The following is a 57671-nucleotide window of genomic DNA, read 5'->3' on the forward strand; positions in this document are numbered from 1 at the left end:
CAGGGAAAGAGCGCGTATTGCTGGAAGATCATGCCGCGCTCCGGCCCCGGCCCTTCGACAGCCTTGCCGTCGACCAGCACGCTGCCCTCGCTCGGCCGCAACAGGCCGGCGGCGATGTTGAGCGCCGTCGACTTGCCGCAGCCGGAGGGGCCGACGACGGTGACGAACTCGCCGTCGGCGATGTCGAGCGACAGCCGGTCGAGCGCGATGAAGCTGTTGTCGCTCAGGTCGAAACGGCGGGTGACCTTGTCGAACACGATCTTTGGAACGATCCTGGAAGCCATCACACGCGCTCCTGCCAGACGGTGAGCCGGCGCTCGATCACCAGGAGGATGCGATCCATGGCAAGGCCGAGCAGGCCGATGGTGATCAGGCTGACGAAGATGGTCGGCAGGTCGTAATAAAGCTGCGCCTGCTGCATACGGAAGCCGAGCCCGGACTGCGCGGCGATCAGTTCGGCGGCGACCAGCGTCGCCCAGGCCGATCCAAGCCCGATGCGTACCCCGACCAGGATGAACGGCGTCGACGCCGGGATGATGACGCGCAGGAAGATCGTCATGTCTTTCGCGCCAAGCACCCGCGCGGCGTTGATCATCGTCTTGTCGACGCTGATCACGCCCTGATAGGTGGCGACGACGCTGGCCAGGAACGATGCCAGGAAGATGACGAAGATTTTTGGCGTCTCGTCGATGCCCATGGTGACGATCGCCAGCGGAATGATGGCGAGCGGCGGGATCATGCGGAAGAACTGCAGATAGGGCTCGATCAGCGAACGGGCGACCTTGTACCAGCCCATGACGAAGCCGACCGGGATCGCGAGGATGACGCCGAGCAGGAAGCCGGTCAGCACCCGCGCCAGGCTGGAGGCGATATCGGTGGCAAGCTGCCCGCTGGCGATGACATCGCCGAACCGCGCCGCCACCTGCGGCGGCGGCGGCAGGCCGACCGCGCCGCCCGCCGTAAGCGCCCACCAGATGGCGACACCGGCGACGAGCCCGACAAGATTGAGCGCGAGGGCGGGATAGTCGATGCCTTGCCCTTCCGGCGGCGTACCGCCTGGGCGTGTCGTCTTGGCTGTCTCGCTCATCGCGAAACCCCCGAATAGAAGAAGTGGTCGAGCGCCGCGGCCGACGCGCCGATGGCGCCAGCGCCGGGGCCGAGGCTCGACCGCTCGATGCGCAGCACATCGCGCATCGGCGGCAGCACGCGGGGCGGAACGCCCTCGCGGATATGGTCGATGAAGCTTTCCGGCGCTTCGGCGAGATGGCCGCCAAAAACGATCAGGTCCGGATTGAGCAGGTTGGTCGCGGTCGCGATCGCTGTCGTCAGGTGCCTGAGTGCCGCGTTCCAGGGCTCGGGATATTTCTCCAACTCGGCCAGCAGCCGCTTGGGATGCGGCGCCTCGATATGCGCGTCGCGGGCCAGCGCCCGTTCGGACAGGAACGTCTCCAGGCAGCCTCTGTTGCCGCAGGCGCAGCGCTCGCCATTCTCTACCACCTGGACATGGCCGAGTTCGACGGCCCCATAGCCGCCGGGGCGGAATGGCATGCCGTTGATCACCAGCCCGGCGCCGAGGCCGGTGCGCAGGTAGATGTAAAGCAGCGCGGTGGCGTCGCGGCCGATGCCGTAGCGCGACTCCGCCAGCGCCATGGCGCTGACATTGTGCTCGACCACGGCGGGTATGCCGAGGGCCGTCTCGAGTTCGTCGGCGAAGGGCACGTCCTTCCAGTCGTAATTGACCGACTGCAAATTGCGCCGCCGCTTGGTGTCCACCGGGCCAGGCACGCCGAGCCCGAGGCCGATCAGCCGGGACCGCTCGACGCCTGTCTTGCGGATCAGTTGCTCGACGGTCCGCACCACCATGCCGATCACCGCGGCCGGTTCGCTGGTGGCGGTGTCGAAATACTGCGAGGCCATGGCTTTCGAGGAAGCCTTGAGGTCGGTGATCGTGGCATGGATGGTGCCGGCGCCGATGTGCACGCCAACCACCGACAGGGCATCCGGCACCAGCGCGACGCCGATGGCCGGCCGGCCGACGGGTGCGTCGCCGGCGGCGGCCTGGTTGAGCTCGACGACCGTCCCTTCCCTGAGCAGATGCGCCGTCAGATGGGTCAGCGCGGTCGGCGAGAGCGCGGTCCGCCGCGCCAGTTCGGCACGCGACTGCGGGCCGTCGTCGCGCAGGATGCGCAGGATTGCTCCGTGATGGACGCCCATCTTCTCCTCCCTATTATTTTCTAATGTTAATAAATTAATTAAGGCTGTCAAGGACACGCCCACCACCGGGCGAATGACCGCGCCGCGTCGGCTGGTCGTCGCCACGTGACCAAGCAATTCAGAAGAGTGAGGACCTAGCGCTTTCCCTTGGAAATTGCTTAAAAACAAAGGGACAGGGTTCAGCCGGAGAAGGACACGCCCCTGTGGCGCATCCCCGCCTGCACGCCGCGCACGATGAGCCGGGACAGGATTTCCATGTCCAGCGGCATTCCCGGACGCCAGACGTCGAGCAACAGCGCAATGCGCGCCTCGTCGGCGTTGTTCATCACTTCGTGCGAGAAGGTGTCGTCCCACAGCATGCCTTCGCCATCCGTGATCCGCTTCTCCTGATGATTGATCATCATGATGGTCGCGGGGCGGCCATCGGTCTGCCGCGGAATGACCAGGCCGAGATGAAAGCGCATGATGCCGCGAAACGGTCCGCGATGGCTGGGAATGTGCTTGCGCGGCGCCAGGAACGAGATGGCCGCCGATTTGACTTCGGGACACTCGGCGAGCAACTGGCTCAGAACCGGCATCCGCGCCAGGTTTTCGGGAACCCCGATGTCGTAGGCCTTGAGCACGAACATGCGCCAGTCGAGGCCGTCATTGGCCGAGATCTCGGCCTGCTCCGGCATGATGTCGTGGAAGCGCGGCGCCCCGCCCAGCCGCACCGCGAGCGCTTCGTCGCGTATGCCGCGCCAGGCGGCGATGAATTTCGCCGCGTTCGGAAAATCGGTGGCGGCATCGAGGATAGCCGGCGCGTCTATGCGCCTTTCATAGACACGCCGGACCCCATTGCATGCAAGATCGTAGACGCGGGACATCGCATAACCTCGATGGCACCATAAACGGACAGCCGATGGTTCGGGTTGCACATTTTGGTCATCGCGTCGTGAACTACCCGGACAGCCATGGGCCAGGTCCTGTGCCGGCCACCCGGCAATCCGAGGCAATTCGTCAACCGGATCGAACGATCCCAGATGTCCCGCTCATTCCCTGAAGGCGCGGTTGAGCTGATCCTGCAGCGGTTTGACGAGGTAGGAGATCACGGTTCGGTCGGCGGTCTTGATGAAGGATTCGACCGGCATGCCCGGAACCAGCTTGACCTCGCCGAGGCGCGCGATCTCCGAGTTCGTCGTCGCGATGCGGACAGTGTAGTAGCTGATGCCGGTGCGCTGGTCGGTCGTCGTGTCCGGCGAGGTTCGTTCGACCGTCCCGTTGATCTGCGGCGTGGTGCGCTGGTTGAAGGCCGAGAAGCGCAGCGCCGCCGGCTGGCCGACCCACAGCTGGTCGATGTCGCTCGGCGCGATCTTGGCCTCGACCGTCAGGCTGTCGCTGTCGGGCACGATCTGCATGATCGTCTGGCCAGGGGTGATGACGCCGCCGACGGTGTGGGCGATGGATTGCTGCACGATGCCGTCCTGCGGCGCGCGGATGTCGATGCGCCTGAGCTGGTCCTCGGCGGCGATCTTGCGCTCCGTCAGTTCGCCGACCTTGCCGTCGATCTCGCGCAAATCCTTGTTGACGTCGGTGCTGAGTTCGAGGTCGATCTGGAGGATCTGCAAATTGATCTCGGCGATCTTGCCCTGGGCTTGCGCCAGGGCCGCCGTCAACTGGCCGCGCTCGCCATCGAGCCGCGCCGACTCGCGCTCCATGGCGGTCAGGCGGTCGATCGAGATCAGCCGCTTCTTCCACAGCGCGCGTATGCTGGCCAGTTCCTCCTCGACAAGCGCGATTTCTTGCGACTTGGCTTCCGCCTGGGCCGTGTCCCCGCCAATCTCTTTCTGCAGCTGCAGGATGCGCTCCTGCAACTGGCCCTTCCGGCCGGAACGATCCGCACGCCTTGTCTCGAAGACCTGTTCCTCGCCGGCGATGATCTCCGCGATCGCCGCATCACCGCGACGATCGAGAATATCCCTGGGGAAGGCGATGGCATCGGTACCCCGGCGCTCCGCTTCGAGGCGCGCCTCGCGTGCCGACAACTGATCGAGGGCCTTGGTGACGACGGCGAGGTTGGCCGCCGGCACGGTGGGATCGAGGCGCACGAGCAGCGCCCCGCGCTTGACACGGTCGCCGTCACGCGCCGCGATCTCGCCGACGATGCCGCCGGTCGAATGCTGTACGTCCTTGACGTGGGAATCCACGACGAGGACCCCCGACGCGATGACCGCTCCCGAAATGCGGGTCAGCGAGGCCCAGCCGCCGACGCCGCCGACCAGCACCGCGACCGCGACGAGGCCCCAGCGCATGTAGCGTTGAATGGACTGGTGGGAGGAACTCGGCATCATCCCTCCCCTTTACTCGCCTGCCGCCGCCGCGCCCGGCCGCGGCGCCGGCTCCTCGGTGGCGAGCCTGAGGTGCGGCACGGCGCTCACCGCCGGTTGCGGCCGCGGAAACAGCTTGGCCAAGACATCGTCCTTGAGCCCGAACGCCTGGACGCGGCCCTGGCTCATGGCGAGGATGAAATCGACCGTGCCGAGCGCGCTTGGCCGGTGTGCCACGAGCACGACGATGCCGCCACGTTGCCGCACCGACACAATAGCCTGAAACAGCGCCTGTTCGCCTTCGGCGTCGAGGTTGGAATTCGGTTCGTCGAGCACCACCAGGAACGGATCGCGATAGAGCGCGCGGGCCAGCGCGATGCGCTGGCGCTGACCGGCCGAGACGGCCTCGCCAAGTTCGCCGATCTGCGTCTCGTAGCCATCGCGGAAACCGACGATGAGATCATGCGCGCCGGCTGCCCTGGCGGCTGCGATCACCAATGCGGGATCGGCGTCGGGTTCGAAACGCGCGATGTTCTCGGCGATCGAGCCGGCGAACAACTCGACGTCCTGCGGCAGATAACCGATGAAATGGCCGCGGTCTTCCGGCGACCACTGATCGAGGTCGGCGCCGTCGAGCCGGATCCTGCCGGCGGCCGACGGCCAGGCTCCGACAAGCGCCCTGACCAGCGTCGACTTGCCCGAACCGCTCTGACCGATAATGCCGACGGCGTGTCCCGCTTCCAGTGCGAAGCTGGCGTCCTGCACCAGCAGCCGCTGCACGCCGGGCGCGGCGACGCTGACGTTCTGCATGAAGACGTGGCGGCTCGGCGCGGGCATGACCATCGGCTCGGCATCGGCGGGCAATGCGGCAAGAATCTTGGTCAGCCGCTGCCAGCCCTGCCGCGCGGTCAGGAAACCTTTCCAGTTGGCGATGACCAGATCGACGGGCGCCAGCGCCCGCCCGCTCAGGATCGATGCCGTGATGATGATGCCCGCGGTCGCCTGCTGTTCGATGACCAGCCAGGCGCCGATGCCGAGCATGGCCGATTGCAGGAGCATGCGTAGCACCTTGGACACGGCGCCGAAGCCGCCGGCGATATCGCTGACGCTGCGCTGCTCGGCGAGATAGTCGCGGTTGGCCTCTTCCCATCGCTTCGCCATCCTGCCGCCCATGCCGAGAGCCGCGATGACTTCCGCGTTGCGGTTGCCGGTCGTGGTCAGGCCGTTGCGGATGATGCCGGTCTGGGTGCCTGATGTGACCGGCTTGCGCGTCAGCCGCTCGGCATGGACGGTCAACAGGACGAGCACGATCGCTCCGACCAGGGCGGTTACGCCGAGGAGCACGTGGAACATGAAGATGATGGCTAGATAGAGCGGCAGCCACGGCAGGTCGAACAGCGCGGTCGGGCCGGTGCCCGACAGGAAGGTCCGCACGCTGTCGAGATCGCGCACCGGCTGCATGCTGTCGCCATTGCGCCCGACCTTGAGCGGCAGCTTGAGGACGCTGGAATAGACGCGGGCGCCGAGCGCTTCGTCGAGGGCTCCCCCGATGCGCACCAGGATGCGGCCGCGGATGAAATCGAGCACGCCTTGTCCGGCGTAGAGGATGGCTACGAGCAGGCTGAGGCCGATCAGCGTCGGCACGCTGCGGCTCGGCAGCACGCGATCGTAGACCTCGAGCATATAGATCGAACTGGACAACATCAGGACGTTGAGGACGCCGCTGAACAGTGCGATGGCGATGAAGGCCGAGCGGCAGGATTTGATTGCCGCCGAGAGTTCCGATCCCTGCTGCCGAGGATTGGGCTGCCGGGCACCGGGCCCGGCAGCCTTTCGCGCCGTCGCCGCGACGCCGGGGGCTGCGCCAGGAGCGGTTTCAGCGCGAAAAGGATTGCGTCCCCGAAACAGCAGAAGAGCGCCAAACATCGCGAACGCCAGGCAGAACAGCCAGACGCCTGGCGATGTCGTCAACATGCCACCGAGTGCAGGAAAAAGGGCGCAGGCTATCAAAACCAGACCCAAGGACCTGACCCTGGCCTGCGCCGAATTGAAGATCGCGGAGCCCCTTTCCATGCCAATCCATGTGGGCGGCGCTGCGGCAAGGCACCCGGCCGACGGCCGGAGACCAGCCTCAGGCGATGCCCGTCAGGCCCCCCACTAGATGCAGCGTGAGCCAGAATTGATCGAGCGTGTTGCGATGCTCTTCGACGATGTTGGTCCCGTCGAACCAGGCGACATTGCCGGCCGGTCCCGGTCCGGACGTCACCAGTTGCCCCTGGTTGAACCACATCAGCGCATTCTTGAGGCCCTCGCCATCGGCCTCCTTGCCGCCGTTCCAGTCGGTGATGCCGGAGCTCGGATCGGTGACGTCGACATAGCTTGTCCAGGCAGCCGACGAAGTCTTCACCGCCGCACCCGTAAGCGCCGTGTGAGCCCCATTCTCATCAACGACCCCGTCATTGTTGGTATCGACATTCACGCCGACAGTTGACCACGCTCCTTGCTTGGTCAGCCACATCACCGCCTCGTCGATCAGGTCGTTGGGCTGACCGACATGGTTGTCGATGTTGAGCTGGGTGGCGATCGCCTGTTGCAACATGATGACGCGTGCGTCACCGCCGGTCGAACTCGATTCGATGGACTTGGCCAGAGCGTTCGAAATCAGGAGATCGTGCGCATCGTTGGCAATGCCGTCGCCGTTGCTGTCGCCGAGCAGCAAATAGCCATCCGTACGCGGATTGACGTCGAGGCCGGACAGAACATGGCTGGCGACGGCGCTCTTGGTGGGATTGCCCTCATTGCCGGCAATATTGTCCCATGCATCCGCGTGGCTGCCCCAGAATCCCTGCGTCAGCGCCTTGTTCGAGAAGCCTTCATAGTCGCTGCTGTCGGTGGCGAGCGGCGTACGCGAATGCAAGGCCGTGTCGACGAAGGCATCGGTGGTGGCCGTGGCGGTGTTGACGTAGCTGCCCAGCTGCGCGACGCCGGTCGCCTGGTAGTGCCAGGTCTCGTTTGTATCGAGCAGGCCGTTCTGGTTGATGTCGCCGCTGTTGAAGCCGCCGCTGAGGATAGCGGTTGGATGGAAATCATCGCCGGCGGTGCCGGCGGTGCCGTTGTCGTCGGTCACAACCACATGGGCGAGCGCGACATTGCCGTCGTTTTTGACATCGTAGGTCCAGGTCACCGGCTGGCCCTGGAAGATGTTGAGGCCATGGTCGACGCCGTTGGTCTTCTTGTCGAGCGTGATGTGCGGATCGGCGCCGGTATAGCCGGAGTCGTCGGTGGCCGTGGCGGTGCGTGTGTGATTGGCATCGTCGGTGAAGGAGCCGGAGGCGGTACCGGTGTTGCTGTAAGGGCCAGCCACGGAGGTACCGGTTGCCGAGAACTTCCAGATCTCGCCGGCGTCGAGCATGTTGTTGTCGTTGCTGTCGCCGATATTGGTGACATGGCCGTTGCCAAGCACCGCGACCGGCGTCACGCCGCCGTCGCTGTCGGTGACGGAGATACCCGACAGCGCGACGTTGCCGATATTGGTCACCGTGTATTCCCACGAGATCGGCTCGTTGGTCAGGATCGTCAGAGTGTCGCCCTTGACCCCGTCGTCGACCGTCACCTTGTCGATCTTGATCTCGGGATCGGCGCCGAAATAGCTGGAGCCGTCGCTGTCTGTTACGGTGACCGCCCCGGCCGAGCCGGTCACCGTCCCGATATTGGCATAGTCGCCGATGACGGCCTTGTCGATGCTGGTGCCGATGAAGCTCCAGTGCTCGGTGGTGTCGAGCTTGCCGTCCTGGTTGGTGTCCCCGACGTTGAAACCGCCGCTGAGAACCGCCGTCACGACCACGTCATTGTGGTCGTCGGTGACGACGATGTTCGACAATGCGACATTGCCGGTATTGCTGACCGTGTATTGCCAGGTGATCGTGTCCCCGGAGAGAACCTGCAGATCGTCGCCGATCGCCGAGCCGTCGACCGTTACCTTGTCGATGCCGATTCCAGGCGCATCAGTGCCGGTGCCGGGCGTCGTAAGCGTGCGCCACTCCTCGAAGCCCCCATTGGCCCCTGAGAAGCTCGAAAACAGCGTCACATAGGAGTCGGGAAAGACACCGGCCGCCGTGAAGTCGCTGACCGGCACGAGCACCCGGTAGTCGTCCGTTCCCGAGCCATGATTGGAGTCAATCAAATACTGGGGGTCGTTCAGGTCAAGATGAAAGACGGTGGTGAATCCCGCAAAATCCGCATCGTAGTCGGCAAGCGTTGCTCCGGCGTTTGAAATGTAGATGTCCAGGCCGGTCAGCGTGATGTTGCCGTTTGTCTCATTGTTGCTTTCATTGAGGTCGAGCCGGAATTCGATATAGTCGACGCCGTCGACATTGATCGACTGCATGTTGCCGTATTGCAGGTCGTGGGTGAAGGACGCCTTGTTGTCGACGACGTTGCCGTTCTGGTCGGTGTTGAAGCCCTCCTCGATACCTGTCGCCTGCAGCCTCAGGAAGGAATCGTAACTGCCGGTGCCCGACCCTACCGTCGTTGCCTCGAGAAGGACGCCACTGCCAATATCGATCGCCATGCTACTTCCTCCACATTGTTGTGCGGTCGGCGGTCGGGCCGCCCCCATCTATTCCGGCCTGATCGCAGCGCCGGCGCGCAGCGTCCGAGGGACGCGGCCGGGCAGGCGAGCAATCGTTCGTGACAAAATCGACGACTTTGAAAGGAGAAAGGTTCGGCGCGGAGACTGCCTCCCATTCGCCGGACACAGCTATTGCCGTATGACGGAACTGGCCCGCCGTCGGACTGACCGTTATACCCACACCCAAAGCCCCAACCCCGACAATCCTACGATTGCCTGGACGTTAATATTTCCCAAACCATATTGCGCAGGTTGCAATGCGTCCGTCTATATAACCCCGGTTATATGCAGGAAAGTCGATTTCAGTTCTGAAAAAGTGCTTTTGCAGACAAGAATAATTGCGTTGCTTTGGCTTAGTTATTTCACGAACCGGAGATTCACGGTCGGATCTACAAAAATTTCGTGATAGCGCCGATGAATCATCCAAGATGAAGATCAGCATCGGCACATCGGCGTGGCATCTGCTTTCAGTCCGCCGCCACGCATTTTGCACGGCGCGCCGCTTGAGGATTAACTAAGCAGTTGCTAATGTTTTGCGCAACCACGCTGCTTCTGTCAGCATGGCCTCACGCTTCGCAGGATGAGGGCCGGGTCGCGATGTTCGCTTCCGGCACGATGAAGTCGCTGATGTGTCACAAAGACACGCAAGGGGAGAAGACGCCATGACCGAGCACGGGCGCCGGCGGCCACCGGAAGCCATCGATGGCCGCACCGCGCCATGGAACCCTGGCCGAGAAGTTCGGCAGCCAGCGAACTGAACATGGTCACGGTTTTCGTCGCCGACGACCACCCGCTGCTGTTGCACGGCCTGATCGACATGATTGCCCGCGACCCGAATTTCGCGGTGGTCGGTTCGGCGCGGGACGGCGCGGCCGCCCTGACGGCCATCCAGCGCGACGTGCCTGATGTCGCGGTGCTCGACATCAGCATGCCGGGACTGAACGGCCTCGATGTCGCCGCCGAAATCGGCCGGCAAGGGCTCGCGACGTCTTGTGTGCTTTTGACGGTCGGCGCCTCTCAGGCCCAGCTTTACGACGCTGTCGCGGTTGGCGTTGCCGGCATCGTGTTCAAGGAGGCCGCCGTCGACGCCCTGCTCAAATGCCTGCACCGGGTTGCCGCCGGAGGCCGGTGGCTGCCCGCCGAGATTGTCAGCGAGGCCGTCCAGAACGAGGCGTCGCGCAGGACGAAATGGCGGAGCCTCTCGCAGAGGCTGACGAGCCGCGAAATCGAGATCGCGCGGCAAGTTCTCGCCGAAAAGCCGACCGGGCAGATCGCCTTCGACGTCGGCATCTCGAAAGGTACGCTGAAAATTCATATGAACAACATTTACCGCAAATTGCAGGTCTCCTCGCGGACTGAGCTCTCGCAACTCGCCGCCGGCCAGATCGGACCGAGTGTCGCGCATGCGGCGAATGGCGGCGCCGCGACGGTCGTGAAGGCACTGGCGGCGCCTGATGCCGGCGGAGGCCAGGCGCGCCCTGCGGCCCGGCAAACGCCAGCTCGGCGCCGGGAGTCCAACAAGGGATAGCCGTCAGGCTGGCGATCACATGTCACGCCAAAGTGGCAACCCTGCGGGACGGACGGAACAGCCCGTCTCCATGAAGCCGCTTAGGGCTCCGCCTTCGCCAGCCGCGGCCCGGTCTTGACGTCGACGATCTCGGGCTTGGCGGCATCGACCGCGCCGTCCCAGCCGCCGCCGAGCGCCTTGTTGAGGGCGATGTAGTTGGTCGCCAAAAGGACGCGGCTCTGCAGCAGCGAATCCTCGGCCGAGTAGAGCGAGCGCTGGACGTCGAGCACGTCGAGAAGGCTGGTCTCGCCCGCCTTGTAGAGCGTGCCTTCCAGCCGCGCCGCATCGCCGTAGGATTTCGCCGACGCGGCAAGCTTGCCGATGCGGATGCGCTCCTGCGCCATCAGCACCAGCGCGTTCTCGACATCCTCGAGCGCGGTCAGCACCGAAGACCGGTAGGCGATGAAATACTGGTCGCGCTGCGCGCGGGCGACGTCGGCGGCCGCCTGCAACTGGCCGGCGTTGAACAGCGGCACGCTGAGCGTCGGCCCGAAGGACCAGCCGATGGACGAATTCTCGCCGAGGTCGCCGAGATTGAGGGCCGCCGTGCTGATGTCTCCCGTCAGGCTGACCGAGGGATAGCGCGCCGCCTCGGCCTGGCCGACCTTGGCGGTGTATTGCGCGTATTGCCGCTCGGCCATCAGCACATCCGGGCGCGACAGCAGGATGTCGGCCGGAATTCCGGTCGGCATCGGCAAGCGTGGCGCCGGGATCGGCTTGCCGCGCTTCAGCCGCTCGTTGAGTGCCGCCGGTGGCCGGCCCGTCAGCACCGAAAGGCGATGCACCGCTTCGGCATAGCTTGCTTCCAGCGTCGGCACAGCGGCCTCGGTGCTGGCCGCTTGGCCCATCGCCTTGGCGACATCGGCCGCCGTCGCCGATCCCGCCTGCGCCATGGTGCGGGTGAGTTCGGCGGTCTGCCGCTGCGATACGGCCGAGCGCCGGGCGAGCGCGATGCGCGCCTGGTAGCCGCGCGCCTGGGTGTAATAGGACGCGACATCGCCGACCAGGGTCAGAAGGGTCGAGCGCAATTCCTGCTCGGACGCATCCACCCCAAAGCGCGCGGCCTCGACACCCCTGCGGTTGGCGCCGAACAGGTCGAGTTCCCAGCTGGCGTCGAAGCCGGCCTGGTATTCCGCGTAGATGGAATTGGCGCCCGATGTCGTCTCGGCCGACTTGTTGCGCGTGATCGAGCCGGATCCATCCACCGACGGCAGCAATGTGCCGGCGCTCTGGCGGTAGCTGGCGCGCGCCTCGCGGATCTTGGCCTTCGCGGTCGCGACATCGAGATTGCCGGCGACCGCTTCCGCGACAAGCATGTTGAGCTGCGGGTCGCGCAGGCGCTGCCACCATTGTGAAAGCCGCGCCGGCTGGGCGGACTTGGTCGGCTTCTGGCCGCTCCAGTTTGCCGGCATCGGCAGGATGGGCGTCCGATAGTCCGGACCGACGACGCATCCCGCGAGCAAGGCCGCGCCGAGAATAGGCGCAAGGAGCCGCCTCGCGGCCACCGAGCCACGTTCAAGACCTGTCATGTGAGAACCCCTTATTGCTGGTTGGCCGTCACCGGCGTTTCGCCCGTATCCCGCCCGGGATCTGGTTTAGCCACCCTGCCCATGAAGATGCGCCGCACCGTGACGAACAGCAGCGGCACCAGGAACACGCCGATCACCGTCGCCGCGATCATGCCGCCCATCACGCCGATGCCGACGGAGTTCTGCGCCCCCGAGCCGGCGCCGGTGGCGATCGCCAGCGGCGTGACGCCGAGGATGAAGGCCAGCGACGTCATCAGGATCGGCCGCAATCGCTGTCGCGCCGCCTCCAGCGTCGCCTCCACCAGCCCCATGCCGGCCGCCTGCCGCTCGATAGCGAACTCGACGATCAGGATGGCGTTCTTGGCGGCCAGCCCGATCGTGGTCAAAAGCCCGACCTTGAAATAGACGTCGTTGGTCTGGCCGAACAGGCTTGCCGCGAGCAGCGCGCCGAAGATGCCGATCGGCACCGACAGCATGACCGCGAACGGGATCGACCAGCTCTCATAGAGCGCGGCCAGGCACAGGAACACGACCAGCGCCGAAATCGCGTAGAGCGACATCGCCTGGTTGCCCGAAAGCCGCTCCTGATGCGACAGCCCGGTCCATTCATGCGAATAGCCGGCCGGCAATTGCGCGACGAGTTTGTCGATCTCGTCCATCGCCGCGCCCGAGCTGACACCGGCCGCCGCCGCGCCCTGGATTTCGACCGCCGCCGAGCCATTGTAGCGCTCGAGCCTTGGCGAACCGAATGTCCAGTGGCTGGAGGCAAAGGCCGAGAACGGCACCATGGCGCCGCTGGCATTGCGGACCTGCCATTTGTCGAGGCCCTCCGGCTGCATGCGGAAATTCGCGTCCGACTGCATGTAGACCGGCTTCACCCGTCCGCGATCGATGAAGTCGTTGACGTAGTCGCTGCCCCAGGCGCTGGACAGCGTGTTGTTGATGTCGGCGAGGCTGACGCCCAGCGCGCTGGCCTTTTCCTGGTCGATGTCGACCGAGAACTGCGGCTGGTCCTCCTGTCCGTTGGGGCGCGTGTTGGCGAGCAGCTTGCTTTGCGCGGCAAGACCCAGAAGCTGGTTGCGCGTCTGGATCAGCGCGTCATGGCCGGCGCCATTGACGTCCTGCAGGTAGAAGTCGAAGCCGTTGGTGTTGCCGAAACCCTGGATTGCGGGGGGCGCCAGAGCGAAGACCTGCGCATCCCTGATCTTGGAGAACGCACCCATGGCGCGGCCGGCGATCGCCTGCGCGGCCATTGCGGGCGACTTGCGCTGGCTGAAATCCTTCAGCCGCACGAAGCCGATGCCGACATTCTGCCCGGCGCCGCCGAAGCCGAAGCCCGACGCGGTGAAGACCCCGTCGACAGCGTCCTTTTCGTCGTTGAGATAGTGGTCGGTGACCTGCTTCAGCACGCGCTCGGTGCGGTCCTGCGTGGCGCCGACCGGCAATTGCACGCTGGTGATCAGGATGCCCTGGTCCTCTTCCGGCAGGAACGAGCTCGGCAGCCGGGCAAACATCCAGCCCATGGCGACGACAATGGCCAGGAACACGACGAGGAAGCGTTTTCCCCGGTTGATGATGCCATGCGAACCGTCGCGATAGGCCGTCGTGCCGCGATCGAACATCCGGTTGAACCAGCCGAACGGACCCGTCTGCGTGGCATGGTCCTTCGGCCGCCGCAGGATGGTGGCGCACAGCGCCGGCGTCAGCACCAGCGCCACCAGCACGGACAGCACCATGGCCGAGACGATGGTCACCGAGAACTGCCGGTAGATGATGCCGGTCGAGCCGCCGAAGAAGGCCATCGGCACGAACACCGCCGACAGCACGGTGGCGATGCCGATCAGCGCGCCGGTGATCTCGTTCATCGATTTTCGCGTCGCCTCTTTCGGCGGCAGCCCCTCCTCCGCCATGACGCGCTCGACATTCTCGACCACGACGATGGCGTCGTCGACGAGCAGGCCGATGGCGAGCACCATGGCGAACATGGTCAGCGTGTTGACCGAATAGCCGAACAGCGACAGCACGCCGAACGTGCCGAGCAGCACCACCGGCACGGCGATGGTCGGGATGATCGTCGCCCGCAAATTCTGCAGGAAGATGAACATCACCAGGAACACCAGCACGATCGCCTCGGCCAGCGTCTTGACCACCTCCTCGATCGACAGCCGCACGAAGGGCGAGGTGTCGTAGGGGTAGACGACTTCGACCCCTTGCGGGAAGGTCGAGCTCAGCCGGTTGATCGTCGAGCGCACCGCTTCGGCGGTGCTGATGGCGTTGGCGCCGGTCGCCAGGTTGACGGCGACGCCGGCCGCCGGCTTGCCGTTGTAGTTGGCTTGCGTCGTATAGCTCTCGGCGCCGAGTTCGACGGTGGCGACGTCGTTGAGGCGGACCAGCGAACCGTCGGTCTGGCTCTTGAGGATGATGTTGCGGAACTGTTCGGCGGTCTGCAGCCGGCTCTTGGCGGTCACCGTGGCGTTGAGCTGCTGGCCCTTGCGCGCCGGCAGGCCGCCGAGCTGGCCGGCCGAAACCTGCGTGTTCTGCGCCTCGATGGCGCTCGCCACGTCATTCGGCATCAGCGCGTATTTTGCGAGCTTGTCCGGGTCGAGCCAGATGCGCATGGCATAGCCCGAGCCGAAGAGCTGCGTCGAACCGACACCCTCGACGCGCTTCAGCGTGTCGTTGACGGTGGCATCGACATAGTCGGCGAGATCGGTGGAGTTCATCTTGCCGTCGCTGGAGACGAAGCCGATGACCATCAGGAAGCCGGTCGAGGACTTTGAAACCGTGATGCCGTTGCTCTGCACCACCTGCGGCAGTTGCGACTGCACCAGTTGCAGCTTGTTCTGCGTCTGCACCTGCGCGGTGTCGGGATCGGCCGTGCTGGTGAAAGTCAGCGTGATCGAGGCCGAACCGGTCGAGGTCGACGTCGCCGTCATGTAGTCGAGATTGTCGATGCCGGTCATGCCTTGCTCGATGACCTTGGTCACCGAATTCTCGACCGTCTGCGCGTCGGCGCCGGGATAGGTGGCGCTGATGTTGACCGTGGTCGGCGCGATCTGCGGATATTGCGAGATCGGCAGCGTGGTGAGCGCGAGCAGGCCGCCCAGCATGATCACGATGGCGATCACCCAGGCGAAGATCGGTCGGTTGATGAAAAATGCTGACATCGTCTCAGTTCCCGGTCGAGGCGGCGGGTTGCTGGCCGGTGCTGGCCATCTTGGATGGGGCCGGCAAGGCCGATGTCTGACCACGGTCCTTGATCTCGCCGGTCGCCTCGTCGATCGTCACTTCGACGCCGGTCGCGTCGCCGCCGGGGCGCACGAGCTGCAGTCCTTCGACGATGACGCGGTCGCCATCGCCGACACCGCTATCGACCAGCCAGTTGTTGCCGACGGTGTTGCGCACGGCGAGCACCCGCGTCTCGACCTTGCCCTGCGCATTGATGACCATGGCCGTCGCCTCGCCCTTTGTGTTGCGGGTGACGCCGCGCTGCGGCACCAGGAAGCTGTTCTGGGCGACCCCCTCCTCGACCAGCGCCCGCACATACATGCCGGGCAGAAGCAGGCGGTCGGGATTGGGAAACTCCGCTCTCAAGGCGAATGTGCCGGTGGTCTGGTCGACATTTGCGCCGGAGAATTCCAGCTTGCCGGTCTGCGCGTAGATGGTGCCGTTCTCGAGCTTCAGCTTGACGCTGACATTGGGGCCGCTGAACTTCAGCCGTCCCTCCGAGATCGCCTGGCGCAGGTTGAGCAGATTGGTGCTCGACTGCGTGACGTCGACATTGATCGGGTCGAGCGAACGGATCGTGGTCAGCACCGTCTCCTGGTTGGCGGTGACCAGCGCGCCCGGCGTCAGCGTCGACTTGTCGATGCGGCCGGCGATCGGCGCGGTGATCGAGGTGCGGTCGAGGCTGATGCGCGCGGTTTCCGCGCTGGCCTTGGCGGAAGCCACATCCGCCTGCGCCTGTGCAAGCGTGGCGGCGGCATCGTCATAATCCTGTTTGGAAACAACGTTCTGCTTCAAGAGGCCGGCATATCTGTCGAACTTGGCTTGCGCGGTGGGCACCGCCGCCGCCGCCTTCTGCTGCGCGGCGATCGCGCTGTCATAGGCCGCCTTGTAGCTCGCCGGGTCGATGAGGTAGAGCGGCTGTCCAGCCGCCACCTCGCTGCCTTCCTTGAACAGGCGCCGCTGGATGATGCCGTCGACCTGCGGTCGCACCTCGGCGATCAGCGACGCCGCCGTGCGCCCCGGCAGTTCGGCCGTTATCGCCACCGATTGCGGATGCAGCGTGACGACGCCGACTTCGGGCTTGCCGACACCGCCCATGCCCGCGGGAGCCTTGCCGCCCTCCTGTGAGCAGGCCGCCAGGAGAAGGGCCGTGGCAAGCGCCGTCCAGGGCGCGAACCGGCGAACCGGCGAAAAGGACTGGCTGGACTGGATAGACATGGGTTGAATGATCTTTCGCTGGAGGAGCGGTTACCGCCTGGGCATCGGATCGCCCAATGGGGGCGAGGCCGAATGCCGGCGGTCGGAGGCGAGGACGGTCGATGTCGTAACGAGGGGCCGCGCGCATCCAAGGGCGGCGTCGAGGGGTGCTTCGAAGCGGCTCATGTCGCGCTCCTGCTTCGCGACTGGCGCGCACTCGAGGATCGAGTGGCTGGCCGCGATGCCCCCGCGTCATTATGCCGATCAGCGCCGACATGCCAGGCGCCTTGCCAGGTCTGACGCGATCTTGCGATCATGATTGCCGTGGCCATTGGCATGCTGCGAGACTGGCAGCGACAGGCGCGAGGCGGCGAAGGCCAGCCGGATGGCGCCCTTCAGCGTGTCGGCCGGCAGCGCCGCATGGCCGGCGCGCCCGGGCAGCGCCGCATGGCTGGCGCGCCCGGGATGGCCGAGCGAAAATTTCGGGCTGGCCGATGCGATCAGCCGCAGCAGCATCAGGGCGTCCCACATTGTCGTGCCTTCAGTCTCATGGGGAGAACCCGGGACGGCGCGATCCGCCGGCCCGGGAAGGAAACCGGCCGGCCCGGGAACGGGTTGGGTACCGGGGCCGGCCGGCGCAGCCGGTCAGGTTATCAGCCATTCCCGGGCTGGGGTGGCGGCATCACCAGGCCATCATTGGGCGGGCCTGCCGGACTGGCTGCATCATCCGGCGGGCCGCCCCAGGGACCGGGGGGTGGTCCGTGCGGGCGTTCCGCCGAAGCGAGGATCTCGAGCTGTTCCGGCGTGAGCTTGGCGCGCAGCTCGGCTATTGCGCCCTTCAGCTTCGCGGCCGAGGCCGCGCGCGCCGTGACGTCGTCGGCCAGCCTTTCCTGGAAGGCGAAGGGATCGGGCTTGCCGACAGACCCCGCATCGGGGCCTTTCGCCTGCGGCCCGCCATCTGGCCCGCCGGTACCGCCCGGACCGCGATCAGGCCGCGGCGGCGACAGCACCGCCTGCAGCGCGCTGGTGTAGTCGCGCCAGGCGTCGAGCTGTTCGCTGCGGATGCCGACGCGGGTTTCGAGCGCGGCCAGCCGGGCGGCCAGCATGAATTCCGGCGGCGGCCCCATGCGGCGGGGGCCAAAACCTTCCGGGCCGAAACCGTGTGGGCCAAAACCCTGTGGACCCCATCCTTGCGGCGGATGCCGAATTGGGCCGTGATCTGGTCCATCCTGCATTGCCATGACCGGCGGCTCGCCGGGCGCCGCGCCCGGACCGGGCTGCGCCGCCAGCGCGGGGTGGATGGCGGCGGCGGAAAACAGGCCGAGCGCAAGAAGTCTGCTTCGCATGACGGTGTTCCTTTCATCCATGCTTTGGACGCCGGGAGGATAGGAAGCGTGTTTGTCTGCTTCGCGTCGGCGTGTTGCCGAAGGTTTCCGCAAAAGGGCAATTTGTTTCCCAATGTTTCCCGCCCCGGGCCAGAAACATTGCGTTGCAATTTTCCATGCCGCTTGCGCGCCGCTCTCCCTATAATCGGCGCCAAGCAAAGGGCACGGCAATGCAGTCACAACCCCACATCCTCGTCGTCGACGACGACCGCGAAATCCGCACGCTGCTCGGGCGCTATCTCGACGGTCAGGGGTTTCGCGTCTCGGTGGCGGCCGACCGGCGCGAATGCGAGCAGAAGCTGGCCTCGGGCCAGTTCGACCTGATCGTGCTCGACGTCATGCTGCCGGATGGTTCCGGGCTCGACATCTGCCGCGCCTTGCGCGACCGCAAGCCGCATATCCCCGTTATCCTGCTGACGGCGCTGAAGGAGGATGTCGACCGCATCATCGGGCTGGAGCTCGGTGCCGACGACTATCTCGGCAAGCCGTTCAACCCGCGCGAGCTCACCGCCCGCATCCGCGCCGTGCTGAGACGCTCGACGCCGGAGGAAGCGGCACCCGCGCCGCCGCCCCGCGCCTACCGCTTCGCCAGCTACAGGCTGGAGCCGGACACGCGCAAGGTGACGGATGCGCAAGGTGCGGCCGTCGACCTCACCGGCGCCGAATTCGACCTGTTGCAGGTGTTCCTCGACCGCCCTGGCCGGCTCTTGTCGCGCGACCAGCTGCTTGATCTCACGCAAGGCCGCGAGCGCGACCCGCTCGAACGCTCGGTCGACGTGCTGATGAGCCGGCTGCGCCGCAAGTTCGCCGACACCGGCGACGGCCCGCTGTTCAAGACCGTGCGCAATGGCGGCTACCAGCTCACCGCGCGCGTCGAGACGGTGGAGGCGCAGGCGTGAACTCGCTGCGCCGCCGCCTCATCCTGTTGCTGGTTGCCTCGATCGTCGGCGTCGTCGGCCTGGCGACCGCCGCCGTCATCAGCGTGCGCGGCGGCGGGCCGCCGCCGGAACTCGTCGTGCCCTGGGTTGCCCAGCAGATGGAGCTCGTGGTGCGGCTGCTGCCGGGACCCATACCCGACGTGCTGCGGGTGCAATTCAGCGACCGGCCGGCCAATGGCAAGGTGGACCGGCAGGAGACGGCAATGCTCAATGATCTGCTGCACCGTCGCGGCTTCGACGCCCTGGCCGTCATCAGCGACAAACCGGATGAACCCGGCCAGCGAGCCTCCATGCGCCTGCCAGACAGCCGTTGGGCGGTCCTGGAAATTGCCCATATCGATCCGCCCAAACGCGAATGGCTGGTGCTAGCCGGCTGGATTTCGCTGATCGTCGCCGGCGCTACCGCCGTCTCCGTCTATTTCACCGCGGTGCTGATCCGGCCGCTCGAAATGCTGGAGGCCACTGTCTCCAAGATCGGTAGCGACGGCGTGCTGGCGCCGGTGCCGGAGGTGGGCTCGGCCGAGGTCAAGGCGACGGCGCACGCGCTGAACCAGCTCTCGTCGCGACTCAAGACCGCCATGGAAAGCCGCATGCGGCTGGTGGCCGCCGCCGGCCATGACCTGCGCACGCCGATGACGCGCATGCGGCTGCGCGCCGAATTCCTCGACGAAGAGCGCGACAAGTGGCTGCACGACCTCGACGAGCTCGACCGCATCGCCGACAGCGCCATCCGCCTGGTGCGCGAGGAGGTCAACCAGGATGCCGTCGAGCCGCTGGATCTGGAAAAGATGGTGCGCGACATATCGGCCGAGATGGCCACGCTCGGCCATTCCGTCTCCATCGGCCATCTCGACAAGGTTTCGGTGCGCGCCGGCGCGCTCGGCCTGCGCCGCGCGCTGCGCAACCTGATCGTCAACGCCGCCACCCACGGCAAGGCCTGCACGGTCGCGCTCGACCTCGCCGACAGGCGCGCCGTGCTCTCCATATCGGATGTCGGCCCGGGCATTCCGCCCGACCTCATCAACAAGGCCTTCGAGCCCTTCTTCCGCGTCGACCCCGGCCGCCAGCAATTCATTCCCGGCGCCGGCCTCGGCCTCGCCATCGCCAAGGAAATCATCGAGCGCTACGGCGGCACCGTGACGCTGGAGAACCGCCAAGGCGGCGGGCTGGCGCAGACGGTGGTGTTCGCGGCGGTGTAATTGCGCGATGCCGCAAGGTGGAAAGCGGCCCAAAGCCTGGATGCTGCCAAGCAATGGGGCCGCGGCCGCGCCTGCGAGGCGCGCTACGACGTGGCGCGCAGAGTCCTGCGGATGGGCCGCCTGCCCGTGGCACGGGCTTTCTTGGCCACCACGGTGGCGATCTCGACCACCTCGCCCTCACGCGATCGGGCGTTGGTGGCCTTGTGGAGCCGCTCGTAGGGCAGCAATTCCTTGATCCGGGCATTGAGCGACGCGATTTCGGCCCGCAGATCCTCGCATTCCTGCCGCTGGACGTCTCGTTGTATGTCCTCCGATGCCTGCTGCAGCGCAAGCTGCGAAAGATTGGCGTTGGCTTTCGAGAGGTTCAGCTTGTCGGTTTCGTTCTCATTGGCGAGCGCGGACAATCTTTCCTCGGCGATCATCTTTTCGGCCACTGCGTCGTCCAGCTCGGTCTTGAGCCTGGCGATCTCGGCGGCAGCCGCGCTGTTCTCGTTCGAGGCCCGCTCCAGCCGCGTTTCCAGGTCTTGTATCTCGGAACGCAATCCGCGCATTTCCGTCTGGCCGCGAGCCCGTTCGGCTTCCCAGTCGCCTTCCATCATGCTGGCCGATTCGGTCTTTTCCGCCAGCTTCGCCTGTGTGGCCTCGAGCGACTTCTGCAGCCGCATCTCCTCTTTCTCGCTCCTTGCGAGCGCGGCCAGCAGTTCGGCGAGCCGCGCCGCTTCGCTGGCGTGGATCGTCGAAAGCTCGTCCAGCCTGTGACGCGCCTGGGTCTCCCGCTTCAACACCTTGTCGAGCTCGGCCGACAGGGTGACGTGTTTTTCCCGCAGCATCTTGCTCTCGCGCAAGCGCCTGTTGGCCTCGACCGTCCTGGCCGTCAGCCGGTTGGCGATGTCGCCGAATTCCGCGTCGCGCTTGGCGCTGGCATTGGCCGCCTCGGCAAGTTCGAGCCTTACAGCTGCAAGCGTTGCGCGAAGCGTCTCCCGGTCCTGGACCAGGCTGGTCTCGCGCTGCTGCAGCAATTCGCACGCGCCGTCACGCTCGCGCAGCTTCGCCGCCGTGTCGTGCAGCTTTTCCGACAGCGCTCTCTGCTCCGCGATCAGGCCGGCATTCGCGAGCTCCAGCTCATTGGCACGAAGAATGTCGGTGTGCAGGATGTTGAGGAATTCGCGCGTCAGATGGTGCGAGGTCGAGATTTCCGACAATTTGCCGTTGATCTCATCCAGATAGTCCCTGGCGTCGTGGAACATCCCTTCGAAGGCATTCAACGCCGCCAGCCGGGTCTGGGCATGGGGCGTCAGTCGCGGCGTGGTTTCGGCGGTGTCGGCGCTGCCCGTCCCATCCGGAACGTCCGCGGCATCCGCAGGCGCCGCGTCGGCCTGGGGTGGCGAGGCATCGGCGGCTGACGCGGCATCGGGGACATCATCGCCCGTTGGCGTCTGGTAGTCGCTGTCGAGGCTGGCATCCAGGGCGTCCGCCAGATCGTCCTGCAACTCCTGGAGTGCGTTATCTACGTCTTCAGCACGCTTGATCAGGTTCTTGAAGTTCATGGCGAACTCCCCTACGCATACTCAATCGCATATTTAACAAATTGCTAATATATATCCTTACTCCCGCTTGTTCCGCAGGGGAAGCCCCTGTTAGCGAACGTGAACTAAGCACATTGGCGATCTGGATGCCGAGCAACCCTGCCCACTTCGGTGGAGGGCTGGTCGGTTGGAGCGGCGCCGACGCCGCCGGACCGGAATTCCTCGCAGCCATGAAATGAGGGGGCCGAAGGACGGGCGAGCCCCGTGGCTCGCCCCGGCAAGGCGGCTCGGGCGGAGCCCGAGACGGAGTGGCATTGAAATGATCAGAGGGAACCCGCCAGCGCCGCGCTCCCCATCTCCGACCGCTTCGCGGCCACCTCTCCCCACTCACGTGGGGGCGAGGAACCAGTCGTGCTAACTCACCCCGCCATGGCCAGCGGCACGGCGCTCTTGTTGGGGATCTGGATGTCGATTTCCAGCGTCGACATGGTCTCGCCGCGGTCCATCGAGACCTGGAGGTAGTCCTGGTCGATCTGCACATGCTTGGCGATCACAGCCATGATCTCCTCGCGCAGGATGGAGACGAGATCGGGCTGGCCACGGCTGCGGCGCTCATAGGCGAGCAGCACCTGCAGCCGCTCGCGCGCCACCGGCGCGCTGGTGCGCCGCTTGAAGAGGTCGAGGATGCTCATGCGGCCCTCCTTCCGAGCAGACGGTCGAGGAAACCCTTGCGTTCGAAGGGCACCACCACCGGCAAATCTTCGCCTTCCAGCCGCCTTGCCGCTTCGAGATAGGCCTTGGCGGCGTTGTTGAGCGGTTCCGACAGCGTCACCGGCGAACCGAGGTTGGAAGCCCTCAGCACGTCCTGGCTTTCCGGGATGATGCCGAGCAGCGGCACCGAGAGGATTTCCAGCACGTCGTCGATCGACAGCATTTCGCCGCGCGCGGCGCGCGCCGCGTCATAGCGGGTGACCAGCACGTGCTTGGCGATCTGCTCGCCCTGTTCGGCGCGCATGGTGCGGGCGTCGAGCAGGCCGATGATGCGGTCGGAATCGCGCACCGACGACACTTCCGGATTGGTGACGATGACCGCCTCGTCGGCAAAGCGCATGGCGAGCTGCGCGCCGCGCTCGATGCCGGCCGGGCTGTCGCAGAAGACATAGTCGAAGACCGAGCGCAGCTTGTCGATCACCTCGCCGACGCCGTCTTCCGTCAGCGCGTCCTTGTCGCGCGTCTGCGAGGCCGGCAGCAGGAACAGCGTGTCGACGCGCTTGTCGCGGATCAGCGCCTGCGACAGCTTGGCCGTGCCCTGGATGACGTTGACGAGGTCGAACACGACGCGCCGCTCGGCGCCCATGATCAGGTCGAGGTTGCGCAGGCCGACGTCGAAATCGACCAGCGCCACCTTCTTGCCGGTCTTGGCGACCGCGGCACCCAGCGCGGCCGTCGAGGTGGTCTTGCCGACGCCCCCCTTGCCCGATGTGACGACCACTACCTTGCCCATGGAAAAAGCCTCCGTTGCCTGTTGTCGTTTGTTGCGCCGTGCGCCGCACGGCTGTTGTCAGAGCCTGCCATCATGCCATCCGAAACCGGTCCGAAGCTTGCGCGCGGCGATGGTGCCTCGGCGTCTGTCCGGGCCGGAAGCGTGAAGCCGGGCGCCAGCATCCCTCGGCCCTAGTTCAGCGGCACGACGGCGAGCATGTCGCCTTCGAGAAAGGCCTGCACCGCCTTGCCGCGCGAGACGCCTTCCATCTCTTCCGCCGTCGTGTACCAGCCATCGACCGAGATCAGCTCCGCCTCGTTCCTGCGGCAGAAGATGCGCGCCGACCGGTTGCCTTGCGAGCCGGCGATGGCGCGGCCGCGCAGCGTGCCATAGACATGGATCGAGCCCGCCGCGATGATCTCCGAGCCGGACGCCACCGAGCCCAGCACGATGACATCGCCATGCGGATGGAAGATCGACTGGCCCGAGCGGATCGGCGACTTGACCATCAGCGTGCCGGCCTGGACCGCGTCAGTCGCGCCGGCTTCCGCCGCCTTGACCGCCTTGCCCTTGCCGGCCTCGGCTTTAATTTCGGCGGCCTTGCCCTCGCCGGGCTTGCCGGCGTCCTTGCCGCGATCCGAAAACACCGTTTCCAGCTTGCCGGCCTCATCAGCCGCCTCCGCTTTGCCCTTGCGGCCGGGAAGCAGGCCGTCCGAAGTCGCCTCCTTGGCGCCGGAGAGCAGCGGCGGCAGGTCGAGCCCGAGCGAAGCCCCTTCGAGCTCGATCGCATAGACCCGGATGCCGCGCGCGCCGAGCGACGCCACCAGCAGCGCGATGTCGGCGACCTCGGGCTTCAGCACATTGAGATCGAGCACCACCGGCCGCCCGGCAAAATAGCCCGGCGAATTGCCGATCCAGTGATCCAGCCCCTCCAGCCAAGCCCCGATCGGCGCCTCCGGGGTGAGCGTGAACGCCACGAACGAACGGGCGCGGAAGCGAATGGATTTTGTTTCGACGGGGGCGGCAAAGGTCACGGCCAGCGAATCCTTACTGAGAGGTAAACGCTAGGGGGCTAATGGTTAACGAATGGTTAACGGGCGTGCGCAACTCGGCAGCTGGTGCGAGAAATTGGAAGGTGGCTAGGCGCCCTGCGGAGACGGCCGACGACAGGTGCGGCTGCCGGGGAAGCAAAATATCAGCGGCGACGCGAAGCCGATCGAATGGCTGCAACCAGATGGGCATCTTCGAAAGGTTTGCTTATCAACGCCACGTCGGGAGGGCGATCCGAGATCTTCTCGGCATCGGCGTAGCCCGTGACGATGAGCGCTGGCCAATCCGCGCGCAGGCTGCGGGCGAAGCGGATGACGTCGATGCCCGAAATGAGCGGCATGGCGAAGTCGGTTACGATGACGTCGAAGCGCTCCGGTTCCCTTTCGATGGCGGCCAGTGCCTGGGCGCCGCCGGAAAACGCCGTCACGTCGAAACCTGATTGCCGCAGCGACATCGCCGTCAACTCCCGCAGGGACTGACTGTCATCGACGAGCAGAACAGTCGGCAACTGTTCCTCGGCCGTCGCCGGGAGACCCGCGCCGGAATTCGTGACGCTACCGGATTCGAAAACAGGCTCATCCTTGGCGGCGTCTTGCGTCCCGCGTGAGCGGGGCAACCAAAGCTCCATGGTGGTGCCGTGGCCAACTTCGCTGTCTATCCTGAGCGTGCCACCAGACTGCTTGGCGAAACCATAGACAGTGCTGAGGCCAAGGCCCGTGCCCTTGCCGATCGGTTTTGTCGTGAAGAACGGCTCGATCACTTTGCTGATCAGATCCGCGGCGATACCTGTCCCGGTGTCCTCGACCGCAAGCCTGACATAGTCGCCCGCGCCAAGCCCCTGGCCGGTGTGGCCGATGCTGCGATTGTCGGCCCTGACGGAGATTGTCCCTCCCGAAGGCATCGCGTCGCGGGCATTGAAGACCAGGTTCATCAAGGCAAGCTCGAGCTGTGCCGGATCCGCATGCACCGGCCATATGTCGTCACCAACGTGCCAGTCGAAGCGCACCAAACCGCCCAGGATCGGCGCCACCAGGCCGGTCATCGTGTCTCCCAGGCTCGACATGCGCACGGCAACCGGCTTCAATTCCTGGCGCCTTGAAAAGGCGAGCATGCGCTGGATGAGATCCTTGCCCTGGGAAGCGGAGCGGCGCGTCATGTCGAGAACCTGGGCCGCCTTGCCGTCGAGCGTCACTTGCCTTTCGAGCAGGCTCAGCCCGGAGAGGATCGCCGCAAGCAGGTTGTTGAAATCGTGGGCAAGTCCGCCGGTCAGCTTGCCAATTGCATCGAGCCGCTGCGATTGCAGCAATTGGCCTTCCAGATGGCGCTGCTCGGTAATGTCCTGCATGGTGCCCAGCAGTTCGAGCCCGGCGCCATTCCTGGCGACCACACCTTGGTCGAAGAATATACGGTATTCCTCATTGGCGCACCGCCAGCGGAACTCGCAAGCATAAGAGCCTGTCTCGTGGGCAGCCGAAAGCGATCTTGTCACCGCGTCCCGATCAGCGGGATGGACCCGGCCGATGCCGAAATCGGGATCCGCGATGAAACGGTCCGGAGAAAATCCCGTTAACCGCTCGACCCCTTTGGAAACATAGCTCGCGGCGTATGGCGCCTGCGCCGCGCGAGCGTGAAAGCAAATCGGCAGCGAAGCGAGGATCGTCTCCTGCCGGGCCTCGGAATGCCGCAGCGCCCGCTCGGCATCGAGTTTGTCGGACGTCGCCTTCAGCGCCCGTTCAAGCAGCAGCTGCTCCCGAGCCGCATTCCGTTCGATTTCTCTCGTCTTTTCATAGAGATCGACGAAAACCATGACCTTGGACCGCAGCATCACCGGGTCGAATGGCTTGAACAGGTAATCCACCGCGCCGGCATCATAGCCGCGCAACATATGCGCTTCTTCCTTGTTGATGGCGGTCAGGAAGATGATCGGTGTGTTGTTCGAACGCTCGCGCCTCCGGATCAGCGAAGCGGTTTCGTAACCGTCGAGACCGGGCATCAGCACATCCAGCAGAATGACGGCGAAGTCTTCCTTGAGCAGAAAGCGCAGCGCTTCTTCGCCCGACTTGGCGCAAATCACTTGCCCCACTCCGTCAAGGACCTCCTCTATGGCAAGGAGATTTCGCTCGTCGTCGTCGACAGCGAGAACGCGAACCGGCAGCGACTTTTCGAATAGTTCGCTGTTATCTGCTTCCATCGCGGCCATGGGCTAAATCTGCCGAGGCGCAATCAGATTGCGGTCACCATCGTCTATCCGGGATGTCCCTGCGCGCGAGCGCGAGCGGCCGACCCAAACCCGCAGCAGGGCCAGGAGCAGGTCGAGATCGACGGGCTTGGCGATGTAGTCGGACGCGCCGGCGTCCAGACATTTCTGGCGATCTCCTTTCATCGCTTTGGCTGTGACGGAAATCAGGGGAATGTGCGCGATCTTCGGCTGTGAGCGGATCCTGCGCATCGTCTCGTACCCATCCATCTCGGGCATCATGATATCGATCAGGGCGACATCGACGTCCGGCGCCTCTTCAAGCATGGCTATGCCGTCCCGCCCCCGCTCGGCATGCTGGACCTCGATACCGTAGGTCTCCAGCACGCTGGTCAGCGAATAGATGTTGCGAATGTCATCGTCGACGATGAGAACCCTGGCCCCAGCCAGATCGGCGTTGTCGAGTTGCTCGGACGCAGAGATCTCCTTGTCGGCCCTGTCGCCTGGAAGAGCCGCGGACATCAACAAGCCAAGCTGGGCAAAGTTGTCGGCACGCGGAACGTCGCTGAGGAGCGGATGCAAGGCGACCTGCTGCTGAAAGGCATCTGGATGGGGCGTGAAGAACAGCAGGCGCGGTACAGAATCGCCGAACTGAGACATGATCTCGTCGAGCATCTGGGCGTTGTCCTTGGCCGAACGGCCAAACCCGAACACCACGGCGTCATAGCCGGCAATACCGTTCCCGTCCGCGTTAGCCGCAACCCGGCCGATGGCGGTGACCGACGTGACGCCATCGCGAATGGCTTCGACCAGCGCCAGACGACGCTCGGAATCTGGATCGGCGACCAGCACCTTGCGCTGTATCCTGAGCGTCCTCGACTGAATGTCGTCGAAGACACGCGTAAGCTCGCCAGCGGACACCGGCTTGCTGGAAACGCTTGCGGCGCCACGGCGCGTGAGAAGCTCGATGTCCTCGGCGCCGGAGATAACGTGGATAGGTATGTTCCTGGTCTTCGGATCATGCCGTAAAAGGTCGAAAAGGACCCAGCCATCAATGTCCGAAAGGCCGAGATCGAGGGTGATTGCATCGGGCATGAGCTTGCGTGTAAGAGCCAGCGTTCCCGAGCCCGCCGTGGAAAGCACGCCTTTCAACCCCGCCGATCGCGCAAGACCAAGCAGCAGCCCGCCAAAAGTGGGGTCGTCCTCCACGATCAGCACCACCCTGTCCGACGGGTCGATCGAATCACGATCGTCGGCGAGTTCTGGCGTTCCCGCCGTGCTGGTAGCCGCAACGGACCCGGCAGCCGGCGAAAGCTCGATCTGCGGTGCAAGACTGCTGCTGCGGGGACCATCGAAGGGAATGACAAGCGTGAAGGTCGATCCGGTTCCAGGCTGGCTTTCGACACGCAACTCGCCGCCGAGGAGGCGGGCGATTTCCCGGCTGATCGAGAGGCCGAGGCCAGTGCCGCCATATTTGCGGCTGGTGGTCCCGTCGGCCTGTTGAAACGCCTCGAAGATCAGCTTTTGCTTGTCCTCCGGAATGCCAATGCCCGTGTCGGTGACGGCAATTGCCAGCGCCTTGGGTAGTGCCGTCGAGCCGTTCCCACGGCTGGTCCGCTCGGCATGGATACTGAGCGTCACGTCGCCTTGGGACGTAAACTTGAACGCGTTGGACAAGAGATTGAGGACGATCTGCTGGAGCCGTTTTTCGTCAGTACGGATCGTTTCGGGCAGAGTCTGATCGATGTTGATCGTAAACCGCAGCCCCTTGTCGGCGGCCAGTTGCCGGAAGGTTCGCTCCATATGCTGACGCAGATGGGCGAGCGGCATGTCGTTGAGCTCGATCGAAACCGTGCCGGACTCGATTTTCGAAAGATCCAGTATGTCATTGATGAGGCTGAGCAAATCCGTGCCCGCCGAGTTGATCGTCCGAGCGAACTCGATCTGCTTGTCGTTCAAATTGCCCTGCTGGTTGGTGGCGAGCAGGTTGGACAGGATCAACAGCGAATTCAGCGGGGTCCTCAGTTCGTGGCTCATATTCGCCAGGAATTCGGACTTGTACTTGGACGTCAGCGCCAGCTGTTCCGCCTTTTCCTCGAGCGCCCGTCTGGCCATTTCGATCTCGAGATTCTTGTTCTCGACTTGTTTTTTTTCGTTCTCGAGGAGTTGCGCCTTCTCCTGCAATTCCTCGTTGGTGGCGTGAAGCTCTTCCTGTTTCTTGGTGAGCTCGGTCTGGCGCGACTGCAGTTCGGACGTCAAAAGCTGCGACTGCTTGAGAAGCCCTTCCGTGCGCATGGTCGCGGCGATCGTGTTGAGCACGATACCGACCGACTCCATCAATTGCTCGAGGAACAGGCGATGCGTGTCGCTGAAGCGGCTGAACGAAGCGAGCTCGATAACCGCCTTGACCTCTTCCTCGAACAATGCCGGCAGGACGATAGCGCTGGCCGGCGGTGCTTCGCCAAGGCCCGAGGTGATGCGCAGGAAGCTCGAAGGAACATCGTCGAGCATGATCGCCCGTTTGTCGGCCGCGCTTTGACCGATCAGACCTTCCCGGAAGTCCACACGCTGGCGGATCGCGGCTTTGCCTTCGGCGGCGTATGACGCGGCCAGTTCCAGATAGGATTCTTCCTCGTCGCGATTGGTCACGTAGAAAAGGCCGTACTGCGCGTTCACCAGCGGCGCGAGCTCCGAGATGATCATGCGCGACACCGTGGCCAGATCGCGCTCGCCCTGCAGCATGCGCGAGAACCGCGCGAGGTTGGTTTTCAGCCAATCCTGCTCGGCATTCTTGAGCGTCTGATCCTTCAGGTTGCGGATCATCTCGTTGATGTTGTCCTTGAGCGCCGCGACCTCCCCGGAAGCCTGGACGCTGATGGAACGGGTAAGATCACCCTTGGTGACCGCGGTCGAAACCTCGGCGATGGCCCGCACCTGGGTGGTCAGGTTCGCTGCCAGCTGATTGACGTTGTCGGTCAGGTCGCGCCACAGACCGGCGGCGCCCGGCACCCTGGCCTGGCCGCCGAGCTTGCCCTCGATACCGACCTCGCGTGCGACGTTGGTCACCTGATCGGCGAAGGTCGCAAGCGTTTCGATCATGCCGTTGATGGTGTCCGCCAGGGACGCGATCTCGCCCTTGGCATCCACGGCGAGTTTGCGCTTGAGATTTCCTTGTGCCACTGCGGTCACGACATCAGCGATGCCACGCACCTGGTTGGTCAGGTTGGTCGCCATGAGGTTGACGTTGTCGGTCAGGTCCTTCCATGTGCCGGCCACGCCCTCGACCTGTGCCTGGCCGCCGAGCTTGCCCTCGGTGCCGACCTCGCGCGCCACACGCGTCACCTCGCCGGCAAAGGAGTTGAGCTGGTCGACCATGGTGTTGATGGTGGACTTCAGCTCCAGGATCTCGCCCTTGACGTCGACGGTGATCTTCTTCGACAGATCGCCTCGCGCCACCGCGGTCGTCACATCGGCGATGTTGCGGACCTGGCCGGTAAGATTCTCGGCCATCGAATTGACGTTGTCGGTCAGGTCTTTCCAGGTGCCTGCGACACCGCGCACCTGTGCCTGGCCGCCAAGCTTCCCCTCGGTACCGACTTCGCGCGCGACACGCGTCACTTCCGAGGCGAACGAGTTGAGCTGATCCACCATCGTGTTGATGGTGTCCTTGAGTTCGAGAATTTCGCCGCGAACGTCGACCGTGATCTTCTTCGACAGGTCGCCCAGCGCAACGGCGGTCGTCACTTCCGCGATGTTGCGGACCTGGCCCGTCAGGTTGGCGGCCATGGCGTTGACATTGTCCGTCAGGTCCTTCCACGTGCCGGCGCCACCGCGTACCTGTGCCTGGCCGCCAAGCTTGCCGTCCGACCCCACTTCGCGGGCGACGCGCGTCACCTCGGATGCGAAGGAGTTCAGCTGGTCCACCATCGTGTTGATGACATCCTTGATCTGCAGAATCTCTCCCAATGCATCGACGGTGATTTTCTGGGTGAGATCGCCGGTGGCGATCGCGGTCGCGACCTTGGAGACATCGCGCAACTGCACGGTCAGGTTGCCGGCCATGGCATTGACGTTGTCGGTCAGGTCCTTCCAGGTGCCGCCGACCCCCTCGACATGGGCCTGACCGCCGAGTTTTCCCTCGGAGCCCACTTCGCGGGCGACACGCGTGACTTCGGAGGCGAATGAGTTGAGCTGGTCCACCATCGTGTTGACGGTGTTCTTGAGCTCCAGGATTTCGCCCTTCACGTCGACTGTGATCTTCTTGGAAAGATCCCCGCGCGCAACGGCCGTGGTCACATCGGCAATGTTGCGCACTTGCCCGGTGAGATTGGCCGCCATCAGATTGACGTTGTCGGTCAGGTCCTTCCAGGTGCCTCCGACCCCTCGGACTTCTGCCTGGCCGCCCAGCTTTCCCTCGGTGCCGACTTCGCGCGCGACACGCGTCACCTCCGAGGCGAAGGAATTCAGCTGATCCACCATCGTGTTGATGGTGTTCTTGAGTTCCAGGATCTCGCCCTTCACGTCGACCGTGATCTTCTTCGACAGATCACCCAGAGCCACCGCGGTGGTCACTTCGGCGATGTTGCGCACCTGGCCGGTCAGGTTGGCCGCCATTGAATTGACGTTGTCGGTCAAATCTTTCCAGGTTCCGGCGACACCCCGCACCTGAGCCTGGCCGCCGAGCTTTCCCTCCGTGCCGACCTCGCGCGCAACGCGCGTCACCTCGCCGGCAAACGAGTTGAGCTGGTCGACCATCGTATTGATGGTGGACTTCAGCTCCAAAATCTCGCCCTTCACGTCGACGGTGATCTTCTTCGACAGGTCGCCGAGCGCCACCGCGGTCGTCACATCGGCGATATTGCGGACCTGGCCGGTCAAGTTGGCGGCCATCAGGTTCACGCTGTCCGTCAGGTCCTTCCAGGTGCCACCCACGCCCTCGACGCGGGCTTGGCCGCCGAGTTTCCCCTCGGTGCCGACTTCGCGCGCGACGCGCGTCACCTCGCCGGCAAACGAGTTGAGCTGGTCGACCATGGTATTGATGGTCGACTTCAGCTCCAGGATCTCGCCCTTCACGTCGACGGTGATCTTCTTTGACAAGTCACCCGACGCGACGGCCGTAGTCACCTCCGCGATGTTGCGCACCTGGCTCGTCAGATTGGTCGCCATCGCGTTCACATTGTCGGTCAGATCCTTCCAGGTGCCTGCCACGCCCTTGACCCGCGCCTGTCCACCAAGTTTGCCCTCGGTGCCGACCTCGCGCGCCACTCGTGTCACCTCCGAAGTGAACGAGGCGAGTTGCTCAACCATTGTGTTGACGATTTTGCCGATCCGCAGGAATTCGCCGCGCAGCGGCCTCCCGTCGATCTACACCATCATGGTCTGGGACAGATCGCCCTTGGCAACGGCGCCGATGACCCGGGCAACCTCGGCGGTCGGCTGCACCATGTCCTCGATCAGGTCGTTGACCGACCGAACACTGGATTCCCAGCTGCCTTTGGCGTTCCTGACATGGCCGCGCTCGCTTATGCGCCCATCTTTGCCGACCACCCGGCTGAGCCGCGCGAATTCACGCGTCACCTGGTCATTGAGTTCGACAATTTGGTTGAACGTATCTGCGATTTCGCCACTCAGCCCGTCATAGACGTTTTCGATGCGGACGGAAAAATCTCCGTTTCGAAATGCCTTGAGAGCGCCGAGTATTTGCCGAGAATCCAGATGTTCCTTTGGTAACCGAGATACGCCCAAAAACCCCTCCCCACGCGGACCCCATGGCCAGACCAAGCCGAAAGCCCAAACGCGCGGAAGCTTGTTTTGTTCCACACGAGTTTCACGCCGCTTGGCGGCGTCGCAACGCTTTGGCCATAGCGCTTCTTGTCCACCGCCAATTGCAGCAACGAGACCGAGGCACGCCTCAGCATCCCTCAATGCCGCTTGAAATACTGCACCTCCTTCTCATGCTTCTCCGCCGCCTCGCGCGTATCAAACGTCCCCAAATTCCGCCGCTTCCCCGTCTTGTCGTCCTTCTTCCTCGAATAAAGCCGGTATTTTCCGTCTTTCAGCTTCCTGATCATCGGTCTCTCCCTTGGAAAAGACGAAGGGCCCGGATGATGCCGAGCCCTTCTCATTGTCAGTCGCGGTGTTCGGGCATTTGTTTCAGCTGGTCCTTGGTCCAACTGGTCACGGCGTGGATGTCGCCGTCCTCGTCGCGCATGAAATCGAGTTCGTTGGCCAGCACGGCCACGGGCTTGGCGCCGATGCCGAGGAAGCCGCCGACATCGATGACGACCTGGCCGGCATGCAGATGGTCGACCGAGCCGATCTTCTCGTCGCCGGGGCCGTAGATGGTGGCGCCTTCGAGCGCATCCGGGGTCAGTTCGGCATTGGTCAGCCTGATGTGGTGGGTGTGGTCCATGGCCTGCATCTCCTGTTGGGGTGGGCAGAAGGAACCTGCGAGACAGCCAAGGGTTCCGACATTGCCGTTGATGACGGGGCAGATGACGAAGGATAGCGCCCTACGGCTTCGCCCGGGTCATGGTTTCGCGCCGCCGGCTCGATGAATCATCTTCTCATCGAACCGCGCCAACGCATTGTTTCGAAAGGCCTTGCGTTCAGCGCCCGCGCTTCGCCTTGAGGCCGCGCGCGGCCTGCTCGATCGCGGCGCGATCGGTGCCGAGCCTGTCGATCAGCGCCTGCGCCTCGTCGCCCGATATGCCGGTACGGGCCGCCAGCGCTTCGACCTGCAGCACGTCCGTGCTGGCGATCTCGCCGGTTTCCGGAAGCGCATCGTCGGCCGTCAGCGGCAGGGCGGCTTCCCTGTCGATCTCCATCTCAGCCTGGTGCCAGTGCCGGTCATGGTCGCCATGGCCGCCGCCTTCGCGCTGCCAGATCTCGTAGGCGCGGTCGCGGATCTTGTCGTCGCGGTCGTCGTTCATGTCAGTTCTCCCTTGTGTGAGGGATGAACGCCGCGCCGGTGCGATCGATCCAAAAAATTTGCGTGATCGTCGGGATCACAAGCCGCGCCCCTCAGCCAGGCTTACCCGGCATCCGGCGCTACTCGCACTGGCGCCTGGGTCCGCCGGAATAGGGCTGGTAGCTGTTGTCGTCGGGCCGGTAGGAGCGATAGCGACTGAAGCAGGAATCGACATGGTCGGCGGAAAGCCCCGTCGTGACGGCCGAAGCGACGTCGCCCGCGACATAGCTGACTTCGGCCGTAGGCTGCGCGCTCTGGTCGGCGCCGGCGTCGAGATAGGGTGAGACGCAGTGGCGCAGCCGCCCGCTATAAGACATGTAGGTGTTGTCATCGGGATGGTAGGAGCGGTAATGGCTGGCGCACCATTTGACGTGGGATCCCGGCAGTTCGGCCGCTTCAGCCGAAGGCGCGATCGAGCCGGTCGCGGTCGGGTCGGGTGCCTGCTCCCTGGCGGCGATGTCGGGCGCCGCGGGCTGGTCGGCCGGCAGGCGTTCGAGGTTCTGCGACGTCTTGTTCACCGGCCGCGCGTCCCTGGTCCACAGCTCCGCGACGCTGACGGTTCGCCTTGCCTCATGCGGAGACTTGGCGGCGAGCAGCCAGGCGGCAAAGCCCAGCCCGCTGCCGAAGACCGCAAGGGTCAGAACAAAGCCGCCCACCAGTGCCAAAATCGCTTTCACGTCACACTCCTTGAGCCCCTGCTTATAGAATGCGGAGCATCAAGGCTGGTTCCAGCACAGCGCGTGCGAGCGTGTGTGGGCGCGCGCGGGCTGGGTTTCTCCTCAAACCGGCAGCCGCACCTCCACGGAAAACTGGTTCTCGACCGCCAGCAGCGCCGCCACCATCTCCTTGTCGCGCTGGCGCTGCCTGAGATAGCCGGCCAACAACCAGTCCAGCGAGACCCTGCCGGCGCCGGCGGCGGCCAGCACGAACATGCCGCCTGACATGGCCAGATCCTTTTCGAAATGCAGCAGTTCGTTCTGGCTGGCGAAATTGGTGTGGAACAGCATGGCCGTGGCCAGGCAAAACAGGCCGAGCCCGATGGCGCCAAGCCGCGTCAGCAGGCCTGTCGCGATGGAAAGCCCCGCCCCCAATTGCAGCGCCACGGTGGCGATGAACAACGGCAGGCCGACGCCAAGGGCCGCCATGGCCTTGGCGGCGCCCTCGAAATGGCTGGCGAGCGTGGCGCCCTCATGCAGGAAGATGAGGGACAAAAGCAGGCGGCCGGCAAGCAGCGCCGCGTCCCGTAGGTACAGTCTGGCGGCGAGGCCGGTGAGCTTGGCGGCGCGTTCATTCAGGGTCATGGTCGGGCTCCAATTTCTTGACACCGTGCAGGCGCCGTCCGGCGCGTGGGGATCGCGCGCGAAAGTGTGAGGCTCGAAAGGGCCGGAGCCGGCTCGAGGCGCCGGCTCCGGCAATGGGCGCCAGCCACGAGCGCCCGAACTTTGGTGGGTTGGGGGATGGGTTAGCGCCAGGCCCCCTCTCCGTCTCGGCTTCGCCGAGCCACCACTCCCCCACTTCGCGGGGGCGAGGAAATCCTAGCTGCCGAGGTCGCGGCTTTGGAGAGCTTGGGTTCCTCGTCCCCATGGAATGGGGGAGAGGTGGCCGCGAAGCGGTCGGAGCGGGGGCTGCGCTGGCCTTAGCGAGCAAGGGAACCGCCTTGCCCGCCCTACTTCGTCACCTTGGTGTCGATGGCCTTCTGCAAATCGGCAAGCTCGTCGCAGCCGGCGGGGCACAGTTTCTGCAGCGAGGCCAGTTGCTCCTGAGCCTTGGCCATGTCGCCGGTCTCGACATAGAGCTCGCCCAGATATTCGCGGGCGGCCTTGTGGTCGGGCTTCAGCTCCAGCGCCTTGTTGTAGTAGGTCAGCGCGGTGGTGGGGTCGCCGGTCTTGCGCAGCGTGAAGCCAAGCAGATTGTAGACGTCGGCCTGCTGGTTGTCCTGCGCGAGGTCACGCAAATCCTCCAGCGCGCCCTTGTAGTCCTTGGCGTCGATCTTGGCCTTGACGGCGGTGAGGTCTGGCGCGTCGGCGCCTTCGATGTCGTCGACCGCATAGGCCGGCATGATCGTGGCGACGGGAACGACGGTCAGCACGGCAATGGCGCCGAGCAGGCCGTAGAGGGCGTGCTTGCCCAGATAGGATTGTTTCATTGTCTGTCTCGCTTGTCTGGATTGGGAGCTGACGCTCAAATTTCGACCGGAGTGAAGCCATAGGCATTGCCGTCCTTGACGAAGACGCCGGTGCCCGGGAACGGGAAGTGCGAACCGGAAATGCGGATGTTGTCCGCGATCACCCGGTCGATGATCTTGTGGCGTGTGGTGATTGCGGTGGCCCCATCCTGGTCGTAAGCGCCTTGCCATTCCGGATGCGGCGCCAGCAAAGCCGGCACATACATGGTGTCGGCCGAGATCATCAGCTGCTCCTTGCCGGAGTTGGCGAGATACACCGAGTGGCCGGGCGTGTGGCCGGGTGCGGCGATGATCTGGATGCCGGGCACCACCTCGGCGCCGTCCTCGACCAGCTTCCAGTTCTTCCATTTCGGGAAGTTTTCGGCGATGCGCTTGCCCGCCGGCTTGCGGCCCTCGGGCAGCTTGGCCAGCCGGCTCGGGTCGGTCCACCAGTTGTATTCGGTGGCGTTGACGATCAGCTCGGCATTGGGGAACACCGGCGTGTTGGTACCCTTCTCCATCAGGCCCCAGACATGGTCGGGGTGGAAATGCGAGATCATGATGGTGTCGATCGCCTTGTAGTCGATGCCGGCGGCGGCCATGTTGGCCGGCAGATGCGTGGCGTTGGCCTGCCACTGGCCGACGCCGGAGCCCGCATCCATCATGATCAGCTTGCCGCCCATCTTGAGCACCACGACGGTGAGCGGAATGGGCATGAAGTCGGTGGTCAGACCCGCCTTGGCGAGCGCGGCCTTGGTGTCGTCTACCGAGACATTCTTGATGAAGGCCGGATCGTGCGGCTTCTTCCAGATGCCGTCATAGATGGCGGTGACCTCGATGTCGCCGACCGTGTATTTGTAGAAGCCGATGGTCGGCTCCACCGGCGTCTGCGCGAAAGCGGGGCGGGTGAATTCAAGCTTGCCGGCGAGGCCGAAGGCAGCGGCGGCAGTGGCGGTTCCGAGCAGTGTGCGGCGTGTCATGCTGAACATGGTGGTTCTTCCTCTGTTGAGTGGTGGCTAAAGGCACGTCTTGGAATGACGGAGGGCCAAGCCCCTGGGATGTTCGAAGACCGAGCGCTCAGTTGCCCCAGATGCCCTCGTCATTGTGCCGGTTGATGATGTCCTGCACCGACTCCTGCTTCGGCCCGGTCGTCACCTTGGTGTCGACGCCATGGGTACGTGCCGTGTAAGGGATCGAAGCCGTCGCGTTGGTGTCGACCGGAGCGGCCGGCTGGTTGGAATTGTTGGCGCCATGGTCGCTGCCGGCAAAGGCGGAACTCGAGGCAAGCAACATCGCGGCCACGCTGAGAGCGAGCTTGGTCATTTCGCTAAATCCTTGTTTCGTTTCTTCGCGTCGCGGGCCGATTTGCCCCGCTGATGACAAGACCCGGAAGGGCCGCGCTTTATTCCCGGGCGCCGAAAGAATTTTTTCAAAAAGCCGGAAAACCGGCGGTTGCGGGCATGCGCAGGCCCACCCAGACACAATCCAGAAACAAGATTCAACAGTTCAGAAAAACTGGCGAAAAGATCGGATGGCATATCAATCCCTCAACGGCCGGAAATCTGGCCGCCGCACAAGCGCACGGGGTTGGGTACGGGCAATGCAACGAGGTTCGAACGGATGGATGGGTGCCTGCCCGGCATGTCGCTCGCCGCCGGCAGCGCCCCGGCGACGCCCCGCGTCCATGCTCCCGAACATGTGAAGAGGGAGCGGCCGATTCCGTGATAACCGCGCGGCCAAAGAGGGACCCGGCGGTCAGCGATCGCCGGTCGGAATTCCGGAATCTTCCGTTTTGGAGGCTTCGGTCATTCCACCTCCATCAACAACGATCAAATTGCAGCGGCGGCACAGCCGACAATGCCTGCTCGAGCGGCGGCATGACCGAGATGTGCCCGTGACGGCTTCGCCAGGACGAGAAAGTTTGGAAATGGACCACGGTATCGATATCGCCGAACTGGACAGGGAAGCGGCAAGGTTGGGCGGAGAGCCCGGGACCAGCCGCGACAGCGTCCATGCACCTGCGGAAATTGCCCTCGGAGCGCGCCGCCAGGTCCTGGCAGGCGCCGATTTTGCCCGGGCGGGTCAGTCGGACGAGCGGCTCGACAAGGTCTTCGAGCAACTCGCCGAAACATTTGCCACGCTGCCGGCGGTGATCTCCGAGGGCCGCGCCTGGACCTATCAGGAGCTGGACAGCAGAGCCAACCAGTTCGCCCGCCTGCTGGTCAAGCGCGGCGTGCGGCCTGGCGACCGCGTCGGGCTCATCCTCGACCGGTCCGCGGAAACCTATGTCGCCCTGCTCGCCGTGGTGAAGGCGGGCGCCGCCTTCGTGCCGCTGGCCACCGCCTTTCCGCAGGAGCGCATGGCGCTCATCATCGAGGACGCCGGCGTCAGCCTGGTCGTCACCATCGCCACCTATGCATCGCGGGCCGGCGAGTTGCCGGTTCCGCATCTGTTGATCGACAGCGCCGCCGCCGAAATATCCGCCCAGTCCAGCGCGCCGCTGAAGCCGCACAAGGCATCGGCCGCCACTGCGATCGAAGACATCTGCTACATCCTCTATACGTCGGGCACGACCGGCAGGCCCAAGGGCGTGGCCATCCGCCACCAGAGCTTCGTCAACTTCATCCGCGTCGCCGCCGCGTCCTACGGCTACCGGCCGGGCGATCGCGTCTACCAGGGCATGACCATCGCCTTCGACTTTTCCTCCGAAGAGATCTGGGTGCCGTTCGTCGCCGGCGCGACCGTCGTGCCGGCCCCGGGCCAGATGCCATTGGTGGGCGAAGAGCTCGCCGATTTCCTGCGCCATCACGACATCACCTGCATGGCCTGCAGCCCGACGCTTCTGTCGTCCATGACATCGGATGTGCCCAGCCTGCGCACGCTGCTGGTCGGCGGCGAGGCCTGCCCGCACAATCTGGTGGTGCGCTGGTCGAAGCCCGGCCGGCAGATCCTCAACACCTATGGCCCGACAGAGGCGACCGTCACGGCAAGCATGGGTGCGCTGACGCCGGACCGGCCGGTGACCATCGGCGCGCCGCTGCCCACCTATTCGATCGTCATTCTCGACCCCTCGCTGCCGCAACTTGCCGAGCCTGGTGAACTGGGCGAGATCGGCATTGCCGGCATCGGGCTGGCGGTCGGCTATCTCAACCGGCCGGACCTGACCGAACAGAAGTTCATCGCCGATTTCCTCGGCCTGCCGAACAACCCCTCGAAGCGCATCTACCGCACCGGCGACCTTGGCCGGATCAACGACGCCGGCGAGATCGAGTATGCCGGGCGCATCGACACCCAGGTGAAGATCCGCGGCTATCGCATCGAACTCGGCGAGATCGAGGCCGTGCTGCTCGACCAGCCGGAGATCGCGCAGGCTGCCGTCACCACCTGGGAGATCGAGCCCGGCCGCGTCGAGCTCGTTGCCTATTACGCGCCCAAGGCCGGCCAGCCGGCGCTCTCGCGCGCCGACATTGCCCAGACGATGAAGCAGCGACTGCCGGACTACATGGTGCCCTCCTATCTGGAGGAACTGCCGGCGATCCCGATGACGGTCTCCAACAAGGTCGACCTTCGCCAGCTGCCCAAACCGACCAGCGTCCGGCTTTCGGCCGACCGCGCCATGGTGGCGCCCGGCAATGACGACGAGCGGTTCCTGGCCGACGCGCTATGCACCGTGCTGAAGTTCGAGGAGGTGTCCGTCGAGGACAATTTCTTCGACGATCTCGGCGCCAACTCGCTGCTCATGGCGCATTTCTGCGCTCGCGTGCGCACCCGCAAGGAATGGGCGACGACGTCGATGCGCGACATCTATCTCTATCCGACCGTGGCGCGCCTGGCCAAGCACCTGAGCGCGGCGGAAGAGCTGACGAGCGCCACCAACGAGCCCGTTCTCACCCGCCAGGCGTCCAATCTCGTCTACTGGACCTGCGGCGCCGCGCAGCTGCTGTTTTACGCGCTCTACAGCTACGTGGCGCTGTGGGCGATCAATGACGGCCTCAACTGGGTCTATGACGCGCTCGACGAGCCGCTGCAGCTTTACATCAGGTGCGTGGTGCTCTCGGCCGGCGTGTTCTTCGGCATGTCGGGCTTTGCCGTTGTCGCCAAATGGGTGCTCGTCGGCCGCTGGAAGGCGGAAGCGTTCCCGATCTGGGGCCTGCGCTACTATCGTTTCTGGGTGGTGAAAACCTTGATCCGCACGGCACCTGTCGTGCTGTTCCGCGGCAGCCCGCTCTACAGCCTTTACCTGCAGCTTCTGGGAACCAGGATCGGCAAGAACGTGGTCATCGAATCCCGTGCCGTGCCAGTATGCACGGACCTGATTTCGATCGGCGACCGAACCATCCTGCGCAAGGAATCGCTGATCCTCGGCTATCGCGCCCAGGCCGGCTATATCCACACCGGGCCGCTGGCCATCGGCCGCGATGCCTTCGTCGGCGTCGGCTGCACGCTCGACATCGACACCGCGATCGGCGATGGCGGCCAGCTCGGCCATTCCTCCTCGCTGCAGCGCGGGCAAAGCATCCCGGACGGCGAACACTGGCATGGATCGCCGGCGGTGCCGACCACGGCGGACTATTGCAAGGTGCGCAACGTCAATCCTCCCCGCATCCGTCGCTTCCTCTACGAAGCCGTGCAACTGATAGGGCTGTTTGCCATCATCACCCCGCTGCCGCTTTTGTTCCATAGTTATTGGGAGAATGTCGGCGACGACTATCAGGAGACGATCGGCATTGTGGCGATCGGCACGACGGTCACGCTTCTCGGCTACATCGCCGTCGCCTTCCTCGCCGCCACGCTGGTGCCGCGCCTGTTCAGCCTGATCCTGAAACCCGGCCGCACCTACACGCTTTACGGTTTCCGCTACTGGCTGCAGACGGTTGCCGAGTTCTCGAGCAACTCCCGCGTGCTCGGGCTGCTGTTCGGCGACAGCTCGGCCATCGTCCATTACATGAGCGCCATCGGCTGGAACCTCAACAAGGTGGTGCAGACCGGCTCCAATTTCGGCTCCAACCAGCAGCACGAAAACCCGCTCCTGTGCGAGATCGGCACTCAGACCATGGTGTCGGACGGGCTTTTCATGATCAACATGCACAAGTCCGCTTCCGCGTTCCGGCTCGAGCCGACGCGGATCGGCGAGCGCAACTATCTCGGCAACAACATCTACTATCCGCCGGACGGACGCACGGGCGACAACGTCCTGCTCGGCACCAAGGTGATGGTCCCGATCGACGGGCCTTTGCGCGAGAATGTCGGCCTTCTGGGCTCGCCGCCCTTTGAAATCCCGCGCATGGTGAACCGCGACAAGGAACTCATCGCCGGCATCGACGAGGAAGACCGGCTGAAGCGCATTCCGCTCAAGAACCGTCACAATCTGGTGACGATCCTCCTGTTCATCGCCACGCAGTGGGTCATGCTGTTCGCCACGCTGGCGATCTGGGACCGGGCGCTGAACTACTACACCGAATGGGCGGAGATCGCGCTCTTCGTGGCGGTGCTTTTGACCTCGGCCATCACCATTCCGTTCTACATCTTCGTCGAGCGGGCAAGCCTTGGTTTTCGCAAGCTGAAGCCGCAGATGACGACGATCTACGACGTCACCTTCTGGCGCCATGAGCGCCACTGGAAGCTGGCGGATTCGCCCATCGTGCGCCTGTTCGCCGGCACGCCGTTCCGGCCGATGATCCTGCGCATGCTGGGCGTCAAGGTGGGCAAGCGCGTCTATGACGGCGGCGCCAATTTGACCGAGCGCTCGCTGGTGGAGATCGGCGACGACGTCACGCTTAACGAAGGCTGCGTCATCCAGGCCCATTCGCTGGAGGAAGGCGCGTTCAAGTCCGACTTCATCCGCATCGGCGATGGCTGCACGCTCGGGCCGTCCGCCTTCGTCCACTACGGCGTCGTGATGGGCAAGGGATCGATGGTCGATGCCGATTCCTTCGTGATGAAGGGCGAAGAGCTGGAGCCCAACTCCATCTGGCGCGGCAACCCGGCCAAGCTGCACCGGTTCGTCGAGCCGGTCAGCGAGGGCTCCGGGGCATCTTCTTGACGGACCGCGCGCCTGGCGCCGTGGACATCCGTATCGTGCCGGTGACCAAGGCCAATCGAGCCCTGGTCACGGCCCTGCGACTGGCTCCGGAGCAGGTGGACTTCGTCGCCGGCAATGCGGACTCGCTGCGCGAAGCCCGGTCCGATCGGGACGCGCGGCCGCGCGCGGTGATGGCCGGGGACCAGCTTGTCGGATTCCTGATGTACGAGGCGCCACGCGACGATGACGAGGCCCGCATCTACCGCTTCATGGTCGACCGCGCCTGGCAGGGCCGTGGCTATGGCAAGGCCGCGCTGCGGGCGGTGCTGGAGGAAATCCAAGGGCTCGGCCACGTCAGGCACGTGTCGATCTGCTACGAACCGGAGAACGAGGCGGCACGGCGGCTCTATCGCAGCGCCGGTTTCGTCGAAGAGGGGCTCGACGAGGACGGGGAAATGATCGCCGATCTCGTCCTGGCGCCCGCCGACCGATGACGCCATCAGTCGATCCGTCCGAGGAAATCGCCCTGGCACGCGCCATGGCCGCCATGGTCCCGGCCGGAGTCCGCACCGGTTGCCGGATCATCCGCGAAGGCGACGAGACCCATCTGTTGTCGGCGGAGGCAGGTTCCATCCCCGCCCGCCAGCCCGCCATGCGGCGGGCCAGCGGCGCGGCGCGCTGGATCGCGCACCGGCTGCTGGCGGATGCCGGCTTCGACGGTTTCGCCCTCTTGCGCACGCCCTCCGGTGCGCCCGCCTGGCCGCAGGGGATAACCGGCTCGCTCGCGCATGACGACGACATGGCCGTAGCGGCGGTCGCGCCTGTTGCCGCCATAGGCTCGCTCGGCATCGATGTCGAACCGGCGCTGCCCCTGCCCGACGAGATTTCCGCCCTCGTTGCCATGCCCGCCGATCGGATCGGTGCCGCCGACCGGCAGCTTGCCGGCCGCATTCTCTTCGCCGCCAAGGAAGCGGTCTACAAGGCTGCCTATCCGCTGGATCGCGAGGTGCTGGGCTATGAGGACATCGCCGTGGACCTCGAGACTGGCCACGCGACGACGAGGACCGGCCGCAAGGCGCGGCTCGCATACTGCGTTGCCCCGCGCGTGGCCGTGCTGGCGTTTGTCGACGGTGATGGGGTTTAGGGTCAGCCCGACTATTCCTGCTGCGTTACGACATCATGAGTTTCCGGCCGAATGCAGCAATCTTTGGCGTCAGCGCCGCCCCTCACTGTCCTGCCGGACATCTCTCCCCGTATAGTGACGGGGAGAGAGGACCGGCCGCAACGCCGGTGGTTTTCCTGCAACGCTTGAGATTGGCGAAATCGGCGACGGTGCGCCCCTCTCCCCGTCACTATACGGTGAGAGGATGCCGGCAGGCAGGTGAGGGGCGGCGCAGACGCTGCGCCATTATGAACAGTTGCTATGACGCAAGCAGGAGTAACATCCTGGCGTCATGAGCCGGCAGCCGGATTCTTCGAGGGCCGTTCTTCCCGAACGCCCAAAATCTCCCGATAATCCCTCACCGTGCCATCGAGCCCGCGAATGCGCCAGCTCTCTCCGTCGCGCCCCTCGATAGGGCACGGTGCGAGCGGCACCTTGCCGCCGCCTTCCGGAAGATCCAGCACATAGACCGGATTGCAGATGCCCGAGAGCCGCGCCCGCAGCGCTTCCACCAGCGCCTGGCCGTGCTCGATCGTGGTGCGCCGGTGCGCCATGCCACGCGCGAGGTCGCCATGGTGCAGGTAATAGGGTTTTATCCCCAGCCGGTACATCAGCTCGCGGCAGAGCTCTTCCAGCGCCTCGACCGTATCGTTGACGCCCTTCAACAGAACGCTCTGGTTGAGCAGCACGAAACCGGCCTGTCGCAAGGTGCGGCAAGCCGCTTCGGTTGCATCGGTGATCTCGTGCGCATGGTTGAAGTGGGTGACCACCGTCACCATCAGCCGACCCTGCAGTGCCGCGACCAGCCCTGGCGTGATGCGCGACGGCAGCGCAACCGGCACGCGCGTGTGGATGCGCAACAGCCGCACATGGGCAATAGTCTCGACACGGGCGCGGATTTCGGCAAGTGCCTTATCCGGCAGCGACAGCGGATCGCCGCCGGTCAGGATCACCTCACGGATTTCGGGGTGGTCCGCTATATAGGCCAGCGCCGGTTCCAGCGCCTCGCGCGTATAGCCACGGCCGATCGAGGTCAGCGATTCCTTGCGGAAGCAGAACCGGCAATAGACCGCGCATTGATAGGTCGGGAACAACAGCACCCGGTCGGCATGGCGATGCGTCAATCGCGGCACCGGGCTGAATTCATGATCGGCGATCGGATCGCCGAGCTCGCCCTCCGCCTCCTCCAATTCCCCAGGCGACGGGATCACCTGCGCCCGGATTGGGTCAGTGGGATCGTTCCAGTCGATCAGGTCGAGATAGCTTTTTGGCGCGCGCACCTTGTGCAGCGCAGCGGCAGCCTGCGCGGCTTCGCGTTCGGCCGGCGAGAGCGGCAGGGAGGCGAGGTCGCGCACATGGCGCACGCCGGCGCGGACATCGTCCTGCCAGGCGGTGTCGGGAGCGCGGGTTGTATCTCTGAGGTTGGGCATTAGCAGGTCTCGGGCTGTTCGCGCGGACCTATCGGCTGGATGGGCTGTTGGGTCAACCGCCGCGCTCTACGGCGCCCCCTCTGTCCTGCCGGACATCTCCCCCCTCGAGGGGGGAGATTGGCAGTTCAGACGCCGGCTCTCCCTTTATAGCTTTATAGCTTTGGAGATTGGCGAAAGCGGTCGCGACATCCGATCTCCCCCCACGTGGGGGAGATGTCCGGCAGGACAGAGGGGGCGCCGGAGAGAGCCGACTTTGCCAAGAACCCTAACCTTCACAACCTCCGCCCACCCGCGCCGGCCATCGCCACAAAAGCGCTCTCAATGCTTTCAAACCTCAGCTCCGGGTAAAGCGCGCCCGCTTCCGGAGTGGCCGTCTCGAGCGCGGTCTCGCCACGGAGCCAGAACGCCCGCAGCAATCCAAGGCCGGGAACCGCCGCGATCATCGCCTCCAACTCATCGGCGCTCATCTGCTTGACGCGCGGCGAGCGGCCACTCACCCGGCGCCACAGCTCGATCATCGCGCTCTGCGTGATCTTGTTCTGCGCGATGCGGATTTCGCTGCGAACAGCATCGGGATCCTCCAGCGCGCGCATTGTGACGGCGGCGATATCCTTCTCGCTGACAAACGTCGCCGGCACATTGCCGTCGCCATAGAGCGTCACCTCGTCGGGCGGCAGCGGCGAGGAGCCGAAGCGCGTCAGGTCTCCCAGGGTCGCCACCCAGGTCGAGAAGAAGCCGTTGGTGTAGATCACCGTATAGGGCAGGTCGGCCTCCCGGACCGCGTCGAAGACGGCCCGCTTGATGTCGAGCGGTTCGATCGAGCCGGGCGCGGCGGCGGCGAAGTCGAGGCCGAAGCCGGCGGACGGCACATAGCGGGAGACGCCGGCATCCCTGACGGCGCGCACCAGCGTCATCTCGCTGGCCGAGCCGACATGCACCGAGCTGATGACGCGATCGACCTTGCCGACGGCGCGCACAAGGCTGTCATAGTCGTCGAGATCGCCGACATGCACCGTGGCGCCGAGCTCCTTCAGCGGGCGCATCCGCTCTCCATTGGCTGATGTTGCCGGCCGGACGAGTACATGCAAGCTGTCGCCATTGCGCGCGCTGGCCTTCGCCATCTCGCTGCCGAGAAGCCCGGTCGCGCCGATGATCAACGTGCTGGTCATATCGCCCTCCCATTGCCGAGAATTGAACCGTCCCAGTCGCGTTCAAGGCCGATGTCATGCAAACGGCGGTCGGAAAGCCGGGAAACCTTGCGCAATGTGCGGCGGCGCTCGAACGCTGCCGCGCTTCGCATGGCAAGGCCGCTCACCGCGGCAGTGATGGGTCCAAGGGTCAGGTTCATGTTCGTCTCCTGTGTTCTAGCGGGCGCGAGAATGCCGATGTCGCCCACCGGGCGAGCATGACGATTGCTCACACTTGTCTGGTCAATTCAGCGCATCGATAAACCGGAAGTCCGGTGTGGATGCTTGGTATGCCTGAATATTGGGCGGTTTCGGGCTGGACGACAAACGACTCTTTGTGCAGGATTTGTGAGCAACGCTCACAGGTGGAACCCATGCCGCGCAGATTGCCGCCCCTCACCGCCTTGCCCGCCTTCGACGCGGCCGCCAGGCATTTGAGCTTCTCCAAGGCGGCGCAAGAGCTCAACCTCACCCATGGCGCCGTCAGCCGCGCCATCCGCAACATCGAGGACAGGCTGGGCATCCAGCTCTTCGATCGCGGCACGCGCTCCGTGCGGCTGACCGCTGTCGGCACGGCCTATGCGGCGGAGGTCGGCAAGGCGCTCGACCAGATCGCCGCCGCCACCATCGCGGCCATGCCCGACCGCTCGACGCGCATCCTGAACGTCAGCACGTCGGACGGCTTTGCCGGCCGCTGGCTGGTGCCGAGGCTGCACCGCTTCCATCGCGCCAATCCCGACATCGACGTGCGGCTGGCGACTTCGGGTGTGCTGGCCGATTTCGTCAGCGACGGCATCGACATATCCATCCGCTACGGCCGCGGCGGCTATACCGGGGTGACGGCGGAATTCCTCGCCGACGAGGAGGTCTTCCCGGTCTGCAGCCCGGAACTGCTGCAAGGCGAGCACCCGCTGCGGCAGCCCGGGGATTTGAGGCATCACAAGCTGATCCACGACGCCTTCCGCATCGACTGGGCGACATGGCTTGAACAGGCCGGCGTCGAAGGCATCGACCCCAAACGCGGCGTGCGCTTCGATTCCGCCACCTTCGCCGTCGAGGCCGCGGTGCATGGCGAAGGCGTGCTGCTCGGCCGCAGCGCGCTGGTCTCGGCCGACCTCGCGGCCGGGCGGCTGGTGCGACCCTTCGACCTCGCACTGAAATCAGCGGCCAGCTACTACGTCGTCTATCCCGAAGGCGCGCTGCGCCAGAAAAAAGTCAGGGCGTTCCGCGACTGGCTGTTCGCCGAGATCGCGGCCGACTGGGTCGGCGTGCCCAAGAGCCAGGCGCCCGAAGCCAGCTGAGCGCATCCGGTTCCATCGATTGATCAGGCGCCAGCGACGAAAGAAGCGAGACAGGTGGACAACTCGGGGCTGCCCACCTGGCCCCCGCCGCGAATGCATGCCGCCCCAAAGGGGGCATCGGTTTTTCGGGAACCGACATGCATTGAAAGGCCCGCGGACAGAGTGGACGTTGGCGTTCGCGGCGACCGGTCGTCATATGACGGGTATCGCGTTCGAAGGCCTATTCCTCGGCGCGAAAAGCTTCCGGCACGATGAACACCTCGTCGGCGCGGCCATAGCCGCCGTCGGCGACTTCCTCCACCAGCACCATCGTGTAGGGCCGCACGCCCTCGCCGAAGAAGTCGACGAACATGGCTGTCGTGCGATGGATGAGGTCTTCCTTCTGCGCCTTGGAGAGCGCGGCCTGCGGCATCTTGATATTGGCGAATGGCATGGTCTGTTCCTTGTTTCTGGAGGTTGGTTTCAGGGTTCGGGGACGGAGCAGGTCGGCGGACAGCAGCGGCCTGCCTCCTCAGATCACGCCGCCATTGGCGCGGATGATCTGCCCGTTGACCCAGCCACTGTCCGGCCCGCCCAGGAACGACACCACGCCGGCAATGTCGTCGGGCTGGCCGAGCCTGCCGAGCGGGATCATTTTTCCGATGGCCTCGATCTGCGCCGTGCTCTTGCCATCCGTGAACAGCGCCGTCTCGACCGGTCCGGGCGCCACCGCGTTGACGGTGATGCGGCGCGCGCCAAGCTCCTTGGCCAGGATGTGCGTCATCGCCTCGACCGCCGCCTTGGTGGCGGCATAGACGCCGTAACCCGGCTGGTAGAGGCCGACGACGCTGCTGGAGAAATTGACGATGCGGCCGCCGTCGCGCAGCCGCCGCGCGCCTTCGCGCATGCCACGGAACACGCCGCCGAGATTGATCGCGATTTGGGTGTCGAAGAAGGCGTCATCGGCTTGCGCGATCGGCGAAAGCTTCATGATGCCGGCATTGTTGACCAGGATATCGATGCCGCCGAAGGCCTTCTCGCCGGCGTCGAAAAGGCTGGCGATGCCGCCCGGATCGGCCATGTCAGCCTGCACCGCGATCGCCTTGCCGCCATCGGCTTCGATGGCCCCCACCAATGCTTCGGCCTCCGCCTGTCCCCGTGCATAGTTGACGACGACGGCAATGCCGTCACGCACAAGCCGCCGCGCGATCGCCGCGCCGATGCCCTTCGAGGCGCCGGTCACGATCGCCGCTTTGGTTTGACCCGTGCTTGTTTGGTTGCCCGTACTTGTTTGGCCGGATGTCATGGAAGTCTCTCCTTCTTGTTGGTGAGACGGATATAGGCCGCGCCAATTTCCGGATAATCAGCCATCTGTTGACATCACTATTCGGAAACTGCGAACAAAGCCCATGGATCGGTTCGACACGATGCGGCTCTTCGTCCGCGTGCTGGAGCGGCGCAGCTTCACCGCTGCCGCCGCCGATCTCGGCCTGCCCAGGTCAACCGCGACGGAAGCGATCCGGCGGCTGGAAGAGCATCTCGGCGCGCGGCTGCTGGAGCGCACGACGCGCCAGGTGAATGCCACGCAGGACGGCGAGGCCTATTACCGGCGCTGCCTGTCGATCCTGGCCGAGATCGAGGATGCCGAGGCCGCCTTCCGCAATGCCGAGCCGTTCGGCCTGCTGCGCATCGATGCCAGCACGCTGCTCACCCGCACCTTCCTGCTGCCGCGCCTGCCGGAATTCCTCGCCCGCTTTCCCCGCATCGACCTGCAGATCGGCCAGAGCGACCGGCTGGTCGACCTCGTGCGCGAGGGTGTCGACTGCGTCATCCGCGTCGGCGAACCGCCCGACAGCGGCATGATCATGCGCCGCCTTGGCATGATCCGCGAGATGACCTGCGCCAGCCCCGCCTATCTCTCTCGCCACGGCACGCCCGCCTCCCCCGACGCGCTGGACGGCCATCAGGCGATCGGATTCGTCTCCTCGCGCACCGGCGAGGTGCTGCCCTTCGAATTCACCGTCGCCGGCAAGACCCGCGAGGTCAGGTTGCCCGGCCGCGTCGCCGCCAACAATTCCGATACCGCCGCCGACCTGGCGCGGCTCGGCCTCGGCCTCATCCAGGCGCCGCGCTATCGTTTCGAGAAGGATTTGGCCGACGGCAAACTGGTGGAGGTGCTGGCCGAATACCCGCCATCGCCGACACCGCTGTCGGCGCTCTATCCGCAGAACCGGCAGCTTTCGCCGCGCATGCGCGTCTTTCTCGACTGGGCGGCGCGCATCTTCGCCGAGGCGAACCTGTAAAACCCGAGGCATCGATCGTTGCCCATCGGCGCCATCTGATGCCATTGTCGCCGCGACAGCGCGCCATGAGGAGATGGCGCACCGGCAGGGAGGATTCTCATGACCACGACACAAGCCGGCTTGCCGCGCTATGAGGACGCCGTTTCGGGCTTCCGCATCGAGGATGAGATCGCCAGGCTGCAAGGCGACCCGGCGACCGGCATCAACGCCTATGTCGAGTGCTGCGGCCGGCACACCGGCCAGAACCGGTTGGCGCTGCGGGCGATCTCCGCCGGTGGCGAGCTCAGCGAATTCACCTTCGAGGATCTCGACGACATGTCCGGACGTGTCGGCAATATGCTCAAGGAACAGGGCGTCGGCCCGGGCGATGTCGTTGCCGGCATGCTGCCGCGCATTCCCGAACTGGTGGCGCTGATCCTCGGCGTCTGGCGCATCGGCGCCGTCTACCAGCCGCTGTTCACCGCCTTCGGCCCGAAGGCCATCGAGCACCGCCTGGAATACAGCGCGGCCAAGGTGGTGGTGACCAATCCGGCCAATCGCGGCAAGCTCGACGAGGTCGCCAACCTTCCACGGATCGCCACCATCCTCGGTGCGGACGATGCCTTGCGTCAGGGCGACATCGATTTCCGCGCCGCCCTGGCCGCCGCTTCGCCAGCCTGCGAACCGGTGATGCGCCGGGGCCAAGACCTGTTCATGATGATGTCGACTTCCGGAACGACGGGCCTGCCCAAGGGCGTGCCGGTGCCGCTAAGCGCCTTGCTGGCCTTCGGCGCCTATATGCGCGATGCGATCGGGCTGCGGCCCGACGACATCTTCTGGAACATCGCCGATCCGGGCTGGGCCTACGGCCTCTATTACGCCATCACGGGTCCCCTGCTGCTCGGCATCGCCACCACCTTCAACGAGGGCGCCTTCACCGCCAAAAGCACCTATGACGTCATCGAGCGGCTTGGCGTCACCAGCCTCGCGGGCTCGCCCACCGCCTTCCGCCTGCTGCTCGCCGAAGGCCCCGACGCCGCCGCGCGCGTGAAAGGCCGGCTGCGCGTGGTGAGCAGCGCCGGCGAGCCGCTCAACCCGGAAGTGATCCGCTGGTTCGACGCCCACCTTGATGCGCCGATCCACGACCATTACGGCCAGACCGAGAACGGCATGATGGTCAACAACCATCATGGCCTCGCGCACCCTGTCCGCGCGGGCTCCGCCGGCTTTGCCATGCCGGGCTACCGCATGGTGGTGCTGGACGAGGCCGGCAACGAGCTCGGCCCCAACCAGCCAGGCATCCTTGCCGTAGACATCGCCAACTCGCCGCTGCGCTGGTTCGGCGGCTACCACCAGGCCGAAACCCCGGCCATTTCAGGTGGCTACTACCGCACCGGCGACACGGTGGAATATGAGCCGGACGGCTCGGTCTCCTTCATCGGCCGCGCCGACGACGTCATCACCTCGTCCGGCTACCGCATCGGCCCCTTCGACGTCGAAAGCGCGCTGATCGAACACCCCGCCGTCACCGAAGCTGCCGTCGTCGGCGTGCCCGACCCCCAACGCACCGAAATCGTCAAGGCCTTCGTCATCCTGGCGCCCGCCTACAAGGGCAGCCCGGAACTGGCCGAAGAACTCGCCCAGCATGTCCGCAAACGCCTCTCGGCCCACGCCTATCCCCGCGAGGTGGAGTTCGTGACGGAATTGCCGAAGACGCCGAGCGGCAAGATCCAGCGGTTTCTGCTGAGGAAGGCGGAGGTGGAGAAGAGAAAGGGGTGACGGGGGGTGGATGGGTTGATGGGGAGGAAGAATTGGAGTCCGAATGTTCGCGAATAGCACACGCTTGGTGGGACATGTGAGGTCTTGAAGGTGGCCGATTGCAGACAGGGTGATTCAGTCGTCGGATCTTCAGGAGCGGACTTTTAGGTCGGTACAGATCGGGCTGAGGTAACCCAAAGGCGAGTTCGAAATCAGCGTCGATCCAAATAGAGTTGCCTGGGATGGGGTGGGGTGCGAAAATCAGCGCAAGCTTGGGCCGCGCGGCTCTTGGCAGATACCTTAGGGACCGAATTCGGTGGCCCGCTGAGAGCATGTGAAACGTAAAAATCGATGGCAAACGAAGAAACTGGGAGACCTCAAAGGCGATCAAAAGCGAAAGCCGACACGCCTGCTGAACCGCCCCCGCCAGTCCGGAGCGCTCAGGCCCGTCCGGACGCCGCTCAGGAAACCAATGTTGAGTCTCCGGCCATTTCCGTCGTCGGCATCGGCGCGTCAGCCGGCGGCATCGAGGCGCTTGGCCGCTTTTTCGATGCGATGCCGGCGGACAGCGGTTGCGCCTTCGTGGTCGTCTTGCATCTCGACCCGAAGCACGAAAGCGAGATGGCGCGCGTTCTGGCATCTCACACGACCATGCAGGTTGCGCAAGTCGTGGACGGCATGCGGATCGTTTCCGATCGGGTCTATGTGATCGCTCCCGATACCGACCTCAAAATCAGCGATGGCGGGCTGCACGTGTCCCGACCGGCAGAGGTCCGCGGCAACCGCCATCCCGTCGATGTCCTGTTCCGATCGCTTGCGGCGGACCAGCGGAAACGGGCCATCGCCATCGTTTTGTCGGGAACCGGCAGCAATGGCACCGAGGGCTTGAAGGACATCCGGGCCGAGGGCGGCATGAGCCTCATTCAAGCCCCCGAGACCGCGAAATTCGACGGTATGCCGAGGAGCGCCATAGCGGCGAATTTGGCCGACCATGTCCTTGCACCTGAACAGATGCCGGACGTGATACTTGCTTACACTCGCCATGGTTATGTCGCCGCTCCAATCGAAACCGCACCTGCCGTACTGGGCGGTGGCGAGGCGAAGATCGAGCAGGTTCTCGAAATTCTGCGCGCCCGGAGCGGATATGATTTCAGCAGCTACAAGCGCAGCACCCAGCGGCGGCGCATCCACCGCCGCTTAGGCCTGAAGAACATCGAGACGCTTAGCGGGTATCTGGACGAGTTGCGGGCCAATCCCGAGGAAATCACCACGCTTGTCTCGGACCTGATGATCAACGTCACCGGATTCTTCCGCGACGCCGAGGCGTGGAAAACGTTATCGGATCTGGTGATCGCTCCACTGGTCGCCGAAAGAGAGTCAGGGGCCACGATACGGATCTGGGTTCCTGCTTGTTCGACGGGCGAGGAAGCCTATTCCATTGCCATGCTGGTAATGGAGCACGCGGCTGCCGCCGGAAAGCGGTTCGATCTCAAGGTGTTTGCCACCGACGCGCAGGAAGACAACCTTCGCAAGGGCCGCGACGGCGTCTATCCGGCGGCGGCAGTGGCCGAGTTCCCGCCGGAGCGCATCCAGCACTTTTTCGAAAGACTCGATGGCAACTATCAGGTCAGCAAGGAACTTCGCGACACGATCGTCTTTGCGCAGCACAATCTGTTGCGCGATCCGCCCTTTTCCCGGCTGGATCTGGTTTCGTGCCGCAATTTCCTGATCTATCTCGAACCCGACGCGCAGCAGCGTGTCATCGCACTTTGTCATTTCGCGCTGCGTCAGGGCGGACATCTGTTCCTTGGTAATGCCGAGACGGTCGGCCACCTCGACGATCTGTTTGAGAGCTGCTCGAAGAAATGGCGGATATACCGCCGCGTCGGACCGACGCGGCATGACCTCATCGACTACCGGGAGCATCGCGGACCCGTGGGACCAGATCAGACTGACAAGCCAGCGTCACCCCCGCCCGACTCGGCAGCATCGGTCGCAGAAGCTGCGCGGCGCGCCTTGCTTGAACGCTATGCTCCGGCATCCGTCCTAATCGACCGCAAGGGCCGCGCGCTCTATTTTCATGGAACGACAAGGGATTATCTGGAGCAGCCGCCCGGCGAACCGACGAGGGATTTGCTGAGCATGGTCCGCGAAGGGCTCGCTCTCAAACTTCGATCCGCAATCCGTGACGCTTCCAGGGAAAACAGAAGCGTCACAGTCAGTGCACGCACCCGGTCCAGCAAGACCGGTGCGGTCACCATGACTGTCATGCCGCTGACTGGTCGGCCTGGAGAGAGCGGCCATCTGCTCGTGAGCTTCACACCGGAGGGGCCTCAGGCCGGCGGTGGCCCGGCAGCTCCGCGGGACGAAACGGCGGAAATTGCCGCTGGTGAACGCGCGCTTCAGGAAGAACTGAAAGCGACGCGCGCCGAGCTGCGGAGCACTGTCGAGCATCTTGAAACCGCCAATGAGGAGCTGAAAGCGTCGAACGAGGAAGCGACCTCGATGAACGAGGAGCTTCAGTCCACGAACGAGGAACTGGAAACCTCCAAGGAAGAACTCCAGTCGTTCAACGAGGAACTGAACACTGTCAATAGCCAGCTTCAGCACAAGATCGGCGAGTTGGAAGCGGCCACCAATGATCTCAACAATCTGTTGGCCGGATCCGAAACCGCGACGCTGTTCCTCGATGAAAAACTGCGCATCAAATGGTTCGCTCCCGCGACCAAGGAACTCTTCGATCTTGTTTCGACCGACATTGGCCGTCCGATCGCCCACTTCGCGCGCAAGTTCGCAGACGATAACCTGATAATTGATGCCGAAACGGTGCTGAAAAAGCTTGCCCCGATCGTTGCAGAGGTGCCAAGCGACGCCGGCCGCTGGTACTCGCGGCGCATGTTGCCCTACCGTACCCGCGACAATCGGATTGCAGGGGTGGTGGTCACTTTCAGCGATATCACCGAGCGCAAGCAGAGCGAAGACGAGACCATGCGAAGCGAAAAGCGCCTTCGCGATCTTATCGAAGCTCTCCCGAACGCGGTCTACACAACCGACGCCTCGGGTCGGCTCACTTTTTACAACCCGGCCGCCGTCGAACTCTGGGGCCGCGAGCCGAAACTTGGTTCGGATCGATGGAACGGCTCCTGGCGACTATATAGGCCGGATGGAGAGTTGCTGCCGCACGATGAATCCCCCTTGGCGATAGCCCTGAAAGAAAAGCGGCAAGTAAAGGGGGGAGCGGAGGCGGTGTGCGAGAGGCCGGATGGTACTCGTGTACCCTACATTTCCTATCCAACCCTGCTTCGCGATGCCACTGGCGAAGTCACCGGCGCGGTAAACATGTTGGTGGACATCACCGAGCGCAAGCGGGCCGAGGCGCTTGCGGAGCGGCTCGCGGCGATCGTTCAATCCTCCGATGACGCCATCATAGGCAAAAACCTCAAGGGTATGATAACGAGCTGGAACAAGGGCGCTGAACGCCTGTTCGGCTACTCGCCTGACGAAATCGTGGGCAAATCCATCATGACCTTGGTCCCCTCCAATCGCCACGGCGAAGAGGCGAATATTCTGGACCGCTTTGGCCGAGGAGAGCACATCGAGCACTTTGAAACCATCCGTCGGCGCAAGGATGACAGCCTGGTCTGGGTATCCTTGACGATTTCACCGCTTGAAGATGATCAAGGCAAGGTCATCGGAGCATCGACGATCGCACGCGACATGACCGAGCGGCGGCGCGCCGACGAACATCGGAAGATCCTGATCGGTGAACTTAATCACCGGGTCAAGAACACGCTGGCGGTCGTCCAGTCCATCGCCTCCCAGACCTTGAGTAATGCCTTGACCATGGAAGAGGCGCGAGAAGCATTCGGGTCCCGGCTGATCAATCTGGCAAAGGCACACGACGTACTCACTCGCGAAAGCTGGACCAGTGCGAAACTGGATGAGATTGTCGCCGATACCGTCAAACCTCATTCCGGGAATGGAACCCGGTTCCGGATTGAAGGTCCGGACATCCAGCTTACACCGAGTGCGGCGCTTGCGATTTCAATGGCGTTGCACGAGTTATCCACCAACGCGGCAAAATACGGCGCGCTTTCTACCCAGGACGGGCATGTCACGATCATCTGGCGCCTTGAAGGAGAAGGTCAGGACCGTCGCTTGACCTTGCGTTGGGAAGAAAGCGGCGGCCCGCCGGCAAGCACGCCGAAGCGAAAGGGCTTCGGCTCGCGCCTGATCGAGAAGGCTCTCGCTGCGGAACTGCACGGTAATGTGAACGTTGCGTATAAGTCCTCCGGCGTTGTTTGCATCATAGATGCGCCCATGCCCGCAGGACGGGAGTTCTTGGGTGGCAATAGTGGCGACGCGTCCAGCAAGCAAGATTCTGATCGTAGAGGATGAGTTCCTTATTGCCTTGCATCTGGCGGATTTGCTGGTGGAAATGGGGTACCGGATTGCAGGTCCGGTCGATAACCTGGACGAGGCGATTGTCTTTGCGCGCGATGAGGAGATCGATTTCGCGATCCTTGATATAAACTTGGCCGGCACGCGATCGTTTCCGGTCGCCGACGTTCTGAAGCAGCGCGGCATTCCGTTCCTGTTTGTGAGCGGATACGGGAGCGATGGTCTAGTGGACGGCTATCGCCACATAACCACTTTGGCCAAGCCTTACGCTCCGCAGGAGTTGGAGCGGGCAATTGCGGCGAGCTTTGCCACGTCTAGCCGCTGATCCGAGACGAGCGCCCCGACATTGCACCGAAGGTTTCCGGCATGAGCCAGTCTTGCTCGACGAGAACGCGAAGCTTGTAGGCCCGATCCAGCGCCTGCTTGCTAGCAGCTTCCCAGGGTCCAGCGGCGTCAGGTTCCTGCAAGCGTGCTTGCTCGGCCATTTCCAGACAAAATTCAGCCCGCTCGTTTAGAATTCTCACTGCGGCCCTCATAACCCGCTCCATCTCGTCGAATTGGGCAGAGGCCAGGACCTCCCCGGTGTAGCTGTGACCTATATGGCAGTCGAACTTGATGATCGTACCATTCTGGGATTTAAGGAGCGCGCCACCGCATTCCGGGCAGGTCAGCGCCAGCGGGCGATCGAATTTTTCGCCGTCGATGGTCGGAGAAACCCCCTCGGCCTCAGGTTGAGAAGACTTGTTCGGCATAGCCGCTTCCTTTCCTGCCTTTCCGTTGACCAGTTCAACAAGCAATCCGGGCATGCGGGAGAGCGCCACGCGGTAGTCCAGCGCCACGTGAGCGGCAGCACTGCCCGGCATTTCCGGATACGCCGCATCGTCGGGATCCTGGACAATCGCAATGCCGCCGCGGCGCTTTATTTCCCCGAGTCCCAGCGATCCGTCATTCAGATAGCCGGTCAGGACCACGCCGATCGCATTTGGACCATAGGCCTCGGCCACGCTACGAAACAAGGGGTCGATCGCCGGGCGCGCCCAGTTCTCCTTCGGGGTTCTCAACAGACGCAGCTTGCCATGTGAGACTATCATGTGGTGATCGGGCGGCGCGACATAGATTTGGCCGGACGAGATCTGTTCGTAGTTGGTGGCATGTTTTGCCGGCACAGGTCCGGCGGCATTCAATATCGCGGGTAGTTCGCTTCGATGGGCGCCGATATGCAACACGATCAGAACCGAGGCTGGAAACGCTTCCGGCAGCTTGGCAACGAGACCGTGCAACGCATCGACCCCGCCCGCCGAGGCGCCGATTGCGATCACTGTGGAGCGTGCCATGACGATCTTTAAAAATCCGTTCGTCGAACCTAAACGTCCAGGCGAGAGTAAGGTTCTACGCGGCTCAGGATTCAGAGAGAAAATGGCGTTTTCTTTTGCTTAGGGCAAACTCGCCAATTCCCTGAGCATAAGCGATGTCCACTTCTGGCGTTCGGACGCGAGCGTGGGAACGTCATGCTTGAGGCGCAAAGCAGACGTCTAGCTTGGTCGGCGCAGGCACGGAGAACTCGTTGTGCTCCAGATAGCCCACCCCCCTCACCCCACGATCTGCAGCGTCCCCTGGCGCCGCACCTCGGCCTCGATCTCCCGCACCAGCGTCTCCAATGCCGGATTGCGGGCGTTGCGGGCGCGGCGGATGACGTAGGCTAGATCCGGCGGCTTGGGGAACGTTTTGTCGACAATCTCCATGCCGGGTTGCAGATGCCGCTGGCTGAGCAGCGCGACGCCGAGCCCGGAGGTCACGCCGGCGATGATGCCGGCCGCACTCGAGCATTCGAACACGATCTCGAACAGCGTTCCCTCGTCCTGGCCGAGATCGAGGCCCCAACGGCGATAGAAGCAGTTCTCGTCGAAGGACAGAAACGGCACGGGTTCGCCTTTCGATAATGTGAGCTCGGGCGACTTCACCCAATGCAGCGTCTCGTGGAAGAGCACGACGTCGGTCGGGCGGACCTCGTGCTGGAATACCTGGATGATGGCCGCGTCGAGCTCGCCCTCGCTAAGCAGTTTCTGCAAGGCCAGGCTCATGCGCACCTGCGTGCGCACGCTGACCTCGGGGTAGAGCCGGCGAAACCGGCCAAGGATGCGCGACAGGTCCGTGCAGGTCGTATCCTCGGTCATCCCCAACGCGATCTTGCCTTGCAGCGTGCTCTTCGACAGGCTGAGGATCGCCTCGTCATGGATGCCCAGGATGCGCCGTGCGTAGCCCAAGAGATCCTGCCCTGAGCTGGTGAACATCGGCGCATTGGCCTTGCGGCTGAGGATTTCGCAGTCGAGGCTCGCTTCCAGCCGCCTGATCTTGTGGCTGACGGCCGACTGCGACAGGCCCAGCATCTCGGCCGCGCGGGTGACGCCGCCATGTTTCTCGATCGCAACCATCGCCCGCAAGGCATCGACATCCAGGCGGCGGCTCATCACTCCAGCCATGACAATCCTCGTTCGAAACGAAACCAACGCTCCAGGTCCTGGCGCGGAACCGGTTCTCAGGCAAATGGATATGCCAGATTTCGTGG

The 57671-nt window shown here is 64.3% G+C and carries 44 protein-coding genes and 1 pseudogene (1 of these 45 only partly in view); 11 read left to right on the forward strand and 34 right to left on the reverse strand.

Translation table 11 applies throughout. From position 1 onward, the window contains the following. From EN851_RS30690 to EN851_RS30720, 7 genes are all read right to left on the reverse strand, one after another. A protein-coding gene (locus tag EN851_RS30690; protein ID WP_189343732.1) for an ABC transporter ATP-binding protein crosses the window boundary here: on the reverse strand, window positions 1-272 show its start. Its footprint begins 487 nt before the window's first position; 272 of the gene's 759 nt are visible here — the first part of the coding sequence; it begins with the start codon at window positions 270-272; its stop codon lies off the left edge, out of view. 11 nt (window positions 273-283) lie between these two features. Further along, on the reverse strand, window positions 284-1087 hold the full coding sequence (locus EN851_RS30695; RefSeq protein WP_127870312.1) for an ABC transporter permease: 804 nt from the start codon (window positions 1085-1087) through the stop codon (window positions 284-286). Next, complete coding sequence (locus EN851_RS30700; RefSeq protein ID WP_127279632.1) at window positions 1084-2214, reverse strand: ROK family transcriptional regulator; 1131 nt, start codon at window positions 2212-2214, stop codon at window positions 1084-1086. The genes EN851_RS30695 and EN851_RS30700 overlap by 4 nt, the downstream gene beginning before the upstream one ends. Window positions 2215-2393: 179 nt before the next feature. Further along, entirely contained in the window at window positions 2394-3080 is a 687-nt protein-coding gene (locus EN851_RS30705; RefSeq protein WP_135930683.1) for an aspartyl/asparaginyl beta-hydroxylase domain-containing protein, read from the reverse strand. Window positions 3081-3245: 165 nt separating this feature from the next. Beyond that, window positions 3246-4541 carry an HlyD family type I secretion periplasmic adaptor subunit gene (locus EN851_RS30710; RefSeq protein WP_245520842.1) on the reverse strand — a complete coding sequence of 432 codons (1296 nt, stop codon included), beginning with the start codon at window positions 4539-4541 and terminating at the stop codon, window positions 3246-3248. Window positions 4542-4553: 12 nt separating this feature from the next. After that, complete coding sequence (locus tag EN851_RS30715) at window positions 4554-6446, reverse strand: type I secretion system permease/ATPase (protein WP_135866043.1); 1893 nt, start codon at window positions 6444-6446, stop codon at window positions 4554-4556. Window positions 6447-6651: 205 nt separating this feature from the next. Continuing rightward, complete coding sequence (locus EN851_RS30720; RefSeq protein WP_189521964.1) at window positions 6652-9090, reverse strand: hypothetical protein; 2439 nt, start codon at window positions 9088-9090, stop codon at window positions 6652-6654. 820 nt (window positions 9091-9910) lie between these two features. Here EN851_RS30720 and EN851_RS30730 point away from each other — a divergent pair. Beyond that, on the forward strand, window positions 9911-10678 hold the full coding sequence (locus tag EN851_RS30730) for a response regulator transcription factor (protein ID WP_189521965.1): 768 nt from the start codon (window positions 9911-9913) through the stop codon (window positions 10676-10678). Between the two features lie 80 nt (window positions 10679-10758). On the opposite strand, the gene EN851_RS30735 is transcribed toward EN851_RS30730, so the two are convergent. The 5 genes from EN851_RS30735 to EN851_RS30755 all read right to left on the reverse strand — a co-directional run bounded on the left by EN851_RS30735 (window position 10759) and on the right by EN851_RS30755 (window position 18017). Next, a complete protein-coding gene (locus tag EN851_RS30735) occupies window positions 10759-12246 on the reverse strand; it encodes an efflux transporter outer membrane subunit (RefSeq protein WP_135930686.1) in 1488 nt (495 codons plus the stop codon). Window positions 12247-12257: 11 nt separating this feature from the next. Then, window positions 12258-15413 (reverse strand): efflux RND transporter permease subunit, encoded by a 3156-nt coding sequence (locus EN851_RS30740; protein ID WP_135930687.1) that lies wholly within the window; start codon window positions 15411-15413, stop codon window positions 12258-12260. 4 nt (window positions 15414-15417) lie between these two features. Further along, on the reverse strand, window positions 15418-16692 hold the full coding sequence (locus EN851_RS30745) for an efflux RND transporter periplasmic adaptor subunit (protein WP_127280376.1): 1275 nt from the start codon (window positions 16690-16692) through the stop codon (window positions 15418-15420). A gap of 243 nt (window positions 16693-16935) precedes the next feature. Beyond that, window positions 16936-17202, reverse strand: a complete 267-nt coding sequence (locus EN851_RS30750) for a hypothetical protein (protein WP_135916798.1) — start codon at window positions 17200-17202, stop codon at window positions 16936-16938. A gap of 122 nt (window positions 17203-17324) precedes the next feature. Next, window positions 17325-18017, reverse strand: a complete 693-nt coding sequence (locus tag EN851_RS30755) for a hypothetical protein (protein ID WP_127279935.1) — start codon at window positions 18015-18017, stop codon at window positions 17325-17327. 209 nt (window positions 18018-18226) lie between these two features. On the opposite strand from EN851_RS30755, the gene EN851_RS30760 reads away from it, so the two are divergent. Next, complete coding sequence (locus tag EN851_RS30760; protein WP_127279936.1) at window positions 18227-18955, forward strand: response regulator transcription factor; 729 nt, start codon at window positions 18227-18229, stop codon at window positions 18953-18955. Next, on the forward strand, window positions 18952-20193 hold the full coding sequence (locus EN851_RS30765) for an ATP-binding protein (RefSeq protein ID WP_127279937.1): 1242 nt from the start codon (window positions 18952-18954) through the stop codon (window positions 20191-20193). Before EN851_RS30760 ends, EN851_RS30765 begins: the two co-directional genes overlap by 4 nt. An 83-nt stretch (window positions 20194-20276) precedes the next feature. Here the strand turns inward: EN851_RS30765 and EN851_RS30770 are convergent, their stop codons facing one another. From EN851_RS30770 to EN851_RS30840, 15 genes and pseudogenes are all read right to left on the reverse strand, one after another. Next, a complete protein-coding gene (locus EN851_RS30770) occupies window positions 20277-21740 on the reverse strand; it encodes a hypothetical protein (RefSeq protein ID WP_135919423.1) in 1464 nt (487 codons plus the stop codon). Window positions 21741-22138: 398 nt separating this feature from the next. Next, complete coding sequence (gene minE, locus EN851_RS30775; protein WP_023774842.1) at window positions 22139-22411, reverse strand: cell division topological specificity factor MinE; 273 nt, start codon at window positions 22409-22411, stop codon at window positions 22139-22141. Next, window positions 22408-23223, reverse strand: coding sequence for a septum site-determining protein MinD (minD, locus tag EN851_RS30780; protein ID WP_127870298.1), 816 nt, complete (start codon window positions 23221-23223; stop codon window positions 22408-22410). The genes minE and minD overlap by 4 nt, the downstream gene beginning before the upstream one ends. A gap of 170 nt (window positions 23224-23393) precedes the next feature. Beyond that, entirely contained in the window at window positions 23394-24236 is an 843-nt protein-coding gene (minC, locus tag EN851_RS30785) for a septum site-determining protein MinC (RefSeq protein WP_127280144.1), read from the reverse strand. Between the two features lie 161 nt (window positions 24237-24397). Further along, complete coding sequence (locus tag EN851_RS30790) at window positions 24398-26452, reverse strand: response regulator (protein WP_135866026.1); 2055 nt, start codon at window positions 26450-26452, stop codon at window positions 24398-24400. 3 nt (window positions 26453-26455) lie between these two features. After that, a pseudogene (locus tag EN851_RS30795) lies at window positions 26456-32194 on the reverse strand (HAMP domain-containing protein). A gap of 176 nt (window positions 32195-32370) precedes the next feature. Continuing rightward, on the reverse strand, window positions 32371-32520 hold the full coding sequence (locus tag EN851_RS30800) for a hypothetical protein (RefSeq protein ID WP_086081318.1): 150 nt from the start codon (window positions 32518-32520) through the stop codon (window positions 32371-32373). A gap of 56 nt (window positions 32521-32576) precedes the next feature. Beyond that, on the reverse strand, window positions 32577-32861 hold the full coding sequence (locus tag EN851_RS30805; protein WP_135916529.1) for a PRC-barrel domain containing protein: 285 nt from the start codon (window positions 32859-32861) through the stop codon (window positions 32577-32579). A gap of 196 nt (window positions 32862-33057) precedes the next feature. Next, window positions 33058-33381 (reverse strand): DUF2934 domain-containing protein, encoded by a 324-nt coding sequence (locus EN851_RS30810; RefSeq protein ID WP_135930688.1) that lies wholly within the window; start codon window positions 33379-33381, stop codon window positions 33058-33060. A gap of 118 nt (window positions 33382-33499) precedes the next feature. Further along, window positions 33500-34096: a BA14K family protein gene (locus EN851_RS30815; protein ID WP_135930689.1), complete on the reverse strand. Its 597-nt coding sequence runs from the start codon at window positions 34094-34096 to the stop codon at window positions 33500-33502. A 102-nt stretch (window positions 34097-34198) separates the two neighbouring features. Continuing rightward, window positions 34199-34720: a DoxX family protein gene (locus tag EN851_RS30820; protein WP_135930690.1), complete on the reverse strand. Its 522-nt coding sequence runs from the start codon at window positions 34718-34720 to the stop codon at window positions 34199-34201. A 365-nt stretch (window positions 34721-35085) separates the two neighbouring features. Beyond that, the gene (locus EN851_RS30825; RefSeq protein WP_127278391.1) at window positions 35086-35565 is read right to left on the reverse strand and encodes a tetratricopeptide repeat protein; all 480 of its coding nucleotides are present in this window, start codon (window positions 35563-35565) and stop codon (window positions 35086-35088) included. A 35-nt stretch (window positions 35566-35600) separates the two neighbouring features. Then, window positions 35601-36572, reverse strand: coding sequence for an MBL fold metallo-hydrolase (locus tag EN851_RS30830; protein ID WP_135930691.1), 972 nt, complete (start codon window positions 36570-36572; stop codon window positions 35601-35603). Window positions 36573-36660: 88 nt separating this feature from the next. Then, a complete protein-coding gene (locus EN851_RS30835; protein WP_135866015.1) occupies window positions 36661-36906 on the reverse strand; it encodes a DUF680 domain-containing protein in 246 nt (81 codons plus the stop codon). Further along, window positions 36903-37121, reverse strand: a complete 219-nt coding sequence (locus EN851_RS30840; RefSeq protein WP_135930692.1) for a hypothetical protein — start codon at window positions 37119-37121, stop codon at window positions 36903-36905. Before EN851_RS30840 ends, EN851_RS30835 begins: the two co-directional genes overlap by 4 nt. Window positions 37122-37510: 389 nt before the next feature. Between EN851_RS30840 and EN851_RS30845 the strand changes: the two genes are divergently transcribed. From EN851_RS30845 to EN851_RS30855, 3 genes are read left to right on the forward strand one after another with little or no spacing between them, the layout of a single operon-like run. After that, on the forward strand, window positions 37511-41626 hold the full coding sequence (locus EN851_RS30845; protein WP_189521966.1) for a Pls/PosA family non-ribosomal peptide synthetase: 4116 nt from the start codon (window positions 37511-37513) through the stop codon (window positions 41624-41626). Then, window positions 41623-42099 carry a GNAT family N-acetyltransferase gene (locus EN851_RS30850; protein WP_135930694.1) on the forward strand — a complete coding sequence of 159 codons (477 nt, stop codon included), beginning with the start codon at window positions 41623-41625 and terminating at the stop codon, window positions 42097-42099. The genes EN851_RS30845 and EN851_RS30850 overlap by 4 nt, the downstream gene beginning before the upstream one ends. Beyond that, window positions 42096-42749 (forward strand): 4'-phosphopantetheinyl transferase superfamily protein, encoded by a 654-nt coding sequence (locus tag EN851_RS30855; protein ID WP_135916524.1) that lies wholly within the window; start codon window positions 42096-42098, stop codon window positions 42747-42749. The genes EN851_RS30850 and EN851_RS30855 overlap by 4 nt, the downstream gene beginning before the upstream one ends. A gap of 308 nt (window positions 42750-43057) precedes the next feature. Here EN851_RS30855 and EN851_RS30865 read toward each other — a convergent pair whose 3' ends face one another. From EN851_RS30865 to EN851_RS30875, 3 genes are all read right to left on the reverse strand, one after another. Further along, window positions 43058-44197, reverse strand: coding sequence for a KamA family radical SAM protein (locus EN851_RS30865; protein WP_135930695.1), 1140 nt, complete (start codon window positions 44195-44197; stop codon window positions 43058-43060). A 272-nt stretch (window positions 44198-44469) separates the two neighbouring features. Continuing rightward, window positions 44470-45366: an NmrA family NAD(P)-binding protein gene (locus tag EN851_RS30870; RefSeq protein ID WP_135916522.1), complete on the reverse strand. Its 897-nt coding sequence runs from the start codon at window positions 45364-45366 to the stop codon at window positions 44470-44472. Next, window positions 45363-45545: a DUF1127 domain-containing protein gene (locus EN851_RS30875; RefSeq protein ID WP_127278399.1), complete on the reverse strand. Its 183-nt coding sequence runs from the start codon at window positions 45543-45545 to the stop codon at window positions 45363-45365. Before EN851_RS30875 ends, EN851_RS30870 begins: the two co-directional genes overlap by 4 nt. A gap of 213 nt (window positions 45546-45758) precedes the next feature. Here EN851_RS30875 and EN851_RS30880 point away from each other — a divergent pair, with 213 nt between their 5' ends. Continuing rightward, window positions 45759-46685 (forward strand): transcriptional regulator GcvA, encoded by a 927-nt coding sequence (locus tag EN851_RS30880; RefSeq protein ID WP_135930696.1) that lies wholly within the window; start codon window positions 45759-45761, stop codon window positions 46683-46685. Between the two features lie 220 nt (window positions 46686-46905). Here EN851_RS30880 and EN851_RS30885 read toward each other — a convergent pair whose 3' ends face one another. Continuing rightward, entirely contained in the window at window positions 46906-47118 is a 213-nt protein-coding gene (locus EN851_RS30885) for a 4-oxalocrotonate tautomerase family protein (RefSeq protein WP_127277455.1), read from the reverse strand. Window positions 47119-47196: 78 nt separating this feature from the next. Beyond that, window positions 47197-47970 carry an SDR family oxidoreductase gene (locus tag EN851_RS30890; RefSeq protein ID WP_135930697.1) on the reverse strand — a complete coding sequence of 258 codons (774 nt, stop codon included), beginning with the start codon at window positions 47968-47970 and terminating at the stop codon, window positions 47197-47199. A gap of 103 nt (window positions 47971-48073) precedes the next feature. On the opposite strand from EN851_RS30890, the gene EN851_RS30895 reads away from it, so the two are divergent. The 4 genes from EN851_RS30895 (at window position 48074) to EN851_RS30910 (ending at window position 55430) form a co-directional block, all read left to right on the forward strand. Beyond that, window positions 48074-48967, forward strand: coding sequence for a LysR family transcriptional regulator (locus EN851_RS30895; protein WP_127870274.1), 894 nt, complete (start codon window positions 48074-48076; stop codon window positions 48965-48967). A gap of 99 nt (window positions 48968-49066) precedes the next feature. Further along, the gene (locus EN851_RS30900) at window positions 49067-50725 is read left to right on the forward strand and encodes an acyl-CoA synthetase (RefSeq protein WP_135930698.1); all 1659 of its coding nucleotides are present in this window, start codon (window positions 49067-49069) and stop codon (window positions 50723-50725) included. A 330-nt stretch (window positions 50726-51055) separates the two neighbouring features. After that, window positions 51056-55102 carry a chemotaxis protein CheB gene (locus tag EN851_RS30905; RefSeq protein WP_135930699.1) on the forward strand — a complete coding sequence of 1349 codons (4047 nt, stop codon included), beginning with the start codon at window positions 51056-51058 and terminating at the stop codon, window positions 55100-55102. After that, window positions 55050-55430 (forward strand): response regulator, encoded by a 381-nt coding sequence (locus EN851_RS30910; protein WP_245511715.1) that lies wholly within the window; start codon window positions 55050-55052, stop codon window positions 55428-55430. Before EN851_RS30905 ends, EN851_RS30910 begins: the two co-directional genes overlap by 53 nt. Here the strand turns inward: EN851_RS30910 and EN851_RS30915 are convergent. Next, a complete protein-coding gene (locus EN851_RS30915; protein ID WP_135930700.1) occupies window positions 55420-56439 on the reverse strand; it encodes a chemotaxis protein CheB in 1020 nt (339 codons plus the stop codon). The two genes, EN851_RS30910 and EN851_RS30915, sit on opposite strands and share 11 nt — an antisense overlap. A gap of 255 nt (window positions 56440-56694) precedes the next feature. Further along, window positions 56695-57585, reverse strand: a complete 891-nt coding sequence (locus EN851_RS30920) for a LysR family transcriptional regulator (RefSeq protein ID WP_135930701.1) — start codon at window positions 57583-57585, stop codon at window positions 56695-56697. Between the last annotated feature and the right edge of the window lie 86 nt (window positions 57586-57671).

Source organism: Mesorhizobium sp. M8A.F.Ca.ET.208.01.1.1 (genome assembly GCF_004791315.1).
Classification (GTDB): domain Bacteria; phylum Pseudomonadota; class Alphaproteobacteria; order Rhizobiales; family Rhizobiaceae; genus Mesorhizobium.

Excerpts from the sequence above, each read along its gene's own strand:
- EN851_RS30900 (WP_135930698.1), top strand. The coding sequence starts at position 49,067 with ATGACCACGACACAAGCCGGCTTGCCGCGCTATGAGGACGCCGTTTCG.
- EN851_RS30760 (WP_127279936.1), top strand. The coding sequence starts at position 18,227 with ATGCAGTCACAACCCCACATCCTCGTCGTCGACGACGACCGCGAAATC.
- EN851_RS30720 (WP_189521964.1), bottom strand. The coding sequence starts at position 9,090 with ATGGCGATCGATATTGGCAGTGGCGTCCTTCTCGAGGCAACGACGGTA.
- EN851_RS30820 (WP_135930690.1), bottom strand. The coding sequence starts at position 34,720 with ATGACCCTGAATGAACGCGCCGCCAAGCTCACCGGCCTCGCCGCCAGA.
- EN851_RS30855 (WP_135916524.1), top strand. The coding sequence starts at position 42,096 with ATGACGCCATCAGTCGATCCGTCCGAGGAAATCGCCCTGGCACGCGCC.
- EN851_RS30920 (WP_135930701.1), bottom strand. The coding sequence starts at position 57,585 with ATGGCTGGAGTGATGAGCCGCCGCCTGGATGTCGATGCCTTGCGGGCG.
- EN851_RS30915 (WP_135930700.1), bottom strand. The coding sequence starts at position 56,439 with ATGGCACGCTCCACAGTGATCGCAATCGGCGCCTCGGCGGGCGGGGTC.
- EN851_RS30825 (WP_127278391.1), bottom strand. The coding sequence starts at position 35,565 with ATGAAACAATCCTATCTGGGCAAGCACGCCCTCTACGGCCTGCTCGGC.
- EN851_RS30750 (WP_135916798.1), bottom strand. The coding sequence starts at position 17,202 with ATGTGGGACGCCCTGATGCTGCTGCGGCTGATCGCATCGGCCAGCCCG.
- minD (WP_127870298.1), bottom strand. The coding sequence starts at position 23,223 with ATGGGCAAGGTAGTGGTCGTCACATCGGGCAAGGGGGGCGTCGGCAAG.
- EN851_RS30740 (WP_135930687.1), bottom strand. The coding sequence starts at position 15,413 with ATGTCAGCATTTTTCATCAACCGACCGATCTTCGCCTGGGTGATCGCC.
- EN851_RS30800 (WP_086081318.1), bottom strand. The coding sequence starts at position 32,520 with ATGATCAGGAAGCTGAAAGACGGAAAATACCGGCTTTATTCGAGGAAG.
- EN851_RS30880 (WP_135930696.1), top strand. The coding sequence starts at position 45,759 with ATGCCGCGCAGATTGCCGCCCCTCACCGCCTTGCCCGCCTTCGACGCG.
- EN851_RS30695 (WP_127870312.1), bottom strand. The coding sequence starts at position 1,087 with ATGAGCGAGACAGCCAAGACGACACGCCCAGGCGGTACGCCGCCGGAA.
- EN851_RS30905 (WP_135930699.1), top strand. The coding sequence starts at position 51,056 with ATGGCAAACGAAGAAACTGGGAGACCTCAAAGGCGATCAAAAGCGAAA.
- EN851_RS30745 (WP_127280376.1), bottom strand. The coding sequence starts at position 16,692 with ATGTCTATCCAGTCCAGCCAGTCCTTTTCGCCGGTTCGCCGGTTCGCG.
- EN851_RS30755 (WP_127279935.1), bottom strand. The coding sequence starts at position 18,017 with ATGCGAAGCAGACTTCTTGCGCTCGGCCTGTTTTCCGCCGCCGCCATC.
- EN851_RS30710 (WP_245520842.1), bottom strand. The coding sequence starts at position 4,541 with ATGCCGAGTTCCTCCCACCAGTCCATTCAACGCTACATGCGCTGGGGC.
- EN851_RS30735 (WP_135930686.1), bottom strand. The coding sequence starts at position 12,246 with ATGACAGGTCTTGAACGTGGCTCGGTGGCCGCGAGGCGGCTCCTTGCG.
- EN851_RS30870 (WP_135916522.1), bottom strand. The coding sequence starts at position 45,366 with ATGACCAGCACGTTGATCATCGGCGCGACCGGGCTTCTCGGCAGCGAG.
- EN851_RS30875 (WP_127278399.1), bottom strand. The coding sequence starts at position 45,545 with ATGAACCTGACCCTTGGACCCATCACTGCCGCGGTGAGCGGCCTTGCC.
- EN851_RS30895 (WP_127870274.1), top strand. The coding sequence starts at position 48,074 with ATGGATCGGTTCGACACGATGCGGCTCTTCGTCCGCGTGCTGGAGCGG.
- EN851_RS30790 (WP_135866026.1), bottom strand. The coding sequence starts at position 26,452 with ATGGCCGCGATGGAAGCAGATAACAGCGAACTATTCGAAAAGTCGCTG.
- EN851_RS30700 (WP_127279632.1), bottom strand. The coding sequence starts at position 2,214 with ATGGGCGTCCATCACGGAGCAATCCTGCGCATCCTGCGCGACGACGGC.
- EN851_RS30705 (WP_135930683.1), bottom strand. The coding sequence starts at position 3,080 with ATGTCCCGCGTCTACGATCTTGCATGCAATGGGGTCCGGCGTGTCTAT.
- EN851_RS30715 (WP_135866043.1), bottom strand. The coding sequence starts at position 6,446 with ATGTTTGGCGCTCTTCTGCTGTTTCGGGGACGCAATCCTTTTCGCGCT.
- EN851_RS30845 (WP_189521966.1), top strand. The coding sequence starts at position 37,511 with ATGGACCACGGTATCGATATCGCCGAACTGGACAGGGAAGCGGCAAGG.
- EN851_RS30730 (WP_189521965.1), top strand. The coding sequence starts at position 9,911 with ATGGTCACGGTTTTCGTCGCCGACGACCACCCGCTGCTGTTGCACGGC.
- EN851_RS30865 (WP_135930695.1), bottom strand. The coding sequence starts at position 44,197 with ATGCCCAACCTCAGAGATACAACCCGCGCTCCCGACACCGCCTGGCAG.
- minE (WP_023774842.1), bottom strand. The coding sequence starts at position 22,411 with ATGAGCATCCTCGACCTCTTCAAGCGGCGCACCAGCGCGCCGGTGGCG.
- EN851_RS30770 (WP_135919423.1), bottom strand. The coding sequence starts at position 21,740 with ATGAACTTCAAGAACCTGATCAAGCGTGCTGAAGACGTAGATAACGCA.
- EN851_RS30830 (WP_135930691.1), bottom strand. The coding sequence starts at position 36,572 with ATGTTCAGCATGACACGCCGCACACTGCTCGGAACCGCCACTGCCGCC.
- EN851_RS30885 (WP_127277455.1), bottom strand. The coding sequence starts at position 47,118 with ATGCCATTCGCCAATATCAAGATGCCGCAGGCCGCGCTCTCCAAGGCG.
- EN851_RS30840 (WP_135930692.1), bottom strand. The coding sequence starts at position 37,121 with ATGCCATCCGATCTTTTCGCCAGTTTTTCTGAACTGTTGAATCTTGTT.
- EN851_RS30805 (WP_135916529.1), bottom strand. The coding sequence starts at position 32,861 with ATGGACCACACCCACCACATCAGGCTGACCAATGCCGAACTGACCCCG.
- EN851_RS30810 (WP_135930688.1), bottom strand. The coding sequence starts at position 33,381 with ATGAACGACGACCGCGACGACAAGATCCGCGACCGCGCCTACGAGATC.
- EN851_RS30835 (WP_135866015.1), bottom strand. The coding sequence starts at position 36,906 with ATGACCAAGCTCGCTCTCAGCGTGGCCGCGATGTTGCTTGCCTCGAGT.
- EN851_RS30890 (WP_135930697.1), bottom strand. The coding sequence starts at position 47,970 with ATGACATCCGGCCAAACAAGTACGGGCAACCAAACAAGCACGGGTCAA.